The following is a 57671-nucleotide window of genomic DNA, read 5'->3' on the forward strand; positions in this document are numbered from 1 at the left end:
TTGGTAGGAGCGAAAAATAGCTACATTCGAGGACCTTTCTTGCTAGAAGGCGCTTGGATTGGCTTGCTTGGTGCTATGATGCCTGGAGCTTTGGTTTATTTTATCTATAATATTGTCTATCAGTCGGTCAATAAAGGATTGGTTTCTCAGAATCTTTCTATGATTTCGCCTCATCTTTTTGTACCGTTGATGATAGGTTCCTTATTTGTTTTAGGGATTATTATTGGATCGATTGGATCTGTCTTCTCTATGAGAAGATTCTTGAAGATATAAGAAAAAGAGGCTGGGACAAAAGTCCTAGCCTCTCAATTGTCTTTGGATTGTCGAGCAAGACGCAGTGGTTGAGTGGGCTCTACTACGCTGATTTCATCAGCTTTTACAGCCCTACTCAACTGTGCGGAGGTGGGACGACGAAATCGAATTCTAACGAATTACCGATTTCTGTCCCACTCTCTTTTTTCTTTTATACTGATGTTGAGTCTGAAAGAGGACTTGTTGTCTTGATTTTATTTTAAAAATGGATTAAACATTTTCTCGTGAGCAATAGTCGTAGCAGGTCCATGACCGGGATAAACGTCATATTCCTTTGGAAGGCTTAGTAATTCTCGTTTGATACCTGCAATTAATTGTTCTAAATTACCAGTTGGCAAGTCTGTTCTGCCAATAGTTTCCCGAAAAAGAGCATCACCAGATAGGACAAAATGCTCCTCAGGGAAAACGATTGAAACACCACCGATGGAATGGCCAGGTGTTGGTAAAACGTAAAAATGAAAACCATTCAAATGATAACTTTGATGAAAAACATAGTGGTGCTCGGCTGGTTTTAAGATAAGAGTTTCGATATCCTTGTGTCGATCAAGACCTGAAAGATTATACTCTGGAGTATAGAGCCAGCTGGCTTCACTCTCTGCTACATAGACAGGAGGATTATTAAAATGTTTTCTTACTAAGTCTAAACTCATGATATGATCGTAATGAGTATGGGTTAATAGGATGGCAGCGATCGGTTTGCCAATCTCAGTTATCTTTCGCTGAATGGCCTCGAAATTGCTTCCAGGGTCAATCAAAAGTAGATGGCTATCATTTTCTATATAGTAGGTGTTTTCATATGCTAGAGCATTTAATGTTTTCTGTATGTTCATAGTTTTTCCTCTCTAGATGAGTGTATCAAAAAAATTATTTTTGACAGCAACAAGCTATCATTTTCAAAGATTGTGAAGGAAAGTAACGGAGTCTTGATGGTTAAATTGATTTGCCTGCTGACTTTTCTGCCCTCGCATCTTACCTTTAAACGTGGTATAATTTTGATAAGATGAAACGAAAAAATGTGAAATACGCTGTTGTCGACTTGGAAGCGACTGGAACAGGTAGCAGTGCAAAAATTATTCAAGTAGGAATCGTTATTCTTGAGAATGGTCAGATCAGCCAGACTTATCAGACAGATGTCAATCCACATGAAGTGTTAGATGAACATATCAAGCAGTTGACAGGTTTGTCTGATCAGCGCTTGAGTCAAGCTCCAGACTTTTCGCAAGTCGCTCGTGAGATTTATGAGTTGATTGAGGATGCAGTTTTTGTAGCTCATAATGTTAAATTTGATGCTAATTTGCTAGCTGAGTCTCTTTTCTGGGAAGGATATGATCTATTATCTCCACGTGTGGATACAGTAGAATTGGCTCAAGTTTTTTTTCCAACTTATGAAAAATATGGTTTATCTAGTATTTGTGAATTATTAGAGATTCCTCTAGAACAAGCTCATACGGCTATATCGGATGCTAAGGCAACGGCACTACTATTTTTAAAGATTCAAGAAAAAATTCAAAGTCTTCCCAAATCTTTGTTAGAACGCTTACTTGATCTGTCTGACAATCTTATCTATGAATCTCGCTTAGTATTGGAAGACTGTTTTAGTCAAATGTCTCAAGAAAGCACAGGAGATCTTCTGGATTGCCATGGGATTTACCTGAGAAAAAAACGCAAGATTGCAAAAGAAAAGCACCTATCTGCCGATTTTACGAAGAATCTTTCTTTGCTAGTTTTAGAGGAGCGCTCTGAGCAAGAAAAATTTGCTACGATGGTGGAACAAGCGATAGAAAATCATCATCCCAGCTTTTTACAAGCTCAAGCTGGTCTAGGAAAAACTTATGGTTATTTGTTGCCTCTTCTCGCTAAAACTAAAGAGCAGATAGTGGTCAGTGTACCAACTAAAATTTTGCAAGAACAGATTGTATCTGGGGAAGGAAAGGCGATTAAAGAAGTTTTTCAAGTGTCTTTCCATAGTCTTAAAAGCCCGCATTCTTATATCAAGCTAGATACTTTTTATCAAAGTTTGACTCGTATGGATGATCATCGTTTGCTAAATCGCTGTAAGATGCAACTCTTAGTCTGGCTAACCGAGACTGAAACAGGAGATTTAGAAGAAATTAGACAAGCATATCGCTATCAAGCATACTTTGAAGAGTTGGCTCATGATGGCCAAATAAGCAAAAAATCGTTATTTTATGGCTATGACTTTTGGCAATTGAACCAAGAGAACGCGCGAGCAAGTCGAGTATTGGTTACCAATCATGCCTATCTATTGACACGATTAGAAGATGATAAGAGCTTGATTGAAGGTAAAACTTTAGTGGTAGACGAAGCTCAAAGACTCTTTTTGACTTTGGACAACTTTTCGCAAAAAAGTATCAGGGTCACACAACTCTTACAAGAGATTCAACAAGAAATTTCCCAAGCAACATCTCTATTGAATCGTCGTTTGTTGGAGAGTATACAATTTGAACTATCACAAGCAGTAGAACAATTTCATCGGGGAAGTCAAAGAGAGATCAAGGAGGATCTTATCCAGAAGCTTCGCCAAGATCTATCGGAGTTGCCAGCGCCCTATTTACAAGAATTAAGGGAGCTTTTAGATCAAAAATATGAGCAATTCTGGCTTGAAGATGATCATTTTGAACAGAATCGTGTGACTAGCTTGCATGGGGCTAGAATATCTTTGGTAAATTTTCAGGATTTTCTTCCAGAGAAAGTGCGTCTCTTTTTCATCTCAGCGACTTTGGAAATCAGCCGTAAGGTTAGTTTGGCGCAGTTATTAGGATTTCAAAATGTTCGATTCTATCATTTACCGCCCCAAGATTATCACCAGCAAAAGATTTGGGTAGATAAGGATTTTCCTGATCTGATTGGACTTCCTTTGACACAACATGCTCAGTTAATTGTGGAACGGATTGAAAGATTATTTCATACGAAATTACCAATTTTGGTTTTGTTTACTTCAAAAGAGTTGTTACTCGAAGTGTCAGAAAGGCTCTCCTTACCACACTTGGCACAATACAAAAATGGAGATGCGACGAATATAAAGAGGCGATTTGATAAGGGAGAAGTCACAGTATTACTGGGAACAGGGAGTTTCTGGGAAGGGACAGACTTTTCAACACAAAATAAGATGATTCAAATCATAACTCGCCTGCCTTTTGATAATCCTCAAAACATTTTTACACAAAAGATGAATCGCCAACTTCGACAAAACGGTCAAAATCCTTTTTATGACTATAGTCTCCCGGTAGCGATTTTAAGACTAAAACAAGCTTTTGGAAGGACGATGCGCCATCACAATCAGCGATCAGCTGTTCTTATTTTGGATAACCGTGTTTATACTAAGCGCTATAGTCGTCAGATTAGAGAGGCTTTAGCTGAATCAACACCTGTAGAACAAGCTTCTTTTAAACAAATTCAAGATGAAATAACTAATTTTTTAAAGAAAAAAACATCTAAAAAGAAAAAGTAAGTCTGCATTAAAATTGATGAATTTAAAGACGTAAATTTTGCTATAATAGATGCATTGAAGAGAAGAGGTACTGTCAAAAAATGCTACAAAAATATTTTCCAGGTATTGGTCTATCGTTTGTAATAGCTTTTTTATCTATATCTTTGGGCAGGTTTTTCCTTTATTTGGTTCGAGTGTGTTTGCTATTTTGTTGGGGATTCTATTGAATCACTTTTGGAAAATTCCCCAAAAATTTCGTCAAGGCCTTGCTTTTTCTGGAAAGAAACTCCTGCAATATTCAATTATTTTATTAGGTTTTAACCTCTCTATTTCAAAGGTTTCGGCAACTGGCTTATCTTCTTTAAAAATAAGTATTATCACAATCCTAATGGCTTTCTTATCAGCCTATGCAGTTGGCCGTTTTCTAGAAATGAGCAAGGTGTTGACCTTGCTGATTGGGTTTGGTACTGCTATTTGTGGTGGCTCTGCTATTGCGGCTGCATCGCCTGTTTTAGAAGCCAAAGAAGAAGAGGTAGCCTTATCTATTTCGACTATTTTCTTTTTCAATATTTTGGCAGTTTTCATTTTTCCTTTTCTTGGCCATCTTATGTAAATGTCCGCTACAACTTTTGGTACATGGGCAGGGACGGCTATCAATGATACATCATCGGTTGTTGCTGCTGGTTATAGTTATACTCAGACAGCTGGTGATTTGGCAACCATTGTCAAATTAAGCCGAGCATTGATGATTGTGCCGACTTGTCTTCTTTTTGCAGGTGTTCGTTATATTCGATCTAAGTCGACTAAGAAAAAAATAGAGTTAAAAAAGATTTTTCCTTGGTTTATTTTATGGTTCATGTGTGCTTCTCTTATTAGTAGCTTAAAAATTGTACCGTCTTTTTTTCTCGTGTTTACAAAATTATCTTCACAGTGGTTCATGGCGATGGCTCTGGTAGGGATAGGAACTCAAGTATCTTTTGGACAGTTTAAAAGAGCTGGAGTAGCTCCTTTATTGACAGGAGCTTTTGCTTGGTTTGTTGTTGCCGTTACTAGTTTGATCATACAGTATTTTTTTAGATAGGAGTGAGTATGTCTTATTTTAAGCACTCGATTGATTCTCGGGTGGATTACACTTTAATTTTACCGGTTATTTGCTTATTGATTTTTGGTATTACAGCGATTTATATTGCCGTTAGCCATGATTATCCGGCGAGCGCTTGGGCTATTGTAGGCCAACAAATCGCCTGGATTACTTTAGGAGTTGTTATTAGCTTTGTAGTTATGTTTTTTAATACAAAGTTTCTTTGGCAGATGACCCCATTGCTTTATATTTTTGGGTTAGGATTAATGGTTTTACCCCTTGTTTTTTATAGTCCGACATTGGTAGCCTCAACAGGTGCCAAAAACTGGGTGACTATCGGTGGAACCACTCTCTTTCAGCCATCAGAGTTTATGAAAATTTCCTATATCCTGATGTTATCACGATCAGTTGTTCAATTTAGCCAGCGACATAAAGAAAAAGTGCGCACCTTAGGTATGGATTGGTTGTTGATTTTAGAATTATTCCTCTATACAATCCCTGTTTTACTTTTACTAACCCTTCAAAGTGATTTGGGAACGGCCTTAGTTTTCCTTGCCATTTTTTCTGGGATTGTCCTTTTGTCAGGTGTTTCTTGGAAAATTATTTTACCTATTTTCCTGACTGGAGTGGTTTGTTTTGTAACCTTTATGTTGATTTTCACATCAGAAGGTGGCCGAGCATTTTTGCATAATCTAGGCATGCCGACTTATCAGATAAATCGAATTTTGGCATGGCTACATCCTTTTGAGTACGCCCAGACAACGACTTATCAGCAAGCGCAGGGGCAAATTGCGATAGGTAGTGGGGGCATTTGGGGACAAGGTTTTAATGTCTCTAATTTACTAGTCCCTGTTCGTGAAAGTGATATGATCTTTACAGTTATTGCAGAAGACTTCGGATTTGTCGGTTCTAGCATACTGATTGCGCTTTATTTACTGTTGATTTATCGAATGTTAAGAATCACCATTAAGTCCAATAACCAGTTTTATACTTATATTTCTACAGGTTTTATCATGATGCTCATTTTTCATATTTTTGAGAATATTGGTGCGGTGACTGGCTTACTCCCATTGACAGGGATTCCATTGCCTTTTATCTCTCAAGGAGGGTCATCTATTATTAGTAATTTGATTGGAGTAGGTCTTTTACTTTCTATGAGCTATCAGAACAATCTATTAGAGCAGCAACAAGCAGATTACTCTAGAAGACGTAAGAAAATTATTCTTAAAAAATTCAAATAGGAGAAAAATGGATATGACAAAAGTAGCTCTTTTATTGGCTCCAGGTTTTGAAGAAATTGAAGCATTAACAGTAGTAGATGTATTGCGTAGAGCAACGATTACGTGTGAGATGCTTGGTTTTGAGCAGACAGTAACGGGTTCTCATGGGATTACTGTTCAGGCGGATGCTTTATGGGATGGGAGTCTGGAAGGATACGACATGGTCGTATTGCCTGGAGGCATGCCAGGATCTGCTCATCTTCGAGACGATCAGCGATTGATGGATGCCCTTGTTAAAATGAACAAGGAAAATAAATGGATTGCCGCTATTTGTGCGGCTCCTATTGCGCTAGAAAATGCAGGAGTTTTGAAAGGAAAAAACTTTACTTGCTATGATGGTGCAAAACAAGGCATTTTTAGTGGAAATTATCAAAAAGAGACGGTGGTTATTGATGGGAACATCATAACAAGTCGCAGTGCGGCGACAGCACTACCTTTTGCCTATGCATTGGTAGAGCAGTTGGGTGGTGACGCCAAAACAATTAGTGATGCTATGCTTTATGCAGATGTTTTTGGAAAATAAATAGTAGAGGTGAGGCTGGGACAAAAGTCCTAGCCTCTCAATTGTCTTTGGATTGTCGAGCAAGACGCAGTGGTTGAGTGGGCTCTACTACGCTGATTTCATCAGCTTTTACAGCCCAACTCAACTGTGCGGAGGTGGGACGACGAAATCGAATTCTAACGAATTACCGATTTCTGTCCCACTCTCTACATTGTATTATGCCATTGTGTTTCAAGAGCATAAGATTGGCGACACTTGGTATAATTATGTTTCTTATGAAATACGAATAAGTTTTTCTACTTTATTTACATGCAAGCACTTTTGATTTATTTGGCATTATTAGCCCTTTTTTATGAAAAATGTGGTATAATGAAAGTTATGGATTATCAAGATTTTATCTGGGATTTAGGCGGTACCCTTCTCGATAATTATGAAACTTCGACAGCTGCTTTTGTCCAAACCCTAGCCATTTTGGGAATAGAGGCTAGTCATGATGAGGTTTATCAAGCTTTAAAGGTATCGACGGATGCTGCTGTTCAGTTGTATGCGCCAGATGTGAAAGATTTTTTGCGAATTTATAAGGCAAATGAAGCAAAAGAATTAGAACATCCTGTTTTGTTTGATGGTGCAAAAGAGCTGCTACAAAAGATTATTCGACAAGGCGGCCGTAATTTTTTAATCTCTCACAGGAACAATCAGGTATTAGATATTTTATCTAAAACGGGTATCCAAGCTTTTTTTACTGAGGTTGTAACAGCAGATAATGGTTTTAAGCGAAAGCCTCATCCAGAATCCATGAACTATCTTAAAAATAAGTACCAGCTTCACTCTTGTTTAGTCATTGGCGATCGTCTGCTAGATATGGAGGCAGGACAGGCAGCTGGCTTTGATACTTATCTCTTTGAGGATATGGAACATCTGATGAATCATTTACACATAAATAGGGAAAAGGAATAATATGACAGAAGAAATGCAACAAGACATCCAATCGCAAGAATATGATGCCAGCCAGATTCAGGTTTTAGAAGGACTTGAAGCTGTCCGCATGCGACCAGGGATGTATATTGGTTCAACCTCCAAGGAAGGTCTACACCACTTGGTATGGGAAATCGTGGATAACTCTATCGATGAAGCTCTTGCAGGTTTTGCTACTCATATTCAAGTCTATATCGAAAAAGATAATTCTATCACGGTTGTCGATGATGGACGTGGTATTCCTGTTGATATTCAAGAAAAGACAGGCCGCCCTGCCGTAGAGACTGTTTTTACCGTTTTACACGCTGGAGGAAAATTTGGCGGTGGCGGTTATAAAGTGTCTGGAGGTCTACACGGAGTAGGCTCCTCTGTTGTAAATGCACTTTCGACTCAGCTAGATGTCAAAGTTTATAAAAATGGTCAAATTCATTTTCAAGAATACCGTCGTGGTCAAGTTGTAGCTGACTTAAAAGTCATTGGAGATACAGATCGTACAGGAACAACAGTTCACTTCACTCCTGATCCAGAAATCTTCACAGAAACTGTTGAATATGATTTTGATAAACTAAATAAACGGATTCAGGAGCTTGCATTCCTTAATCGTGGCCTTTCTATCTCCATTACGGATAAGCGCGATGGAATGGAGCAGACGAAGAATTACCACTATGAAGGTGGGATTGCTAGCTATGTCCAATACATCAATGAAAACAAAGAAGTGATTTTTGACTCTCCTATCTATACAGACGGTGAGATGGATGACATCACAGTTGAAGTAGCTATGCAATACACAACTGGCTATCATGAAACAGTGATGAGTTTTGCAAATAATATCCACACCCATGAAGGTGGAACACATGAACAAGGGTTCCGTACTGCTCTGACTCGGGTGATTAATGATTATGCTAAGAAAAATAAGCTTCTCAAAGAAAATGATGACAACTTAACTGGTGAGGATGTGCGAGAAGGCTTAACAGCTGTCATATCTGTCAAACACCCAAATCCTCAATTTGAAGGACAAACTAAGACTAAATTAGGCAATAGTGAAGTTGTCAAGATCACCAATCGCCTCTTCAGTGAAGCATTTTCTGACTTTCTCTTGGAAAATCCAGCAGTTGCTAAGAAGATCGTGGAAAAAGGAATCTTAGCTTCTAAAGCGAGAATTGCGGCTAAACGAGCTCGGGAAGTGACCCGTAAAAAATCGGGCTTAGAAATTTCTAACCTGCCTGGTAAATTGGCAGATTGCTCTTCAAACAACCCTGTTCAAACAGAACTTTTTATTGTTGAGGGGGACTCAGCGGGAGGTTCAGCTAAGTCCGGACGTAATCGTGAATTCCAAGCTATTTTACCAATTCGCGGTAAGATTCTAAATGTTGAAAAAGCTAGTATGGATAAGATTTTAGCTAATGAAGAAATTCGCAGTCTTTTCACAGCGATGGGAACAGGTTTTGGTGCGGATTTTGATGTGAGCAAAGCTCGTTATCAAAAGTTAGTTATTATGACGGATGCCGATGTTGATGGTGCCCATATTCGAACGCTTCTTTTAACTTTGATTTACCGCTATATGAAGCCAGTTCTTGAGGCGGGATATGTCTACATCGCTCAGCCACCGATCTATGGCGTTAAGGTTGGAAGTGAGATTAAAGAGTACATTCAGCCTGGAGCAGATCAGGAAATCAAGCTTCAAGAAGCTTTGGCGCGCTATAGCGAGGGCCGTTCTAAGCCTACTATTCAGCGCTATAAAGGACTTGGAGAGATGGATGATCATCAATTATGGGAAACAACGATGGATCCAGAACACCGTTTGATGGCGCGTGTTTCTGTAGACGATGCAGCCGAAGCAGATAAGATTTTTGATATGCTGATGGGAGATCGTGTTGAACCTCGTAGAGAATTCATCGAAGAAAATGCGGTTTATAGCACATTAGATGTATAAAAATTAAGAAAAAATATACAAGACTAAAAAATTTATGATATAATCAGTATGATTATTCTCAAGTAATTATGAAGGAGTTTTATATGTCTAACGGACTAATTATTCTAATCATAGTCATAGCAGTAGCTCTGATATTGGCTTATGTGGCTGCTGTTGTACTAAGAAAGAGAAATGAGACTCTACTAGATAATCTGGAAGAACGTAAAGAAAAGCTGTACAATCTTCCGGTGAATGATGAAGTAGAGGCGATTAAGAATATGCATCTCATTGGTCAAAGTCAGGTGACTTTCCGTGAGTGGAACCAAAAATGGGTTGATCTTTCTCTAAATTCGTTTGCTGATATTGAAAATAATATTTTTGAAGCTGAAGGCTATAACAATTCCTTCCGTTTTATCAAAGCTAAGCATGCAATTGATAATATTGAAAGTCAGATTAACTTGGTCGAAGAAGATATTGCTGCGATTCGTGATGCCTTAGCTGAGTTAGAGAAACAAGAAGCTAAAAATAGCGGTCGAGTTCTTCATGCTTTAGAATTATTTGAAAATTTACAGGTTAAAGTTGCCGAAGATACAGAGCAATATGGCCAAGCTGTACATGAAATCCAAAAACAGTTGCAAAATATCGAATCAGAGTTTTCGCAATTTGTGACACTAAACTCTTCAGGAGATCCTGTAGAAGCTGCGGATATTTTGGATAAAACTGAAAATCATATTTTAGCTTTGACTCATATTGTAGAAAAAGTACCCGGTATTGTAACAGAGTTAACAAAAACTTTGCCAGATCAATTAGAAGATTTGGAATCTGGTTATCGTAAATTAGTTGAGGCTGGCTATCACTTTGTTGAGACAGATATCGAGTCTCGCTTCTACCAATTACATGCTACGATTAACCAAAATCACGATAATATTGCAGCTTTAGAATTGGATAACGCTCAATATGAAAATGAACAGATCCAAGAAGAAATCAATACATTATACGACATCTTTACTCGTGAAATCACAGCTCAACGAGTCGTTGAAAAATTGATTGAAAGTCTGCCAGCATACTTAGCTCATACAAAGGAAAATAACCAACAACTTCAAAGTGAATTGGACCGTTTGTCTAAGATGTATCTTTTGTCTGATAATGAAGATGAGAAAGTACGAGATTTACAGAGTGAATTGTCTAGTTTAGAATCTGTTGTCTTATCAACAGTGGAAGATTCTGCTGAAAGTAAACAGGCTTACTCATTGACTCAAGAGTCGCTTGAAACAATTCAAGCTCGCTTGAAGGAAATTGAAGATGAACAAATTATCTTGGGAGAACGCCTGGAAAAAATTGAAAAAGATGATGATAATGCACGACAAAAAGTCAATATCTACATCAATAAACTCCATACCATTAAACGGTATATGGAAAAACGTAATTTGCCAGGGATTCCTAAGACATTCATGACAACATTCTTTGTTGCAAGTGACCATACAGAAGCTTTATTGGCTGAGTTAGAACAATTACGTGTGAATATTGATAATGTGAACCGTCTTTTGGAAGATGTGACAGGCAATATCCATGATTTGGAAAATGAAACTTATCACATCGTTCAATATGCAACTTTAACAGAGCAACTATTGCAATATTCCAACCGTTATCGCTCATTTGATCAAAGCATTCAAGAAGCTTTTAATAAAGCATTGGATATCTTTGAACATCAATTTGATTATGAAACTTCATTTGAAGTTATTTCTCAAGCACTTGAAGTTGTTGAGCCTGGCGTAACAAATCGCTTTGTGACTTCTTATGAAAAGACACGTGAAAATATTCGTTTCTAAAAAAGTTCCTTTAGGAGCTTTTTTTGTAATGGAATAATCGACTTGATTGGTGCAAATCAGAAAAGGTACAACATTTTCTTGCCATTTTGAATCAGTACTAAAAAAACGGTTAGTCCGCTTTTTTTAGTAGGTATTCAATTTCTTTGACTATCATGCCCTTTTCAAAGAAAAAGATGTCACAAGACAAGTCGCCAAAGTCATTTTCTAAAATGGTCATAATTCGATTCTGGTCTGGGCTAAGCTGATAATAAGTACAACGAAACTGGACGGGATTGTTATAGTAGACTTGTTGAATTTTAGTCAGATAGTCCGCTTTGTTTTTGAAAATTTCAATTGTGTCACCCTCTAATTCCCAACTGACATGATCAGAAAGAAAAGTCTCGTAGATTTGCCAATCTCGCTGATTTTCTGCTTCAAAGAAGGCAAAAAGTTTTTCTAAATTTGTCATCTTATCCAAACCATTTTTTCCAGAGGGAGTGCTTTTCTTTTGCTGTTTTTTCTGCTGGCTGAAGGAGGCTAGCAAACTGTTGGTTCATATCTTTGTCATCTACTTGAACAAGATGGTCGCTATGGACAATTAGACCAAAAGGAGAAGATTGGTAATCGCTTGAGACAATAGTCGCCTCGCAGCCCAGCTCCTTGGACGTTTTTAGATAAAAGATTTGATTTCCAGACTCGACTTCTGGAGAAATTTTTACGAAAACAGGCTGATAGTCCTTCATGATGCCGCTGAGCATTTCTTTGAAATGGCTACGAATGAGGGTCTTATTTGCTTGCTCAATAGAGCAGGAAGCTAGCACTCGCTCCTCAAAAGTTCCTAAAAAGCGTCTTTGTTCATCGGGATTGAGCTTGACTCCGCCCTGAGATTTTTCCATGATTACTTTATTGATATCAGTCATGGTTTTAGTATAGCATAAAGTCATAACACTGCAAAGAGATGACTGTAGAGAGAGTGAAACTAACAAAACAAGATGTAAGCGATTACTTATTGAATCAGGATTTTTTAAGACTAAAGATATTATTTTTCCTTGAAAAAAAGCCTTTTTAGGGTAATATAGTAAGGTAAATAAAAAACTCAAAGGAGAGTAAAAAATGTCAATTATTACTGATGTTTACGCTCGCGAAGTCTTAGACTCACGCGGTAACCCAACACTTGAAGTAGAAGTGTACACTGAATCAGGTGCTTTCGGACGTGGAATGGTTCCATCAGGAGCTTCTACTGGTGAGCACGAAGCAGTTGAACTTCGTGATGGTGACAAATCTCGTTACGGTGGTCTTGGAACTCAAAAAGCAGTTGATAACGTAAATAATGTAATCGCTGAAGCTATCATTGGTTATGATGTACGTGATCAACAAGCTATCGACCGTGCAATGATCGCTTTGGACGGTACTCCTAACAAAGGTAAATTGGGTGCAAACGCAATTCTTGGTGTGTCTATCGCTGTAGCTCGTGCTGCTGCTGACTACCTTGAAATCCCACTTTACAGCTACCTTGGTGGATTTAACACTAAAGTTCTTCCAACTCCAATGATGAACATCATCAATGGTGGATCTCACTCAGATGCTCCAATTGCATTCCAAGAGTTCATGATCTTGCCAGTTGGTGCTCCAACATTCAAAGAAGCACTTCGCTACGGTGCTGAAATCTTCCACGCTCTTAAGAAAATCCTTAAATCTCGTGGTTTGGAAACTGCCGTTGGTGACGAAGGTGGATTCGCTCCTCGTTTTGAAGGAACTGAAGATGGTGTAGAAACTATCATCGCTGCTATCGAAGCTGCTGGTTATGTTCCAGGTAAAGATGTATTTATCGGATTTGACTGTGCATCATCAGAATTCTACGATAAAGAACGTAAAGTATACGACTACACTAAATTTGAAGGTGAAGGCGCTGCTGTTCGTACATCTGCAGAACAAATCGACTACCTTGAAGAGTTGGTTAACAAATACCCAATCATCACTATCGAAGACGGTATGGATGAAAATGACTGGGATGGTTGGAAAGCTCTTACTGAACGTCTTGGTAAGAAAGTACAACTTGTTGGTGACGACTTCTTCGTAACAAACACTGACTACCTTGCACGTGGTATCAAAGAAGGTGCTGCAAACTCAATCCTTATCAAAGTTAACCAAATCGGTACTCTTACTGAAACTTTTGAAGCGATTGAAATGGCTAAAGAAGCTGGTTACACTGCAGTTGTATCACACCGTTCTGGTGAAACTGAAGATTCAACAATCGCTGACATCGCAGTTGCAACTAATGCAGGTCAAATCAAGACTGGTTCACTTTCACGTACAGACCGTATTGCTAAATACAACCAATTGCTTCGTATCGAAGATCAACTTGGTGATGTTGCTGAATACCGTGGTTTGAAATCATTCTACAACTTGAAAAAATAATCTAGTAATAGATAGAAAAGCATTCTAGGTCATATCCTAGAATGCTTTTTGTGACTTTTTAAGCGCTAAATTTCTTAAGCAAGAAACTAGAAAAGAAGAGATTTCTTGCTTGATTTACTAAAAAGTAGTATGATAAAACACAGATTGTGAGGAGAAATAAATGAAAGACTTTCACTTTGATGCGATTTCAGCCTTTGAAAACTATGAGATTGAAAAAATGCAAGATGGACAAGTTGTGGTTACGACTGAAGTTGTGCAATCTTCCTTGAATTATTATGGGAATGCTCATGGTGGTTATCTTTTTACATTGTGCGATCAAATTTCTGGTTTGGTTCTGATTTCCCAAGGTTTGGATGGGGTAACGCTTCAGTCATCAATCAATTATTTGCGAGCAGGAAATCTTGGTGATAAGCTGACAGTTTCAGGAATTTGTGTTCATCCAGGTCGGAAAACTCGAATTGTTGATGTTGTGATTAGTAATCAAGAAAATAAAAATGTTTGTAAGGCTACTTTTACTATGTTTATTACAGGGCAAAGAAAAGAAGAAAGCCAGATTAGTATTTAATGAGAGTGGGACAGAAATCGGTAATTCGTTAGAATTCGATTTCGTCGTCCCACCTCCGCACAGTTGAGTAGGGCTGTAAAAGCTTATGAAATCAGCGTAGTAGAGCCCACTCAACCACTGCGTCTTGCTCGACAATCCAAAGACAATTGAGAGGCTAGGACTTTTGTCCCAGCCTCCATTTTTAAGAATAAAAGGTAACACAGACGGCTTCTGGAACATAGAAGTCATGAGAGATTTCGGTTAATTTCCCGGTTTCAGAGTCTCGTTTGAAGACGGTGGCGTTATCAGAATCTTGGTGAACAGCAATAATATACTGTTGATCTGGTGTGATGTTAAAATCGCGAGGAGTTTTCCCGTTGGTTGGTATGATTTCTACCAATTCAAGGCAACCATCATTAGCAATTTTGTAGACAGCAATAGAATCGTGTCCTCGATTTGAACCGTATAAAAATTTGCCGTCTGCAGAAATTCGGATAGCTGCTGTGCCATTTGCTCCCTTAAAGTCTTCGGGGGTGGTGGAAACGGTCTGCAAACGCTCAAACTGGCCAACTCCATCATAAATTAGTACTTCAATAGTTGAATTTAGTTCACAGATAAGATAGGCCATTTTTTGGTAATGATGAAATACAAGGTGACGCGCACCTGCTCCAGCAGCACACTTATATGTATCAAGAAGGTGAATGGTTCCATTTTCAGAGACAGTATAAGTCGTGACTTCATCGGTTCCTAAATCGCAAGTCACAAGATATTGATCTGGGGTTAAGTCGGCAAAGTGTACGTGTGCAGAAGCTTGATTCTCATGTGGACCAGCACCTTTGTGGCTAGTAGTATCGGCTAATTCAAGACTACCGTTTGCTAGGCGTCTGTAGACCAATACCTGCCCTTTGTGGTAATTAGCTCCGTAGACGAGATGTCGTTTTTCATCAACAGAAACGTAGCAGAGTGGTGCTCCTTCATCGACAACATGATTTATTAGTTGTTTTTGAGGATCAAATGCTGCGATTCCTCCTTGACCATTTTCAGCTCCAACTGAGTAGAGAAAACCTGCCTTGTCAAAAGCTAGATAGGTTGGACTAGATTCCTTCGCTACTAGTGTTAGGTTAGAAAGTAGACCAGTATTTGTATCAAAATCCGCTTTATAAATCCCTTCTGATTTTCGGCGGGTATATGTGCCAAAATAAACAGTTTGTGTCATGATGTTACCTCATATTTGATTTGATGCGATATTGTCATTATATCATAAAACGTTTTAGAATGGTTTTCATCATAAAATGTAAAAAATGACTGATTTTAAAAAACACAAAAAAACAGATACTGGGTAGGAGGGGTATAGATAGCTTTGTTAGAATAGACTTGTTCAAACAAAACCAAAAGGACAAAAGTCAACAATGTTTTGAAAGGAAAGCATGATGACTTTTAGAGTCCAACATTATAATTTAAGGAGAATCTCATGAACTTTAAAAAAATAGCTACTCTTATCGCAATTCTTGGTTTGTCGGGTACATTTCTAGCGGCCTGTGGATCAAAAAATAATCAAAAGACAGAGACACTGGAAGGGAAGTCTATTGACTATAAAAAAGATGCTGTTGATAAGAAGAGCAAAGTAGTAGATGGGAAGGAAGTAACAGAATACACCATGCCAGATGGAAATATTGTTCAAATTCCTGTAGAAAATGAAGAAGGTGCTGAAACTGAAGGTTCAAGTGCTGAATAAGAATAAGTTATGTTAAGACCTGGAGGCAATATGTTACGAGGAAAAAAGAAAAATTCTAAAATCGTTTTGATTAGTAGTGTTATTTTATTAGGATGTGCAGGTGTTGGTGGTTATTTCCTTTTGCAACCAGGACAAAGCCAAACCACTACTGTCAATAACAAAATCGACTCTAAAACTGTACGAGAAGCAGTAGATGAAGCGAAAAAGAAGAGTCTAGTACTGTCAGGTGAAGTGGCAGCAAACAATAGCAGCAAGGTTAAGATTGATCCTTCAAAAGGAGAAGTCAAGGAAGTTTTTGTAAAAAATGGTGATACTGTCACTGCTGGACAACCTTTGTTCTCTTATGTGACTTCACAAGAGTTAACGGCTCAATCAGCACAATACGATGCACAAGCTAAGTCAAATAGTATTGGGACAGCTCAAAGTAATGCAAGTATTAAATGGGAGACCTATAATCGTAAATTGGCTCACTTGAATAGCTTGCGTGAAAAATATAATAGCAATAAAGACGAGTCACTTTTGGATCAAATCAAATCTGCTGAGGATGAAGTTGCACAAAGTTTGAGCGATGCAAATTCAGCAGATAATGAGGTCAGAAATGCTCAAATTGAAGCAGAAAAAGCCCAGATGACAGCTCAAACAGAGTCTGACAGAATGAAGTATGATACGGTTACAGCAGATACAGCTGGAACAATTACGGCTATGAATGAAGATTTGCCAAGACAGTCTAAGGCCAAGAAAGAAGAAGAAAACTTTATTGAAATCATGGATAAATCCAAGACTTTTGTCAAAGGAAATGTTAGCGAGTTTGATCGTGAAAAATTACAAGTAGGACAAAAAGTTGAGGTAGTTGACCGTAAAGATCCTAAGAAAAAATGGACTGGTACAGTGACTCAAGTAGGGACGCTAACAGCAGAAGCAGCAGCTGGTGGAAATAAACAACAACAGGAAAATCCTAACCAGTCTAAGTATCCTTATAAGGTTGAGTTGGATAAAGCAGAAAAGATGCCTTTGATTGGCTCACATACTTATGTTAATGTTATTGAAAATGCGCCAGAGGCTGGTAAAATCGTTGTGAATAAGTCTTATGTCTTCACAGAAAATGGAAAATCTTACGTCTGGAAAGTTGAGAATAAAAAAGTGAAGAAACAAGAAGTGAAAACAAAAGCACTGAAAGGTTCACTTGTTGAAATCACAGAAGGATTGAAGATGGAAGACAGCATTTCCAGTGTGAAGGCTGGTATGAAAGATGGTATGGAGGTAGGAGCTGATGTTAAAGCTTAGAGAAATCCATAAATCTTATCAGCAAGGTAGCCAAGAGTTTCCTATTTTAAAAGGGATCGATCTTCATGTGAAAGAGGGAGATTTTCTAGCTATTATGGGACCGTCTGGCTCTGGGAAGTCAACTTTGATGAATATCATTGGCTGTCTCGACAAGGCAAATTCAGGTAGTTACCATATTGAGGGGACGGATGTGTCTAAGTTATCAGACAATCAATTATCCGATCTTCGTAATCAAAAGATTGGTTTTGTTTTTCAAAACTTTAATTTGATGCCTAAATTAACAGCTTGTCAAAATGTAGAATTGCCTTTAACTTATATGAAAGTACCTAAAAAAGAACGCCGAGAACGAGCGCTTGAAATGCTCCGTTTGGTTGGTCTAGAGGAGCGAAGCGAGTTTAAACCGATGGAGCTGTCTGGTGGACAAAAGCAACGGGTAGCGATTGCCCGTGCTTTGGTTACTAATCCAAGTTTCATTCTTGGAGATGAACCGACAGGTGCTTTGGATACAAAGACCAGCGTGCAAATCATGGATTTGTTTAAGCAGTTTAATGATGCTGGAAAAACAATTGTTATCATTACACATGAACCAGAGGTTGCACAGTTGTGTAAGAAAACGGTGGTACTGCGTGATGGTAATATTGAGCATAAAGCGCTAGAAAGGAATTGAATTATTTATGGAAGATATTTTTGTAGCGCTGAATTCTATTTTATCGCATAAAATGCGGTCTATGCTAACCATGTTGGGTATTATCATTGGGATTGGCGCTATCATTGCAATTTTTTCTATCATTGAGGGAAATACAGAAAATACCAAGAGACAATTAATCGGTGGTAGTAATAATACGATTAAAGTTGTGTATGATAAGAAAAATGTCATTGATCCAAGCTTTCCAGAAAAAGCACAGGCTAAAAAGCCAGCCTATATTCCTTTTATGGGAGAAGAGACTCTTAACAAGATTCGTGAGATCCCTGGTGTGAAAGACGCTGTTTTAACTTATGGAACGGATGATAAAATTTATCATCTAGAGCAGAAAACATCAGGTAAGGTGCAAGCTGTTTCACAAAATTTTGCGGATGTCAAAAAAATGCGGATTGTGGAAGGTGCAGATTTCTCAGATCCTGCATTTAAAAACCAAGAGCAAGTAACCTATCTTGAAAAATCCCTCTATGATAGTCTTTTTCCTCAAGGGGGAGGGATTGGAAAGTATGTTGAAATCAAAGGCAGTCCTTTTAAAGTCATCGGAGTCTTTGAGTCGACAGAGCAGAGCGGTTTGACAGCTGGTGCAGACCGAGTAGCCTATATTCCTCTGCAACAATGGCATCGCTTGTTTGAAGTTATTAATGTTAATCCTGAAGTAACTGTACAGACTTATAAAGCAGATGATTTGAAGAAGGTGGCAAAAAAAGTGGGAGATTATCTCAATCAGCAAGTCCCTAGTTCTGATTATATGTTTGGTGTGATGAATTTGCAGGAATTCGAGCGTCAACTGGATAATTTGAATCAGTCTAACTTTGTTCTTTTGGCAGGAATTGCCAGTATTTCTCTGCTAGTAGGTGGGATTGGAGTAATGAATATCATGTTGGTATCCGTTACTGAAAGAACACGTGAAATCGGGATTAAAAAAGCATTGGGAGCTAGACGTAAAATTATTCTTAAGCAATTTTTAATCGAAGCGGTTATTTTAACACTGATGGGTGGATTTATTGGAGTGGTAGCAGGTATTCTGTCTGGTTTTGCCATTACTCAATCTCTGGCCTATCCATATATCCTCTCTCTCTTCTCTGTGTTTGTAAGTTTGCTATTTTGTTGTATAATAGGGGTAGTATTTGGATTGCTACCAGCTGTCAAGGCATCTAAGTTAGATCCGATTGAGGCCTTGCGTTTTGAATAAAGATAGATAAGGAGAATCTATGTATAAGATTTTGGTCGTAGAAGATGATACGACGATCAACCAAGTGATATGTGAATTTTTAAAAGAAAGTAATTATAGTGTAACACCTGTGTATGATGGAGCAGAAGCTTTGCGACAGTTTGAGACTGAGACGTATGATTTGGTCATTTTAGATATGATGTTGCCATCTATTAGCGGTCTTGATGTACTTAAGGAAATTCGCAAAACATCTCAAATACCGGTGATGATTTTGACAGCTCTGGATGATGAGTACACACAACTTGTGAGTTTTAATCATTTGATTAGTGATTATGTAACCAAGCCCTTCTCACCTCTTATTTTAGTGAAAAGAATTGAAAATATTCTACGTCGAACAGCTGTTTATTCTGAAATTTTGGTGGGTGATTTACGGGTTGTTTTGGAAGATTGTACGATCTATTGGCAAGGCGAAAAGCTTGCTTTGACCAAAAAAGAGTATGAGATTTTAGAGGTCCTTGCGAAACGTAAAGGACATTTAGTGACACGAGACCAGCTGATGAATACGATTTGGGGATATAGCGAGCTGGATAGCCGTGTGCTTGATAATCATATTAAGAATATCCGCAAGAAAATTCCAGGGATTCCACTATCTACCATTACTGGTATGGGGTATCAGCTAGGTGGGGATAAAGCGTGAAAATTGTTAAAAAAAATTTCCTCCTAACAAGCTCAATTATTTTTGTGGTAGTGACAGTAGTGTTAGCAAGTCTTTATTTTGCTATGCCGATTTATTATGAGCAGGTAAAGAGCCAGGAAGCTAAACATGAATTTGAGCAAGTCACTCGACAAATTCAAGGTAAGTCAATAGAGGAGATGAAGTCCCTCCTGACGGATTATAGTCATAAGAATAATCGTATCTGGTTTAATCTGACAGATGCCAAAGAACAAGTGCTTTATCCAAATGTTGAGGTCAGTGAGACACAGGATTCTTTACAGTTGACCATTTTACCTACAATGGCTGATAGTACTGCCAAGCACAAGAGTATGACTCAAAAAATTCGCTCATCGGATGAAAAAATATTGACCTTACAAGGTGAATTTTCTCTTCAACCGGTGAGTGATGCTAGTCATATTTTGCTTAATCTTTATCCTTTTGTTTTGGTTCTATCCTTAAGTTTAGGAGGAATATCAGCCTATCTCTACAGCCGTACCTCTAGTCAGCGGATTAAGGATATTTCTGCTACGACGCGTAAGATGACCAGTCTGGCTCCAGATGTCTCCTGTGTAGTGAAAGGGAAAGATGAGATTGCTGAGTTGGCTCAGGATATCAATCACCTCTATGCGAATTTATTGACAAGTATGGAAGCATTGCGCGTGGAAAATGAAAAGGTTGCTGAGAGTGAGCGAGAAAAGGCAGAATTTCTTCGAATGACTTCTCATGAACTCAAGACACCAATCACGAGCATGATGGGAATGATTGATGGTATGATTTATGGCGTGGGTGAGTTCAAAGACCGAGATACTTATCTCCATAAGTGCCGAAATATTTTAGAGGAGCAATCAGAGTTGGTTCAGTCCATCCTAGCGATTTCTAAGCTCGAGATCGGAACTGAAGTCAACGAAGAAATTTTTTCATTGAAACAAGTTTTAGAAGAAAATCTCAGTACTTATAAATTAATGGCTGATATGAAGCATTATCAGTTTCAAGTGAGCCTTGCTGAAGCGCAGATGAAAGGGAATAAACTTTATCTGGTCAAAGCGATTAAAAATCTTATTGACAATGCCTTCAATTACACTATAGTAAATGGAGAAATCATCCTTCGCTTGGAAGAGCATTGTCTGATAATTGAAAATCAGGCTGAGAGAGTGCTAGATGAAGCACAGATTCAGCAGATTTTCCAACCTTTTTACAGGCCTGATTATAGTCGCAATCGCAAAGATGGTGGCACAGGTCTGGGCTTATTTATTGTGAAACAAATTTTAGATAAGCACCAGATTCGTTATAAATTTGAAGCTGTGGATGGCAAGTGGATGCGATTTAGTATTTTCTTTTAAAGTGCTTGACTAGTAGGTTTGTTAAAGTACATTTAGCTTATGAACCATAATAGTGAGTTGATTTAAGCTAGTATTGCGAGAGGGTAAAATTGCCTTCTCGTTTTTATTATGCCGGATATAATAAAAATAAATAGAATGAGATGGCTGTGGCTTCTTCCTCAACTTATGAGGACGCTTGTGAAGTTCTAGAAACTCATAGTTTGATGTGATCGCTAGTGATGAGAATATCGGAAAAAGCTATCTTAATCCATCTACCTATTTGACCATTCTCAAACATTTAGATTCTTATATCGCTATAGAGGCTTCTTGCGGTAGCTAGTGGAATAGTTCTGTTTACTAGATCCTTGATGAGGAAGATAATAGTAGGTGATTCGTAGAAAAATCAGTCATGAGAAATCTTGCTAAAAATGATATAATGTTCCTATATTTTCTAGAGGAAAACAAATTATGAAATTACTTTACACAGATATCCGTCATTCTCTGACAAAAGTCTTGGTGAGTGAGGCGGAGCGACTGGCAGAAGCTGGAAAGCGAGTCTTTTATATTGCGCCAAATTCGCTTTCTTTTGAGAAGGAGCGGGCAGTTTTGGAGTGCTTGCAAAACAAGGCATCCTTTGCCATTACGGTAACGCGCTTTGCCCAGATGGCTCGGTATTTTGTCCTCAATGATGTACGGCAAAGTCAGAGCTTGGACGATGTTGGTCTGGGCATGCTGATTTATCGAACCTTGACAGAGCTAGATGATGGAGAGCTTAAGGTCTATGGCAGGATGAAGAAGGATCCCCAGTTTATCCAGCAGCTGATGGATCTTTATCATGAACTGCAGACAGCCCAGATGTCCTTTGCGGATTTGGAATTTCTTGAGGAGCCTGAGAAACGGGAGGATCTAGTCAAGATTTTTACAGCAGTGACTGCTGCTCTGAATAAGGGGGATTTTGACTCGTCTTCTCAGATTGCTGCTTTTGCTCAGCATATTCTGGCTGGCGACACAGATGAGGAATTGGAGAATCTAGCTCTGGTCATTGATGGCTTTACTCGTTTTTCTGCCGAAGAGGAATACTTGGTCGGTCTCCTGCATCGAAAAGGTGTGGAGATTGTTATCGGGACCTATGCCAGCCAAAAGGCCTATCGAGCAGCCTTTCGTGAGGGCAATCTCTATCAGGCCAGCGTGGATTTTTTGAGAAAGCTGGCCGAGGACTATCAGGTCAAGCCTGACTATATCCCTCATGCGGAAGCGGAAGATGCCTTTGGACGGATTTCTAAGATTTTGGAGAGTCGCTATGACTTTTCAGAATCAACGGTTAGTCTTAGTGAGACAGACCGCTCGCAGCTTCAGATTTGGGCTACTATGAATCAGAAAGAAGAGCTGGAGTATGTGGCTAAGTCCATCCGGCAGCGGGTTCATGATGGTGTGCGCTATAAGGATATTCGTCTGCTTTTGGGAGATGTGGAAGCCTACCAGCTTCAGCTCAAGACCATTTTTGACCAATATCAGATTCCCTACTATCTGGGGCGGAGCGAGTCAATGGCTCAGCATCCGCTGGTTCAGTTTGTCGAGTCCTTGGAGCGGCTCAAACGCTATAATTTTCAACTGGAAGACCTGCTCAATCTCTTAAAAACGGGGCTCTATGGAGATTTGACCCAGGAGGAGCTGGATCATTTTGAACAATATCTACGTTTTGCGGACATCAAGGGAGCAGGCAAGCTAGCCAAGGATTTCACAGTCAATAGTCAAGGAAAATTTGACCTAGACCGTCTCAATCATATTCGTTGTCGGGTCATGATCCCTCTGCAAGAATTTTTCAAATCCCGAAGCCAGACGGCGTCGGGGCTCTTGGCTAAGTTTACGGAGTTCGTCCAAGTAGCCCGTTTGTCTGATAATTTGACGGCTCTGTTACAGGGAGAAAGTCAGCAGGAGCAGGAGCGTCATGAGGAGGTCTGGAAGGCTTTCAGCCATGTCTTAGAGCAGTTTGCTCAGGTCTTTGTAGATAGTAAGGTCAAGTTGGACGATTTTTTGGCCTTAGTCTTGTCAGGCATGCTTTTGTCCAACTATCGGACGGTGCCGGCGACAGTAGATGTGGTCAAGGTCCAGTCTTATGACCTGATAGAGCCTTTAGCTGCTCCTTACGTCTACGCAATTGGACTGACTCAGGAGCGTTTCCCGAAAATCGCGCAGAACAAGAGTCTGCTCAGTGATGAAGATCGGGCTCGGCTCAATGACGCGACGGATTCTCAGGCGGAGCTTCAGATTGCTAGTTTAGAAAATCTCAAGAAGAATCGCTATACGGCTCTGTCTCTGATGAATTCTGCTACCAAAGAGCTGGTCTTGTCTGCGCCAGCCTTGGTCAATGAAGTAGAGGACAGTATGTCGACCTATCTGCTGGAATTGACTGCAGATCCGCTTTCCTTGCCCATCATTGTCAAAAAGCCTCAGGCTTCCAGTGACGATATTGGTAGCTACAGAGCTCTCTTGTCTCAGATCATCGAGCTTCATCAAGAGGAGATTGACCGAGAGTGGACAGCAGAGGAGCAGACCTTTTGGGCGGTGGCTGTGCGGGTTATCCGCAAGAAATTAGTAGCAGAAGGCATCAGCATTCCGCAAATCAGTAAGGAATTGCGGAGTGAACCTTTGCAGTTAGATACACTTCAAGCACTCTATCCTAAGGGACAGGCTCTGCGTCTATCAGCCTCTGCACTCACGGAGTATTTTAAAAATCAGTATGGTTACTTTATCAAGTATGTGCTCGGCTTACAAGAAGAGTGGAGCATTCATCCAGATGCTCGAAGTCATGGAACGTTTTTACACCGCATTTTTGAGAGAACACTACAAGGTGATGTTCGTAGTGATTTTGATCAGCGATTGGAATCGGCTATCCATGAAACGATGCAGGAGCCAGAATTTACAAATCTATACAATCAGTCCAGTGAGAGCCACTTTACACAGCAGTTGTTATTAGACACAGCTAGGGCTACAGGACAGGTACTAGCCCATACGAAAGAAATTGAAACAATCGGTGAGGAGACAGCTTTTGGTGATGATGCGCTGCCCTTCCTCATTTTGGAAAATGTCCGAGCAGTTACCGTTCGTGGGAAAGTAGACCGAATTGATCGTCTACTCTCTGATGGAAGTCTGGGAGTTGTAGATTATAAGTCTAGTGAGACCAAGTTTAGCTTCGAGAAGTTTTTTAATGGTCTTCATTCTCAGTTACCGACCTATCTAGCTACTGTACAAGGGTTGACTGATCAGTCAGCGAGTTCTGGACTTTTTGGAGCTATGTATTTGCAGATGACTGATCCGATCGTTTCTCTAAAAGATACTAAGGAATTGGAAGATGCTGTCAAAGAAGCCGCTAAAACCATGCAGTACAAGGGACTCTTTTTAGCTGATAAATTGGCGTCTTTAGGACCTGTTTATGAGAAAAGCAAGGTCAATAGCCTTAGTCAAGAAGAGCTGGCTATTTTATTGGCCTACAATACTATTCTTTATAAAAAAGCAGCAGAGGGGATTCTATCAGGACAGTTCGCAATAAACCCTTATACAGAAAACGGGCGGAACATTGCTCCTTATGTTGATCAGTTTAAGTCTATTACTGGCTTTGAGGCTAATCGCCATTTAGGTCAAGCCAGACAGTTAGATAAATTAGACTTAAGTAAATTTGACAAACGTCCTGTTGGTGAGAAATTACGCCAGGCATGGATAGAAAAGATGAAGGAGGAGTTAGAGAAATGAGAAAGATCCCATTTTTAAGTTCAGAAGATATCCAGCAGCTACAGCATGACGAAGTTGCTTCTAATAAAGAAAAAAAGCGAACTGCAGAGCAGATTGAGGCGATTTATTCCTCCGGACAGAACATTTTAGTGTCGGCTTCTGCAGGATCAGGGAAAACCTTTGTTATGGTTCAGCGGATCATTGATCAGCTTCTTCGAGGAGTATCTATTCAGGAGCTCTTTATCTCCACCTTTACTGTAAAAGCTGCAGGAGAGTTGAAAGAACGTCTGGAAAAGGAGTTGAGCAAACAACTCAAAGAGAGTTCTGACGAGGAGCTAAAACAACATCTAGCCCAACAACTAGCGGCTATTGCTACTGCTGATATTGGTACGATGGACTCTTTCACGCAAAAGGTTCTAAACAAGTATGGCTATCTTCTTGGATTGGCTCCCAATTTTCGTATTCTCCAATCTGCAAGCGAGCAGACCATGTTGCAAAATGAAGTTTTTCAGCAACTGTTTGAGCAATATTATGCAGGTGATAAAAAGGAAATTTTTGAAAAATTAGTCAAAAATTTCACAGGAACGAAAAAAAATATCTCTGGCTTTCGTAAGCAAGTTTATGCAATATATCGATTTCTTCAATCAACAAGTAATCCAGAGTATTGGCTAAACGAAGTATTTCTGACAGGCTATGAAAATACCGACTTTGAGATGGAGCGAGATAAACTTTCACAGCAAGTAAAGGTTGCACTTTTTGATTTAGAAGATTATTTCCGATTTCATCTAGATCATGAAAGTCAAGAATTTTCGGGAGCTAAATACCAAGAAAATGTGTTGATAGCTTTGGATTTGCTAAGTAGCTTGCATGAAGTTTCGTCTAGTCAAGATTATTTTAGAGTTTTGAGAGAGCTTGTACGTTTATCTCGAGCTAGTGGAGGAAAAGCTTTTGTTATCAGTACTCGAAAGGAAGAACTAAAAGAGCTTGCCAGTGCTTTTAACCTAGAAAGAAAGAGTAAAATCGAGCATTTGCGGACTCTTGAAGCAAGTATTTACCAATTTGAATTTTTAGAGAAATATCAAGATGATAGCTTGCCACTTTTGTATTTATTGCGTGATTTTATGCGTGATTTTACTCAAGCTTACTTGGACCGCAAAAAATTAGAAAATGCTTTTGAATTTGGTGATATAAGTCATTTTGCTATTCAGATTTTAGAAGAATTTCCTGAAGTACGTAGCTTTTACCAAGAGCGTTATCACGAGGTGATGGTCGACGAATATCAAGATACTAATCACACTCAAGAACGAATGCTAGAACTCTTGTCAAGTGGACACAATCGATTTATGGTAGGAGACATCAAGCAGTCTATCTATCGTTTTCGTCAAGCAGATCCACAAATTTTTAGTGAAAAATTTAAACGTCATCAAGAGGATTCTAGTCAAGGGAAATTGATTGTTCTTAAGGAAAATTTTCGGAGCCACATCGAAGTATTAGAGGCTACAAATGACGTTTTCAAGCGATTGATGGATGAGCAAGTAGGAGAAATAAACTATGATGAAACACACTATCTGGTAGCAGGAAATCCAGATAAAGCATTGCCTAATCCTCAAAATAGAGCCGAAGTTCTACTTTACGATGACTCTGTGGCGGATGAGGAAGTAGACGAAAGCATATCCGTTGGAGAGGTTACTTTAGTAATCAAGGAGATCATTCGTTTACATCGGGAAAAAGCGGTCGCTTTTAAGGATATTACGCTCCTAACAGCATCTCGTACTCGAAATGATATGATTCTAGCAGAGTTTGCAAAACATCATATCCCTCTTGTACCTGATGGTGGAGAAGATAACTATCTCCAGTCGGTTGAAGTCATGGTCATGTTGGATACGTTACGCACAATTAATAATCCTTTAAATGACTATGCTTTAACAGCTCTTCTCAAGTCGCCGATGTTTGACTTTGGTGAAGATGAACTAGCTCGTATTGCTCTCCAAAAAAGACATGAAAAATCGCAAGAAAATCTCTATGAGAAGTTAGAAAACGCCTTAGCTTCCCAAGGGCTACATCAAGACTTGATCTTGCCAGATCTTAAAAGGAAATTGCAGCTCTTTCAAAAGACACTATTAGAATGGCGAACCTTTGCCAAAACTCACTCTTTATATGAACTGATTTGGAAGATTTATCAGGATCATTTGTATTACGATTATGTTGGGGCTTTGCCAAATGGCGCTCAACGTCAGGCAAATCTCTATGCACTCTCACTTAGAGCTAATGATTATGAAAAGTCTAGTTTTAAAGGTTTATCTCGCTTCATCGGGATGATTGATAAGATTTTAGAAAATCAACATGACTTGGCAAGCGTTCCTTTTGCTGCACCACAAGATGCTGTACGACTGATGACTGTGCATAAGAGTAAGGGGCTTGAGTTTAAGTATGTCTTTCTACTCAATATAGACAAGGCCTTTAATCGTCAAGATACGAGTTCTAATATTATTTTAAGTCGCAAGAATGGAATCGGCATCAAGTACATAGCCGACGTTGAGTTAGAAAAGTCTGAAGGTATGCTAACCCATGTTCGTCTGTCTATGGATACACTACCTTATCAAAAAAACTTAGAAGAGATTCGACTAGCTAGCTTATCTGAGCAAATGCGTTTGCTCTATGTTGCCATGACAAGAGCAGAAACCAAGCTATACCTAATCGGAAAAGGAAGCCAAGAAATGCTAGAAAAGCGCAACTGGGGACAAGCAGAGCATGGCCGTTTACCACTTGCTCTACGTAGCCTACTTTCTTCATTTCAAGATTGGATTTATGCCATTCAGACTGTCTTTTCAGATGATCACCTTGCCTTTGATGTCCGTTTTGTAAGAGATGAGGACTTGACATCTGATAAAGTGGGTCAAATTATACAGGAAAGTCCGTTCGATGTAGATAATCTGGCAGATAATCGCCAGTCTGACGACATTGTAAGAGCCTTAGAAGTATTAGAAAATGTAGATAGGCTTAATCGTCAATATGCAGCCGCTATTGAATTACCAAGTGTCCGTACTCCCAGTCAGATTAAAAAGCTTTATGAACCAGTTATGGAAAGTGATGGCGTAGAGATTATGGACAAAAAAACAGAGATTTCACAACCGCAAACCTTTGTTTTTCCTGACTTTACTAAGAAATCTTCTGTAACAGGAGCACAAGTCGGAAGTGCTGTCCATGAACTGATGCAAAAAATTCCCTTGGATAAAAAGCCTGATAGAAACATCATAAAAACAATTCTAAAACAAGTACAAGCAGAAGCGGCAGTGAAAGAAAAGATTGATCTAGATAAAATCGTAGCTTTTTTTGAAAGTTCGCTTGGAAAAATCATGCAAGAACATAAAGATAAACTTCACCGTGAAGCACCTTTTGCTATGCTTAAGAAGGATAAGATAAGTGGGCAGGATTTTGTTGTTCGGGGGATTTTGGATGGCTATCTTTTACTTGGAGATAAAATAGTACTCTTTGATTACAAGACAGACAAATTCCAGCATGTCCAGGATTTGGTAGAACGCTACCGGCCTCAGTTGAGTTTATATGCCGAAGCCCTTAGTCGTTCTTATGGTATTTCGCAGGTTGAGAAATACTTGATTTTACTGGGGGGATCTGATTTACAAGTGGTCAAGGTCGAAGAATAGATGGATGATGGAGGAAGAGAAATGAGAGATAATCATCTTCATACCTATTTTTCATATGATGCGACAGCTGACTTTTCTGATTATTTAGAAAGCTACGAAGGAGAAATCATTACAACAGAACATTTTGATTTATCAAATCCCTACATGGGTGGTCCGCGTGATGATGTGCCCGATTATGAAGCTTATGAACGAAAAATAGAAGAGCTTAACCAACGATATGGAAACCGAATCAAAAAGGGAATTGAAATAGGCTATTATGCTCCTAGAGAAGCAGATATTTTGGCTTATCTTGAAGGAAAGGAATACGATCTTAAGCTCCTATCCGTTCATCATAATGGACGCTTTGACTATCTAGAAGAAGCCGTTTTTGAGTTGGATAAGATGGAGCATATCATTCATTATTTTAAAGAAATGGAAGAAGCAATCGAACGTATTCCAGCAGATGTACTGGCGCATTTTGATTATGGTTTCCGTAAGCTTTCAGTTAGCCTAGAAGAGTTCAAATCTCTGGAACCTCAGCTGCGCCAACTGTTTCAAAAGATGATTGATTATAATTTAGCATTCGAATTGAATAGCAAATCGATGTATCTTTATAATCATGAAGAACTGTATCGCTATGCACTTGTTTTGATCAAAGATATGGGAGGACACAGATTTTCGGTAGGATCAGATGGCCATAAAGTAGAGCATTTTCGACTGCATTTTGATAGAATAGAGCACTTGCTAGCTGAATTTGAAATTGGCGAAGAACAATTACTTTGATGAGATTTTTTTGCTATTTATAAATGCGGATAGATAAAAACGCAATTACATATAAACATTTGCATTTTTCCTGACAATAGTTCAGTTATATCAATGTTTTTTGCCATATTTTTTATAGTTTTTATAGCGAAATCTATTGACAATAAAGGTCTTAAAGAGAATTCTTTTTTTGGATATGTACTGACTCCAAAAAATTAGACAAATTATTTACCAAAAGGATTTAGTTCCGTATTGAACGGGACTAAGTCCTTTTCTACTATTTGTCAAGTATATCAAGGTATTTGATGAAAAATAGTTTGAGTTCCATAGTCAAACTAAGGGAATTGTCTTTTTTTGAACTAAAGTTTAGTATAAAAAGTGTACACTAAACCAACACCTCATCTGGTGATTTTTTTGATAAGGCGTTACAATAATATGGCATAAACAATTTTACCTCTTTGTCTTGAATGATTCCTTGCTTTAGTGATGTCATTTTCAATACTCGACGTTTTTCGTCCCACATACTTTGATAACATTCTTCCTAAAACAGGTGTCTTGTCAGTTTTAGTTACGACGTCTAGCGCCAAAGGACTTATCGACTTAACAAGACACCTCTACTTTAACATAACGAAAAAGTAGTGAGTACTTTCTCCCGCCGGAGATTTCCTCACTACTAATCTTAGTATGTTTTAGTTTGACTTTAATCTGTTTGTTATTATGGTGATCAATGTGGTTGATGATGGTTCAATGGTAATCAAGTGAGTCTGAGAATCGAACTTCGGTTCTTTGTCAACTGTAGTGGGTTGATGAAAAGTTACAACCTGGAGAGGACTAACGTGTTTCTATCCTTTTTTATATTCAGAGCATGAGTATTCTAGTTTTAAAGTTGTCAAAGTTTCGGAAGATAAAAGTTTTTGGCTTGATAATCTTGATTTGGTTGTTAGTGGCTTCTAATTTTGTATTTGAATGAGAAAGTTCCACTAGCATTTAATTGCTGTACTCGTGAGATTTACGTTCCAATTGATTTATGATTTGGATGCGAAGACGGATTCATAGTTTGGCTAGGGTGTTGTGTAATATGAAAAGCAATCGAGGAAGATTTTAGCAGAAAGAAAGAGTTTCTTAACGATGTCGTAGTGGGAGATAAACATGCCCATAGTAATGACTTTAACCCCGTTTCGGACCTGTCTGGAATGGAGCAGAAAATGTTTACGAATAGTTGCTTGAGTTCGTCCATCCAAGATAGCTATGATTTTTCTTGAAGTCATATTGAGCCATTTGTCTTTGATTGACAATGAGGATATAAAAGAGTAGGATAATTGAGCTTCACATGCATTTATATATGAGTTTCCGTTTTAAAAATGAAAGAAATTTCTATATTTGTGTCTTTTATTTCAAGCAATTCTAAGGTATTCTTAACAGGTCTCGTAAGTAGCTTTCTAATAGATTGTATGGTGCTTTCATTATAGTTTTTACGTACAACAAAATAGATTTCATACTTCCTAACTTCTTACAGTGGTTTTATCCACTACAGAAATTATGGAGCTCTATATTCTCAGACTCTTTTGTGTGCCAGTAAAATAGAAAAGAATAGGCAAAAGTACTCAACTGTGATATAATAGAAAGGAATTCTATGTATGAAATAACTTGAAAGAGATAAATCATGAGAAAAATTGTAATCAATGGTAATCGACCTCTAAAAGGTGAGGTTACTATTAGTGGAGCAAAAAATAGTGTTGTAGCTCTTATTCCTGCAATTATTTTGGCAGATGGAATTGTGACTTTAGATGGAGTGCCAGCGATTTCAGATGTGGATAGCTTGATTGATATCATGGAAACCATGGGCGCAAGCGTAAAACGTAATGGGGACAGTCTTGAAATCGATCCGCGTCAAGTGAAAAATATGCCGATGCCTTATGGAAAAATAAATAGTCTTCGTGCTTCTTATTATTTTTATGGAAGTTTATTAGGGCGTTTTGGTATGGCTACAGTAGGACTTCCAGGCGGATGTGATCTTGGTCCGCGTCCGATTGACCTTCATTTGAAAGCTTTCGAAGCTATGGGAGCGCAGATGAGTCAAGATGGCAATGCTATGCACCTAGAAGCAGTAAAGGGGCGTATGAATGGTGCTAGTATCTATATGGATACAGTGAGTGTTGGTGCAACAATCAATACCATGTTGGCTGCTGTTCGAGCTTCTGGTCGTACTGTCATTGAAAATGCAGCTAGGGAACCAGAGATTATTGATGTTGCGACTTTGTTGAATAATATGGGAGCTCATATTCGTGGGGCGGGTACAGATATTATTACGATTGAAGGTGTCGAGAAACTCCATGGGACACGCCATCAGGTGATTCCTGATCGAATCGAAGCAGGCACTTACATTGCTTTAGCTGCTGCTATTGGTCAAGGTATCCAGATCAATAATGTCTTGTACGAGCATTTAGAAGGTTTTATCGCTAAATTGGAAGAAATGGGTGTCAGAATGACCATTTCAGAAGACAGTATTTATGTTGAAGAGCAAAAAGAATTAAAAGCAATCAATATTAAAACAGCTCCTTATCCAGGTTTTGCAACAGACTTGCAGCAACCGATTACTCCACTTTTGCTCAAAGCTAAAGGTCGTGGCTTTATAGTGGATACCATTTATGAAAAACGGATCAACCATGTTCCTGAATTGGCCAAGATGGCTGCTCACATATCATCATCTAGCCATCAGATTATCTATGAGGGACCAAACCTGCTAAAAGGAGCGGATGTAAAAGCAACCGATTTACGTGCAGGTGCTGCTTTAGTTATCGCTGGCTTGATGGCTCAAGGACAAACTGAGATTCGAAATATCGAGTTCATTTTACGTGGTTACTCAAATATTATTGAAAAATTGAGAAGCCTTGGAGCAGATATTGAATTAGTAGAAGAAGTATAGGCTGGTGTTACAGTAAAGAAAACACAGCCTCTAGGTAGCTTATGAATATATGGACAAAATTAGCTGAATTTGCTGTTATTGAGACAGAACGATTGCGCCTGAGACCTTTCTCTTATCAGGATGCAGAGGATTTTTATGCTATTGCTTCTAATCCAAAAAATTTGGAGTTTATTTTTCCAAGTCAGGCGAGCATAGAAGAAAGCCAATATGTCCTAGCAAACTATTTCATGAGAAATCCTCTGGGAGTTTGGGCTATCTGCGATAAAGAGAGCCAACGAATGATTGGCTCTATTAAGTTTGAAAAATTAGATGAAATAAAAAAGAAGCAGAGCTAGGTTATTTTTTAAAAAAGACCATTGGGGAAAAGGCCTGATGACAGAATGTGTAAGTGCAATGAGACTTTTATCTGTTAATCAATTTGGCATGAAAAAGTTAAGTATCATTACTCATCAGGAAAATGTAGCCAGTCAGCGTGTTGCTCTAAAAGCGGGTTTTAAAATGTTTCGACAGTTCAAAGGAAGCGATCGTTATACACGAAAAATGAGGGACTATGTCGAATTTCGCTATGAAAGAGGTGATGATGATGAGTAAACACCAAGAAATTATCGCTTACTTAGAGAAACTTCCTGTAGGAAAAAGAGTCAGTGTTCGCAGTATTTCAAACTATCTTGGAGTTAGCGATGGAACAGCTTACCGAGCTATTAAGGAAGCTGAAAATCGAGGCTTGGTAGAGACTCGTCCCCGTAGTGGAACGGTTCGTGTTAAGTCTACGAAAGTTGTGCTAGAACATTTGACTTATCACGAAATCGCTGAGATTACTCGATCAGAAGTATTAGCTGGACAGGCTGGTCTAGATAAAGAATTTAGTAAATTCTCTATCGGCGCTATGACCGAACAGAATATCATGCGTTATTTAACGGAAGGGGGTCTCTTAATCGTAGGAGACCGCACTGAAATCCAGCGTTTAGCTTTAAAAAATGAAAATGCAGTGCTAGTGACGGGTGGATTTAGTATCGAAGAGGATATTTTATCTTTGGCAGATCAAATGAGTATTCCTATTTTGCGTACGCAACATGATACCTATACAGTAGCGACAATTATTAATCGAGCTTTATCAAACATTCAGATAAAAACAGATATCCTAACTGTAGAACAAGTTTATCGGTCTGCTCATGAACATGGCTTTTTACAGGAAACAGATACAGTCAAGGATTATTTGGATTTGGTTCGCAAAAATCGTTCGAGTCGTTTTCCTGTGATAAATCAACATCAAATGGTTGTTGGAGTAGTAACAATGCGAGATGCAGGAGATAAATCACCTTATACGACTCTGGACAAAATTATGACAAAAAATCCTTTTATGACAGGATTGAAAACCAATATTGCAAATGTCAGTCAACGGATGATCGCAGAGGATTTTGAGATGATACCGGTCGTTCGTAGTAATCAAACTTTATTAGGAGTGATTACACGTCGAGATATTCTAGAAAAAATGAGCCGTGAGCAGGTATCTAGCTTGCCAACTTTTAGTGATCAGATTACCCAAAAGCTTATTCGAAATGGGAATGATTTTGCTTTTACAGTAGAGCCTTTTATGTTGGAAAATAATGGTGTTCTCTCGCATGGTGTTTTGACAGAAATTCTCAATACAGCTACACATCAACTGATCTCTTATAGTGGTCGAAGTCTCATTATTGAGAACATGATGATTTACTTTTTGCAAGCCGTACAACTAGATGATTACCTAACACTCCAGTCTCGTCTAGTACGAGAAACAAGACGGTCGGCTATTATTGATTATGAGATCTATTTAGAGCATCAGTTAGTAGCTAAGGCAACAATAACGGTAAAAATAAACTAAGAAGAGGAAACAGAATAAAGAATGATTACATTAAAATCACAACGTGAGATTGATTTGATGGCTAAAAGTGGCGAGTTTCTTGCCTCTATTCATCATGGATTGAGAGAATTAATTAAACCAGGAATCGATATGTGGGATATTGAAGAATATGTCCGCAGACGTTGTAAAGAGGAAAATGCCCTACCTTTGCAAATCGGAGTAGAAGGAAGTATTATGGATTATCCTTATGCAACCTGTTGCTCCCTTAATGATGAAGTGGCTCATGCGTTTCCTCGCCATCAAAAGTTGGTGGAAGGTGATTTAATCAGCATTGATATGGTTGTTGGTTTAGTAGATAAATCGGAATTAGATGTTGCCAAATTAGACTTTAATAATGTCCATGAAATGAAGAAATATACAGAGAATTTCCGTGGTGGCGTTGCAGACTCTTGTTGGTCCTATGCGGTGGGACAAGTTAGTCCTGAGGTGAAACAACTGATGGATGTCACCAAAGAATGTCTCTACCGCGGGATTGCTGCTGCAAAAGTTGGCAATCGAATTGGCGATATTGGTGCAGCAATTCAAGAATATGCTGAGAGTCATGGTTATGGAGTTGTGCAAGATTTAGTTGGACACGGTGTAGGTCCAACCATGCATGAAGAGCCAATGGTACCACATTATGGTCGAGCTGGTCGTGGTCTACGCTTGCGAGAAGGAATGGTCTTGACTATTGAGCCAATGATTAATACAGGCACTTGGGAAATTGATACAGACTTTGAAACTGGCTGGGCTCATAAAACGCTTGATGGTGGCTTGTCTTGCCAATATGAACACCAATTTGTCATTACAAAAGATGGTCCAGTGATTTTGACCAGTCAAGGTGAAGAAGGCACTTATTAAGATATATAGGAGGTTGGGGTAGTATATTCCTAGCCTCTTCGCTTTATCTCAATAAACAGTCTACAGAAAGGAAAAACATGAAAAAAATAATTAAGAATCTAAAAAATCAGCAGTTTTTAAGAGCTTTTTTTGATTTTTATAATCAGTCTGATATTAGTATCACTAGCATTGCTGTGGCTTATTATTTTTTAATATCTGCCTTTCCTTTATTACTAGTCTTGGCAAATATTCTACCTTATTTCCAAATTCAGACAGATACTTTATTGAACTTATTAAATAATATTTTACCAGTATCGATTTATCAAATGGTTTCAACCGCAGTTCGAGAGATCTTTAGCCATCCATCATCAGGTTTGTTGAGTTTTTCAATCTTATCAGCCATCTGGGCTTTCTCACAGTGTATTTCTTTTTTACAAAAGGCCTTTAATAAGGCTTATAATGTGACAAAGGGACACAGTTTACTTCGCAATCGTCTATTTAGTTTTGTTGTGAGTCTTGGTTTACAAATTTTATTGATTCTTTCAATGTTGCTATCTGTCTTTGGGCGTAGTATTTTGACTTTAATGTATAACCTTTTTGATTTAGATGTATCATTTTATAGACAAATCACGACCATAACTGAGTGGTTCGTCTTTCTAGTTCTATTTCTAACCTTAATTGCACTCTATTATCTATTACCTAATGTCAAGATAAACAAGGTTCACTATGTTTTGCCTGGCACATTTTTTGTAGTTGGAATCCTTTTTGGTATGCTGAATTTATTTAATGTATATCTAGAAGCCTATATGAACCACTTTATGAGTGTCCGATTTTTTGGATCAGTCTTTGTAATTTTTGTGATGTTATGGTTTATTATTGTTTCAAAGATTTTGATTATCGGTGCTATTTTGAACGCAAGCTACCAATCTTGCCAAGAGTCTGAATTTGAACTGGATAAAATTCGGGGATTCTCTTTTATAAAAAAGAATGAATAAAGATTGAACATTTTATTGTAAAACGTATTTTTTATTGCATTTGCAATAAAATGTGTTATAATAGTTTCAAATAAAAATTAAAGGAGGGGATATGTCAGTATTGCGAGAAATTGGGATTATCGCCCGAGCTTTGGATTCTATTGCTAATATTGAGTTTCGTGACATAGAGCTAGCGCGAGGGCAATATCTTTATCTGGTACGAATCGCGGAGAATCCGGGAATCATTCAAGAGGAGCTGTCGGAGCTGCTCAAGGTGGATCGCTCAACGGTTGCCCGTTCTGTTAAGAAGCTTGAGGCCAAGGGCTTGGTACAGCAGAAGGCAGCTAAGGACAGCAAGAAGAACAAGGAATGGTTTGTGACGGAAAAAGGGGAAAACTTTATCCTTTTATCCTAGCTGAGAATGACTATTCTGAAGAGACATCCCTACAGGGATTTTCTCAAGCGGAAGTTAAAGCCTTGGAGGAAATGCTTGTTCGAGTACGTGAAAACATCACAGGTGACTGGGAAGCAGTCAAAAAAGGACAAAAAAGAAACTATTAAGATTGAAGAGGTGCATCATGAAAGTTACAGTTGAACATGAATTTTGGCAAGTATTTCCGGAAGCTCAGATTAGTGTTTTAATGGTCAAGGGGCTAGATAATCAAGTGGATGAAAGTAAGGATCCTTATTTCAAATCCTTACTGGATAAGGGAGCGAAGCGAGCTGAGGACTTTATCTCAGACGAAAACTTCACTCAAAATGAAGTCATTCAGGAGTGGCGTCAGGCCTTCAGCCAATTCAAGACCAAGAAAGGAGCACGCTCCTCTATTGAAGCTCTGCTCAAGCGGGTTAGTCAGGGAAGGGAATTTCATCCAATCAATCCTTTGGTCGATATCTACAACAGTGTTTCTCTCTCTTACGCAGTTCCTTGTGGCGGTGAGGATTTGGATAAGATTGTCGGAGGTCTTCATCTAGGAAAAGCCAAAGGCGGCGAAGCCTTTTTCCCATTGGGTGCTGAAAGTGACGCACCGGCACTGCCAGAAGAAATCATCTACTATGATGAAGAGGGAGCTGTTTGTCGTTGTCTTAACTGGCGAGAAGCCCAGCGGACTATGCTGACGGAAGAAACCAAAGATGCCATCTTGGTCATTGAGGCCATCAATGAAAAGCAAGCAGTACGCGCCCAAGCAGCTATGAGAGAACTCCAGACTCTGATTGAGGATTATTTTGGTGTCAAAGGTGAAATCACCCATCTGTCTCTTGATAATCCAAGCTTGGAAATCTAAGACTAAAAAAATCTGGATCAGATTATCTGGTCCAGATTTGCTTTTATAGGGTGAAATAGGCTGATTCGTTGTTATTTGTCCTTGTTTTTAAAGATAAAAATCTTACTGAAGACATAGTTGAGGACGATGATCAGTACTTGAGCAACGAAAGTTTCAATGGTATTGACCATTTTGATATTGTTATTGACAAACTGGCCTATGATCTGTGGGAAGCTAGTGACAAAGATAAAGGTTAATAGTAAGTTCAAGCCCATAGTAGCCAAACGTGCAGTGAAAAATTTGATCAATCGAACGAACCAGCCCTGTCTTTTTTGCTTAAAAACGATGGTATCATTGGTTACAAAGGCAAAAAGGATTCCCAAAACATCACCGATGATTGTAGCCAAGATTTCGTTTCCAATCACTTCATAGCAGAGCATACGGCTTACAACAGATACAATCGTTGTTGCTAAACCAAAGAAGAGATAAGAAAGAATTTCGTTATCAAAAAATTTTTTTACTAAAGATTTCATAAAGCTAGTCTATCATATTTTGAATATTTGTGCTATACTAGATGAGTTGTCAAACGAGCAGGCTAGATCATCTTTGCCTCATGTTGCGCAACCCTTGGTGCTTAGCTTCTTTCGCCAAGCATATTACACGCGGTAAAACCGCCAAAGGAGAATTTTATGCAAAAATTAACTGCACGCGATATGGTGCAAATTGCTCTTGTCGCAGCTATTTATGTTGCACTTACTATCACACCGCCGCTAAATGCGATTAGCTACGGAGCGTACCAGTTCAGAATTTCTGAAATGATGAATTTTATGGCTTTTTATAATCGCAAGTACATTATTGGTGTGACAATCGGATGTATGATTTCTAATTTCTTTAGTTTTGGTCTTCTTGATGTATTTGTCGGTGGTGGATCAACCTTAGTCTTTGTGCTATTGGGAGTGATTTTATTTAGCAAATACAAAAACGAATATCTTTTTAACGGTTTAATTCGGAAAGATTTCTTTTTCTTCTCGATTTTCTTTTCTGTATCAATGATAACGATTGCTGCTGAATTGTATTTCGTTGCCGGATTACCGTTCTTCTTTACGTGGTTTACAACTGCTGTTGGAGAATTTGCCTCTCTCTTTATTGGAGCTATTTTGATGGATAAAATTAGCAAACGAATTGATTTAACTCAATAAAGGTTTAAACTGCTTGAGATCTTATATCTCGGGTAGTTTTATTTTTGTACATCTTTTATATTTTCTCTATTTTTTAAGAGTAAAATCAAGTGAGATAAACTATTTTTGTGGTAGAATAAGACTATGAAGAATAGAATGTCTGAACTAGTGACGTTGCTCAATCGTTATGCTCATGAGTACTATACAAAAGACACTCCTAGTGTTTCTGATAGTGAGTATGATCAACTGTATCGTGAGTTAGTTAGTCTAGAAGAGAAATATCCAAATGATATTCTACCAGATAGTCCTACACATAGAGTTGGTGGAAAAGTTTTGGATGGTTTTGAAAAATACCAACATCAGTATCCTCTCTATAGTTTGCAGGATGCTTTTTCACGTGCAGAATTAGAAGCTTTTGATGAGCGTGTGAGAAAAGAATTTCCAGAAGCAATTTATCTTTGTGAATTGAAAATAGATGGCTTATCGATTTCTCTTTCATATGAAAATGGGATTCTGGTAGCAGGAGCTACACGCGGAGATGGTTCTATTGGTGAGAATATTACTGAGAACCTCAAACGAGTTAAAGACATTCCTTTGACTTTACCTCAGCCATTAACAATGACTGTTCGTGGCGAGTGTTATATGCCTAAGGCTTCTTTTGATGAAGTTAATCGCTTTCGACAGGAAAATGGCGAAGCGGAATTCGCCAATCCAAGAAATGCAGCGGCAGGAACACTACGACAGTTGGATACCGCAGTCGTTGCGAAGCGCAATTTATCAACCTTCCTTTACCAGGAGGCAAGTCCGACAACTGAAGTAAGTCAAGAATCGGTTCTAAAAAAACTCAGCAAACTGGGATTTGCAGTTAATGACAATCGTGTCTTAGCAAGCAGTATAGATCAAGTATGGAACTTCATTGAAAAGATTAGTCAAGAACGTAATAAACTTCCTTATGAGATTGATGGGATTGTTATTAAAGTAAACTCTTTAGCTGCTCAAGAAGAGCTTGGTTTTACGGTGAAAGCGCCTAAGTGGGCGATTGCTTATAAGTTCCCAGCTGAAGAAAAAGAAGCCAAATTGTTATCTGTTGACTGGACGGTGGGAAGAACAGGAGTCGTCACACCAACTGCGAATCTCACTCCAGTCCAGCTTGCTGGTACAACAGTGAGTCGGGCTACTCTCCATAATGTAGACTATATTAAAGAGAAAGATATTCGCAAGGATGATACGGTTATCGTCTATAAGGCGGGAGACATCATTCCAGCTGTTTTACGTGTGGTAGAGACGAAGCGTGTATCAGAAGAGAAACTAGCAGTCCCAAAATATTGTCCTAGCTGTGAAAGTGAATTACTCCACTTTGAGGATGAAGTGGCTTTGCGCTGTATCAATCCGCTTTGTCCTGCTCAGATCAGGGAAGGATTAATACATTTTGCCAGTCGCGATGCAATGAATATTACAGGACTTGGACCTGCAGTAGTTGAAAAACTTTTTTCTCAAGGGCTTGTTAGTGATGTTGCTGGAATTTACCGATTGCAAGTAGAAGAATTGCTTCAATTAGAGAATTTTAAGGAAAAATCAGCAAATAAATTGTATAATGCCATTCAGGCTTCTAGGGAAAATTCAGCTGAGCGACTATTATTTGGTCTAGGAATTCGTCATGTAGGGAGCAAGGCTAGTCGGATATTATTGGAACATTTCCATGATATTCCAACCCTTGCTAAAGCAGATTTAGACACCATCGCTAGCATTGATGGCTTAGGACTGGTGATTGCAACTAGCTTACATAGTTATTTTGAACAAGAAGGAACACAGACTTTACTAGCTGAGCTACAGGAAGCAGGCGTCAATCTGGCTTATCTTGGCGAAAAAGTAGCAGCAGATGCTATTTTATCAGGAAAAACAGTGGTTTTAACAGGTAAACTAGAGACATTAACGCGGACACAAGCCAGAGAAAAACTTCTTCGCTTGGGAGCAAATGTTGCTAGTAGTGTTTCCAAAAAAACGGATTTGGTGATTGCTGGAGCAGATGCTGGTAGCAAGTTAGCCAAGGCGCAAGAATTGGGAATTGAAATCCAGAATGAAGAATGGCTTGAACAGTTATAGAGGCACATTATGAAAGTTGTAAAAAGAGCAAGACTTATTTATAATCCGACATCAGGTCAGGAAATTATCAAAAAAAATATTGCAGAAGTACTAGATGTTCTTGAGGATGTCGGCTACGAAACCAGTGCATATCAGACGACACCTGAGCCACTTTCTGCACAAAAAGAAGCAGAGCGGGCTGCAAAAGCTGGTTTTGATTTGATTGTGGCAGCTGGTGGAGATGGCACAATCAATGAAGTCGTAAATGGTGTGGCACCATTAGAGGATCGGCCTCGCTTAGCTTTTATCCCAACTGGTACAACCAATGATTATGCGCGTGCTTTGAAAATTCCTATGGGAAATCCTGTTGAAGCTGCAAAAATCATTGCTAAGAATCAAACCATAAAAATGGATATAGGACGTGCATTCGGAAATAAATACTTTATCAATATCGCAGCTGCCGGAACATTGAGTGAATTGACCTATCGTGTACCTAGTGAGGCAAAATCTCGCTTAGGCTATTTTGCTTATGTTGCAAAAGGTGCTGAAATGCTACCACGCTCCAAATCCCGCAAGGTTCGTATTACTCACGATCATGGGGTTTTTGAAGGAAGAATCTCACTCATGTTTGCAGCCTTGACAAATTCTATCGGCGGTTTTGAGCAGATTGCGCCAGATGCAAAATTAGATGATGGGAATTTTACTCTGATTTTGGTTAAGACGGCTAAGCTTTTTGAGATGTTAGCTTTACTTATCCAAGCCATCAATGGTGGACAACATGTGACAGATGTCAATGTTGAATACTTAAAAACAAGCAAATTAAAACTAGAAGTTTTAGATAGCAAAGAACCATTTATGCTCAATCTCGATGGCGAATATGGTGGAGACACTCCTGTAGAGTTAGAAGTCTTCCACAATCACTTAGAATTTTTTGCAAATATCGATGAAATCAGCGATGATGCTCTTTGTTTAGAGAATAATGATGAACTCAGGAGATAAAAATGCCAGACTACCAGGTCTTAGTCCACTACCATAACCCAAATGGTGATTATCTTTCTTATAATATATGGCAGTGGCAGGAAAAACAAATCGGAAAGGAAGCGTCATTTTCTAATTTTGATTATTTTGGGCGAAGTGGACTTGTTACTTACCAAAGTGAGACAAACTTGGATTATGTCCATTTGATTATAAAAAAAGCAGACTGGTCAAGCCAGACTATTGATTATACCATTCGTCTCTTGCCATCTCACTTGGTTACAGAAGTTTGGATTCTTGAGGGAGATCATCAAGTCTATTATTCTAGGCAAGCAGCAGTCGCTAGCCACTTTTACAAATACCGAGATCCCCATGCTTTTGATATGGCAGTTTCTTCCAAAGAATTTGACCGTTACTGGGGCTACCAAGGGAGTTTAGGTGCCTTTTACCAATCTGACAAAACAGAATTTAAAATTTGGGCGCCGACAGCAAAAGCCGTTGAAGTGGTCATCTATAAAGATGCCAGCAACCAAGCCGATATTTGGAAAACCATTTCTCTAAAGAGAGGCCGAGATTTTTCAACAGATCACACAAAGAATACAATTGGAGTGTGGCAAGGGAGTATTTCTGAAGATTTAGCCAAGCGTGCCTACCAATATCGTGTGATCTTTGATCACGAAGAATACTTCAAACGGGATCCTTATAGCCTGGCTACCAGCCCTGATGGTAAACGAACAGCTATCGTGACAGACCAAGAACGAAATCCACTTGGATTTCAAGTAAAGCAGGGACAAGAAGCCCATTGGCGCGTGAAGAATGCCTGCCAAGCAGTCATCTATGAGATGCATATCCGTGATCTAAGCCAGTCAGAAAGCTCAGGTGTCGCACCAGCGTATCGTGGAACTTTCCTTGGAGCCTGTCAAACGGGTACGACCAATGATATTGGCCAAGCGACAACCTTTGATTATATTCGTGACTTGGGTGTGAATTATGTCCAGCTTCAGCCTGTCTCGGATCGTCATAAAGACTATGATGAAAATGGCCAGGTAACCTATAACTGGGGCTACGATCCGCAGAACTATAATGCCCCAGAAACTAGTTTTTCCAGCAACCCATCTGATCCAGCTCAGGCTATTCGTGATTTAAAAACCTTGATTCAAGCCTATCATGATGCTGGTATCGGAGTGATTCTTGATGTGGTCTATAACCACATTTATTCTACCTTTGACTCCCCATTTCAAGCTAGTGTTCCTGATTATTACTATCGGATGAATCCAGATGGCTCTTTCCAGAATGGAACCGGAGTCGGAAGTGAAACCGCCAGCGAGCATGAGATGTTCCGCAAGTATATGATTGATTCACTCTTGTATTGGGTCAAAGAGTATAATGTGGATGGTTTCCGGTTTGATTTGATGGGGATCCATGATATAGAGACCATGCAGATTATTCGAGATGAATTGGACAAGGTAGACCCACGTATCCTGACTTACGGAGAAGGATGGGATATGGGGACAGGCCTCCTGCCTCAAGATAAGGCCAAAAAAGACAATGCCTATCAGCTCTTAGATATTGGATTTTTTAATGATAATGAGCGAGATGCTATTAAAGGTGCTGAGGTATTTGGAACCTTGAAAGCTGGATTTGTTAGTGGACAAGGTACGGAAAATATTATTGCCAAGGCTATTTTAGGAAGCAGTGAATTGGGTAGCTACCTCATGCCAAATCAGGTTGTTAATTATGTCGAAGCTCATGATAATTATAATCTGCATGACTTACTAAGAGAATTCCATCCACATGATGATCTAGAAACCTTAACCAAGCGGATTGAACTAGCGACTGCCATGAATATTCTCATGCAAGGCTTGGCCTTTATGGAGCTGGGGCAGGAGTTTTCTCGAAGTAAGTTGGTGGCAACAGGACCAAATGGCCAGATGACTCAAGCAGATAAAGAAAGAGCTATGAATAGCTACAATGCACCAGACCAAGTCAACCAGGTGGATTGGAATCTGCTTTCGAAACATCAAGATAGTGTCAATTTTATCCGCCAGATTATCCAACTAAAAACGACCAGGAAAGAATTTTCTTACTCAACATATGAAGAAATTTACCAGCATGTCTATGTTCGTCAAGCACAGACAAATAGTGGTCTTATCATTTTTGAAGTCAAGGACAGTAAGCATTATCTAGTCATCTTTAATGCCAGTGGCACACCTTATCATTTGGAAAATGCTGACCAGCTCAAACTAGTCGTCAGCAATAACCGAAGCAAGATTAATACAGAAGTTGAGAACTTAACTGCTAGCGTTTTTGAGATCTTAGCTTGAGTCAATTCATTTTAGATGACCCTACTTTATAAAATCATTGAAGCAGAATGGGAAAAATTAGCGCCCTTCTGCTTTTTTTCTACTTCAAATGGAACAATCGCCTCTTATTTTCTGACAATTCTAATCTAGAAGAGTATAATAAGGGTAGAAACCCATGTGATTCTTTCTGTATGGAGAAAGGAGGCTTTTATGCCACAACGTGATTATGCTTTCGGTTTTCATGATGATATAGCACCGCTTTATTCGACTGGGAAAGGATTGACAGAAGCAGTTGTTCGTGAAATATCTGCCATGAAAAAAGAACCTCAGTGGATGCTAGACTATCGCTTACGCTCCTTAGAGCTATTTAACAAATTACCCATGCCGGACTTTGGTCCTGATTTGTCAGGCATTCGATTTGAAGATGTCATCTATTACCAGAAACTAAGCGGAGAGCCAGCTCGTAGTTGGGATGATGTTCCTGAAGAGATAAAAAGGACCTTTGACCGTCTAGGAATCCCAGAAGCAGAAAAGCAATTTCTGTCTGGTGCTGTTGCCCAGTACGAGTCTGAGGTGGTTTACCACAATATGAAGGAAGAGTTTGCTAAGCTAGGGATTATTTTTACTGACACAGATACAGCCGTTCAGGAGTATCCAGAGCTAGTCAAGCAATATTTTGGGACAGTCGTGTCAAATGCTGAACATAAGTTTGCAGCCTTAAATGGAGCAGTCTGGTCTGGTGGAACATTTATATATGTTCCTAAAAATGTACACTGTCAAATTCCTGTTCAGACCTATTTTCGAATCAATGGTGAAAATGCCGGCCAGTTTGAGCGCTCCCTCATGATTATCGAGGAGGGTGGCTCCATCCAGTATATCGAGGGTTGTACAGCACCGACCTATACGACCAATAGTCTTCATGCTGCGACTGTTGAGATCATAGTCAAAAAGGATGCCTTTTTCCGCTATACAACCATTCAAAACTGGTCGGACAATGTCTATAATCTTGTAACGGAGCGGGGGATTGTTGAGGAGGGTGGCACCTTAGAGTGGATTGATGGTAACTTAGGCAGTAAGGTCAATATGAAATATCCCTGTAGCATTCTTAATGGCCGCAATGCTAGAACCTCTGTCCTCTCTATGTCATTTGCGAATTATGGCCAGCACTTGGATGCGGGTTGTAAGGTCTTTCATAATGCACCCAAGACTTCTAGTACCTTAATTTCTAAATCAGTGGCCAAGGATGGAGGTAAGACGGACTATCGTGGTCAAGTTCGCTTTGGTAAGAATAGTGCTGGTTCCAAATCTCATATCGAGTGCGATACCATTCTCATGGATGGCGAGTCTAGCTCCGATACCATTCCTTTTAACGAAATCCATAATTCCAATGTCACTCTAGAGCATGAAGCCAAGGTTTCCAAAGTGTCTGAGGACCAACTCTACTACCTGATGAGTCGTGGTATTAGTGAAGAAGAAGCCACAGCTATGATTATTAATGGTTTTATGGAACCCATCACCAAAGAACTCCCTATGGAATACGCAGTCGAACTCAACCAACTCATTAACATGAGTATGGAAGGCTCAGTTGGCTAAAACAGTCCGGGGGACTGTTTTAGGTTACGGATAAAAGCTCGCCTTTGCGAGTTCTCTTTAATAAGGTCCAGTGGACCTTTTTAATCTGTAGATAAGAACCGACGTTAGTCGGTTTACCTTGAGACGAGCCTAACGGGTATTTTTAGGTTGCAGATAAAAACTCGCCTTGCGAGTTCCCCTTAATCCAAGGTTCGGGGGACCTTTTTCATTTAGGGTTCGGAGAAACTCAAAATCTACGTATAAGAATAGATTGTGATGATAAATGAGGCTTTGTTAAGAGATATTTTTGTTACAAAATATTGCTAAATCAGGTTCACTTTCTATGAAAACTAGAAAATCATTCAGAATTTTGTTATGATAGGTAAAAAATAAGGAGGAATCAAATGAATCTAGAAGAACTCAGACAGAAAATCAACCAAATAGATGATGAACTTATCAAACTTTTAGAAAAACGCATGGAACTAGTGAGTAAAGTTGCTACCTATAAACTTGAAACAGGAAAGGCAGTATTAGATAGCAAACGAGAAGAAACCATTTTGAACAAAGTTGCAGAGGCAGTAGAAAGCCCAGTTTACAAAGATGTGATTGTCAATACTTTTACTGATATGATGAAACATTCGCGTGCTTTTCAAGAAAGACACATACGGCAAATACAATGAAGGAATTTAAAAATTCACTTGCAATTTATTTCGCAGCTATCTTGGGTGGTTTTCTTCGTTATGAAATTTCTTTGCTTTTCTCTTTTGCGAAACATTTCCCCTATGCGACACTTCTTGTAAATTATTTAGGTACATTTCTATTAGTCTATCTTGTTAAAGGATATTTAAGTAGTAAGCAAACATCCAAACGATTAATCTTGGCTCTATCAACAGGTTTTTGTGGTGGGTTAACCACTTTTTCAGGTCTTCTTTTAGATTCCATTAAACTATTGGATATGGGATTATACACGGAGTTTATCCTCTATTTAATCTTAAGCATTTGTGGCAGCTTATGGATTGCTCTGTGGGCTGGAAAGAAGGTGGCCATATGATTTGGCTTGTTCTAGCAGCTTGTGGTGGAGGAGCACTTATCCGTTATTTTCTTTCGAAGGTTAATAGCAGAGCTGTTTTACCAGTAGGGACTTTGATGGCCAATTTATTAGGAGCATTTTTGATTGGCTTTTTCTATAATCAAATCAAAGACCAGCAACTTTATACCATCTTAGCGACAGGCTTTTGTGGCGGATTGACGACTCTGTCTACTTTTAATGCTGAACTAATCAATCTTTTTTCAAATAAGAAAACATTTATTTGCTATTTAATGCTGACATATATTTTAGGATTTTTAGCTATAATTTTGGGAATTTTCATCTAAAAATCTTTACATTTTCTGGAATTTTGATATAATATTCTTTGTGCAAATGGAGCACAGAAAAACGACTAATCCGCTGTGGTCATGAATCGTAAGATTAGTAAGATAGGAGTAAAAAAATGAATCCATTAATCCAAAGCTTGACTGAAGGTCAACTTCGTACTGATATCCCTGCATTCCGTCCTGGTGACACTGTCCGCGTTCACGCGAAAGTTGTCGAAGGAAGTCGCGAACGTATCCAGGTCTTTGAAGGTGTCGTTATCGCTCGTAAAGGTGCTGGTATCTCAGAAAACTACACAGTTCGTAAAATTTCTAATGGTGTAGGTGTTGAACGTACTTTCCCAATCCACACTCCACGTGTTGACAAGATTGAGGTCGTTCGTTACGGTAAAGTGCGCCGTGCTAAATTGTACTACCTTCGTGCATTACAAGGTAAAGCGGCTCGTATTAAAGAAATCCGTCGTTAATCTCAGAAAACTCTGTCAATCGACAGAGTTTTTCTCTAAGTCCCCTTAGTTCAATGGATATAACAACTCCCTCCTAAGGAGTAGTTGCTGGTTCGATTCCGGCAGGGGACATAAAATCAAACAGAAAACCCTTGGTTTACAAGGGTTTTTATTTTTGGCTTAAATTAGACCCAAAAGTTAGATTTTCCCGTCTAATTTTTGGGGTGAAGTTCGATTCTAATGACGTAGTTTTAATTTTTGTGAAAACGCTATAAATGTAATTGTTTTTATATAAAAATAGGAGTACAATAAGTAGGTATAGTAAATAAAAAAGCACCGAATCGGTGCGCACTTTTTCAAGTTGTGTACGGACTGGGTTTAAAAATCACTGCCTTATTTTAACTTGCTGTGTTGTTTCGAATGGTTCCAACAATTTCATTATACTATACTTATGAAAGGTTATCAAGTAAAATGTAAATCTTTCTACAAATGTTAAAAATAATTACTTTATATTTTAGAGTTGTAAACAATACAGCTCTAAAACCTCGTTGGAAACTTTTGAGAAACTAGTTTATAATCATTTGAAACAATACAGTTCTAAAACTAAAATACAACTCCTTACTAATTCTAACAGATTTCTACAAAGATAGCATTTATTTTATTGAAATTTTCATAAAAAATGCTATACTTTATATTAAGTTGTATTTTAAGGAGATTGTTTTGAAAAAGTTCAAATTTACTAAAGATAATTTAACTACTCTAACTGAGATAGTAAAGTTTATGAAAAGCTGCATTGACTTAATCAAAGCTCTCTTTTCTTGATTTTTTAAAAAATTATAACTTAATACAAAGGAGGATTGTATATATGAACAATAACAATTATTCTATCGGACTTGATATTGGAACAAATAGCGTCGGATGGGCCGTCATTACGGATGACTATAAAGTTCCATCGAAAAAGATGAGAGTTCTGGGGAATACTGATAAACGATTTATCAAGAAAAATCTTATTGGAGCTTTGTTATTTGATGAGGGGACTACTGCTGAAGATAGACGTCTCAAACGAACAGCACGTCGTCGCTATACTCGTCGGAAAAATCGTCTTCGTTATCTTCAAGAAATCTTTGCTGAGGAAATGAGCAAGGTGGATAGTAGTTTCTTTCATCGATTAGATGACTCCTTTTTAGTTCCTGAGGATAAAAGTGGCAGTAAATATCCTATTTTTGCTACCCTGGCAGAAGAAAAAGAATATCATAAGAAATTTCCAACAATTTATCATTTGAGAAAACACCTAGCGGATTCGAAAGAAAAAGCAGATTTACGCTTGATTTATCTAGCATTAGCTCATATAACTAAATACCGCGGACACTTTTTATATGAAGAGGCTTTTGATATCAAAAACAATGATATTCAAAAAATCTTTAACGAATTTATAAATATTTACGACAACACCTTTGAAGGAAGTTCACTTAGTGGACAAAACGCACAAGTAGAAGCAATTTTTACTGGTAAAATTAGTAAATCTGTAAAGAGAGAACATGTTTTGAAACTCTTTCCTGATGAAAAATCCACTGGTTTATTTTCAGAATTTCTTAAGTTAATTGTAGGGAATCAAGCTGATTTTAAGAAACATTTTGACTTAGAAGAAAAAGCTTCGCTACAGTTTTCCAAAGATACCTATGATGAGGATTTGGAAAACTTGCTCGGACAAATTGGAGATGATTTTGCAGACCTTTTCCTAGTTGCTAAAAAACTCTATGACGCTATTCTTCTATCAGGAATCTTAACTGTTACAGATCCTTCAACCAAGGCTCCACTGTCAGCATCTATGATTGAGCGCTATGAAAACCACCAAGAAGACTTAGCAGCTTTAAAACAATTCATCAAAAACAATCTTCCAGAAAAATATGCTGAAGTTTTTTCTGACCAATCTAAAGATGGGTATGCTGGGTATATCGATGGCAAGACCACTCAAGAAGCATTTTACAAATATATCAAAAATCTTCTCTCTAAATTCGAAGGAGCAGATTATTTCCTTGATAAAATTGAACGTGAAGATTTTTTGAGAAAACAGCGCACCTTTGATAATGGTTCTATTCCTCATCAAATTCATCTTCAAGAAATGAATGCCATTCTCCGTCGACAAGGAGAACATTATCCATTGCTGAAGGAAAACAAAGAAAAGATTGAAAAAATATTAACCTTCCGTATTCCTTATTATGTTGGCCCCTTAGCTCGTGGCAATCGTGATTTTGCTTGGCTAACTCGAAATTCTGACCAAGCAATTCGCCCCTGGAATTTCGAAGAAATTGTTGATAAAGCAAGCTCTGCGGAATCCTTCATCAATAAAATGACTAACTATGATTTGTATTTGCCAGAAGAAAAAGTTTTGCCTAAGCACAGTTTGTTGTATGAAACATTTGCTGTCTATAATGAATTAACAAAAGTGAAATTTATTGCAGAAGGACTGAGAGACTACCAGTTCTTTGATAGTGGACAGAAGAAGCAAATTGTCAATCAATTATTCAAAGAGAAAAGAAAAGTAACTGAAAAAGACATCATTCATTATCTACACAATGTTGATGGCTACGATGGAATCGAACTAAAAGGAATTGAAAAACAATTTAACGCCAGCCTTTCTACTTATCATGATTTGCTCAAAATTATTAAGGATAAAGAGTTTATGGATAATCATAAAAATCAAGAAATCCTTGAAAATATCGTCCATACTCTAACTATCTTTGAAGATCGTGAAATGATTAAGCAGCGTCTCGCTCAGTATGATTCTATCTTTGATGAGAAAGTGATTAAGGCACTGACTCGTCGACATTACACTGGTTGGGGGAAACTCTCTGCTAAGCTGATTAACGGTATCTGTGATAAAAAAACTGGCAAAACGATTCTTGATTATCTGATTGATGATGGTTATAACAATCGTAACTTTATGCAGTTGATCAATGATGACGGACTATCCTTCAAAGAAATTATCCAAAAAGCACAAGTGGTTGGAAAGACTGATGATTTGACCCAAGTTGTCCGAGAACTCTCAGGAAGCCCTGCAATTAAAAAGGGAATTTTACAAAGTATTAAGATTGTTGATGAACTTGTCAAGATTATGGGCTATGCCCCTGAGTCCATTGTGATTGAAATGGCTCGCGAAAATCAGACAACTGCCAAAGGGAAAAAGAATTCCCAACAAAGATATAAACGCATTGAAGATGCACTAAAAAATTTAGCACCTGGGCTTGATTCAACTATATCAAAAGAAAATCCAACAGATAATATTCAACTTCAAAATGATCGTCTCTTCCTTTACTATCTCCAAAATGGGAAAGATATGTACACTGGAGAAGCTCTTGATATCAACCAACTGAGTAGCTATGACATTGACCACATCATCCCACAGGCCTTTATCAAGGATGATTCTCTTGATAACCGTGTCTTGACTAGTTCAAAGGATAATCGTGGAAAATCCGATAATGTTCCAAGTTTAGAAGTCGTTAAAAAAAGAAAAGCTTTTTGGCAACAATTATTGGATTCTAAATTGATTTCAGAACGTAAATTTAACAATTTAACCAAGGCTGAACGAGGTGGACTAGATGAGCGTGATAAAGTTGGCTTTATCAAACGTCAGTTGGTTGAAACACGACAAATTACAAAACATGTTGCACGAATTTTAGATGCCCGTTTTAATACAGAAGTGTCTGAGAAAAACCAGAAGATTCGTAGCGTCAAAATCATCACTTTGAAATCCAATCTAGTTTCCAACTTCCGCAAAGAATTTAAGTTATACAAGGTGCGGGAAATCAATGACTACCATCACGCGCATGATGCCTATTTAAATGCAGTGGTAGCTAAGGCTATCCTTAAGAAATATCCTAAACTAGAGCCTGAATTCGTCTATGGTGACTATCAAAAGTACGACCTTAAGAGATACATCTCAAAATCCAAAGACCCTAAAGAAGTCGAAAAAGCAACTGAAAAATATTTCTTCTACTCAAACTTGTTGAACTTCTTTAAAGAAGAGGTACATTACGCAGATGGAACCATCGTAAAAAGAGAGAATATTGAATACTCTAAGGACACTGGAGAAATCGCTTGGAATAAGGAAAAAGATTTCGTTACAATCAAAAAAGTTCTTTCCTACCCACAAGTGAATATTGTGAAGAAGAGAGAGGTCCAAACAGGTGGCTTCTCTAAAGAGTCCATTCTTCCTAAAGGAAATTCTGATAAGCTAATCCCTCGAAAAACAAAGGATATTCTTTGGGACACTACTAAATATGGAGGATTTGATAGCCCTGTTATCGCCTACTCGATCTTGCTCATTGCTGATATCGAAAAAGGGAAAGCGAAAAAACTGAAGACTGTTAAGACTCTAGTTGGTATTACAATCATGGAAAAAGCTGCCTTTGAGAAGAATCCAATTACTTTCCTTGAAAATAAAGGCTATCATAATGTCCGTAAAGAAAACATCCTCTGCCTACCTAAGTATAGTTTGTTTGAACTGGAAAATGGTCGTAGACGACTACTTGCAAGTGCGAAAGAACTTCAAAAAGGCAATGAAATAGTGCTTCCAGTATATTTAACAACCTTGCTCTACCATTCTAAAAATGTCCATAAACTAGACGAACCAGAACATTTGGAATACATCCAGAAACACCGATATGAATTTAAAGATTTATTAAATCTTGTATCTGAGTTCTCTCAAAAATATGTCCTAGCCGAAGCGAATCTGGAGAAAATCAAGAGCTTATATGTAGACAATGAGCAGGCAGATATAGAAATCCTAGCAAATTCATTTATCAATTTGTTGACTTTCACTGCTTTGGGTGCTCCTGCTGCCTTTAAATTTTTTGGCAAAGATGTTGATCGAAAACGGTACACAACTGTATCTGAAATCCTCAACGCTACCCTCATCCACCAATCCATCACTGGTCTTTACGAGACTCGGATTGACTTAAGCAAACTAGGAGAAGACTAATGGGATGGAGAACCGTTGTTGTCAATACGCACTCTAAACTTTCCTATAAGAACAATCACTTAATTTTTAAAGATGCCTCTCGGACAGAGTTAATTCACCTGTCCGAGGTGGACATCTTACTTTTGGAGACGACAGATATTGTACTCTCAACTATGTTGATTAAGCGCTTGGTAGATGAAAATATTCTGGTTATCTTCTGTGATGATAAACGATTGCCAACTGCATACTTAATGCCTTACTACGGTCGGCACGATTCCAGTTTGCAACTTTCTCGGCAAATTGCTTGGAGAGAAGATGTTAAAGCACAAGTTTGGACGACCATTATTGCTCAAAAAATACTCAATCAAGCCCTTTATCTTGGGAACTGTGGCTTTCTGGAAAAATCGCAGTCAGTCATTGACTTTTATCATGGTTTGGATTTGTTTGACCCTAGTAATCGCGAAGGTCATGCAGCTCGAATTTATTTCAATACTTTGTTTGGAAATGATTTTAGTCGAGAGCAGGAGAGCGATATCAATGCTGCCTTGGATTATGGGTATACTTTGATTTTAAGTATGTTTGCGCGTGAGATTGTTTTATCTGGTTGTATGACTCAGTTTGGCCTGAAGCATGCCAATCAGTTTAATCAATTTAATCTAGCCAGTGACATTATGGAACCTTTTCGTCCTATTATTGACAGGATTGTCTATGAAAATCGAAACAGTTCCTTTGTTAAAATGAAGCGAGAGCTCTTTACTATTTTCTCGGACACTTTCCATTACAGTGGAAAGGATATGTATCTCACCAATATTGTTAGCGATTATACTAAGAAAGTCATTCAAGCGCTCAATCAACCTGAGAAAGGAGTTCCTGAGTTTAGGATATGAGTTATCGATATATGCGTATGATTTTAATGTTTGATATGCCCGTTGATACCGCCGAGGAACGCAAGGATTATCGAAAATTTCGGAAGTTCCTTATAGATGAGGGATTTATTATGCACCAATTCTCTATTTACAGCAAGCTCTTGCTAAATAATTCAGCTAATAACGCTATGATTGAACGTCTTAAGATTCACAATCCTAAAAAAGGAAGCATTACCCTTTTAACGGTCACAGAGAAGCAATTTTCTCGCATGATTTACTTAAATGGCGAGCGAAATACCAGCGTAGCAAACTCGGATACACGTTTGGTTTTTCTGGGAGAGGAGCCTAGAGATGAAGATTAATTTCCCACTGTTAGATGAGCCATTAGAAATAAAAGAAGCAACTTTTTTAGTTGTAGAAGATCAAATTATTTTTTCAAGTACTGTGAAAAATCTTTACCAATATTCTGAAGAAAGTGATATTAAACTTTTTGATTCTGATTTAAAATCTTTGAAAGAGTCAGAATTACTGATTATAACAGATGTATTAGGCTATAACTTAAATTCTCCAGCAATGTTAAAAATGATACATTCCGATTTAGAAAAACAATTAAACGAAAAACCGGAAGTTAAGTCTATGATAGAAAAATTAGTTTCAACTGTTGCTGAGCTAATTGCATTTGAATGTTTAGAAAATGAGTTAGATCTAGAATATGATGAAATCACAACTTTAGAGTTGATCGATGCGCTAGGAGTCAAAATCGAAACACTGAGTGACCTGCCTTTTGAAAAGATGCTAGAAATTATCCAGGTTTTTAAATATCTTTCCAAAAAGAAACTACTTATTTTCATCAATGTGACTGCCTATCTATCAAAAGAAGAGTTATTAAATCTGATCGAGTACATCCAACTCAATCAACTGACTGTCTTATTTGTCGAACCTAGGGCAGTCTATGATTTACCACAGTATGTACTGGATCAAGACTATTTCTTAAACATGGAAAATATGGTATAATAAGAGCAACAATAGGAACCTGATGAACTGAAGTCTAGCTGAGGCGAATGGCGCGATTACGAAATTTCGTGAGAAAAATTTTTCTACGAGGTTTTAGAGCTGTGCTGTTTCGAATGGTTCCAAAACGCCATAGCTAAAATTGCTCCTGTTTCAGGAGTTTTAGAGCTGTGCTGTTTCGAATGGTTCCAAAACTTGAATAACTCGCCAAATTCTTCAAGGACCGTTTTAGAGCTGTGCTGTTTCGAATGGTTCCAAAACTGATTCTGCATATCTCATCTATACAGAGCTGTTTTAGAGCTGTGCTGTTTCGAATGGTTCCAAAACAAATACAGTCTTCTTTAACCGACGTAGCGTGTTTTAGAGCTGTGCTGTTTCGAATGGTTCCAAAACACCAAATCGTTTGTGCCCCTACGATGAAACGTTTTAGAGCTGTGCTGTTTCGAATGGTTCCAAAACAATCCCTCTGTACACTTCGGACACAGTCTGGTTTTAGAGCTGTGCTGTTTCGAATGGTTCCAAAACACAAGGCGTTGCTTGTATGCTTCTGCGCCTGTTTTAGAGCTGTGCTGTTTCGAATGGTTCCAAAACTGAGCCTTTTGGTGAGATGTTCCAGTGTCTGTTTTAGAGCTGTGCTGTTTCGAATGGTTCCAAAACCGGAGTTAAGATATACTCCACAAAACCAAGGTTTTAGAGCTGTGCTGTTTCGAATGGTTCCAAAACTTTACAGATAAGAATAACGAACTGGACTATGTTTTAGAGCTGTGCTGTTTCGAATGGTTCCAAAACGATGGATATGCCAAATACTGCCTTTGGTTAGTTTTAGAGCTGTGCTGTTTCGAATGGTTCCAAAACGTGAGTTCCCGGGGATCTTCAACAGGGCGGTTTTAGAGCTGTGCTGTTTCGAATGGTTCCAAAACATGAAACTAAAAATACGATGATTACCAATGTTTTAGAGCTGTGCTGTTTCGAATGGTTCCAAAACCGAGAATTGCCATTGCATGATAGAGAAGTCGTTTTAGAGCTGTGCTGTTTCGAATGGTTCCAAAACATGAGATAGAGGGTAAATTCGGTCACATATGTTTTAGAGCTGTGCTGTTTCGAATGGTTCCAAAACGATTATCTTAAGACTCATATCATGCCTGAAGTTTTAGAGCTGTGCTGTTTCGAATGGTTCCAAAACTTTAGGATCTATTGAAATATCTCGTAGAACGTTTTAGAGCTGTGCTGTTTCGAATGGTTCCAAAACAGTGTTTGGGCTATACATATGGCAACGTATGTTTTAGAGCTGTGCTGTTTCGAATGGTTCCAAAACTGGTCGTGAGTACACTCTACGTTTTGGGATGTTTTAGAGCTGTGCTGTTTCGAATGGTTCCAAAACAGAAATTGGGATTTACAGTTTGAACATTTTGTTTTAGAGCTGTGCTGTTTCGAATGGTTCCAAAACGCCACCACTCGCTGTCTTTGCTTGTAAGGTGTTTTAGAGCTGTGCTGTTTCGAATGGTTCCAAAACTCAAGAACGGAAATTTCCATAGTATAGTACGTTTTAGAGCTGTGCTGTTTCGAATGGTTCCAAAACCATCGATTTACCCATTCGCAACTTACACACGTTTTAGAGCTGTGCTGTTTCGAATGGTTCCAAAACAACGAATCATTCATGACTTGCGGACCCTACGTTTTAGAGCTGTGCTGTTTCGAATGGTTCCAAAACTCACGCATCAAGCGATTGTATAGACGTTGCGTTTTAGAGCTGTGCTGTTTCGAATGGTTCCAAAACTTTACGAGAAGAAATTATAGCTCGAGATCTGTTTTAGAGCTGTGCTGTTTCGAATGGTTCCAAAACATATTTAGCTATGAAGTCGAGGTGATTTGAGTTTTAGAGCTGTGCTGTTTCGAATGGTTCCAAAACCTTGAAATTGCAATCGGAGGCACAAGTGTTGTTTTAGAGCTGTGCTGTTTCGAATGGTTCCAAAACGCCCAGAACTTCATCAGCAACGACAAACACGTTTTAGAGCTGTGCTGTTTCGAATGGTTCCAAAACAAGTTATTCGGTTGTTCAAAAGTTGGGAGCGTTTTAGAGCTGTGCTGTTTCGAATGGTTCCAAAACTGTAATTCCTCTCGTAAGGATCTACACGCTGTTTTAGAGCTGTGCTGTTTCGAATGGTTCCAAAACACATCAAGACTTTTGCTATTATGTCTCTATGTTTTAGAGCTGTGCTGTTTCGAATGGTTCCAAAACTTAGCTGCTGGTAAAGTGGACATGCAGTCTGTTTTAGAGCTGTGCTGTTTCGAATGGTTCCAAAACTTGACAAAAGCTATCGCAACGGGCTGATAAGTTTTAGAGCTGTGCTGTTTCGAATGGTTCCAAAACAAAGGATGAGTCAAGTCAGGACCTAATTCAGTTTTAGAGCTGTGCTGTTTCGAATGGTTCCAAAACTTGACAAAAGCTATCGCAACGGGCTGATAAGTTTTAGAGCTGTGCTGTTTCGAATGGTTCCAAAACCGAGGTATTGCAACGCATGTCTAATAGCATGTTTTAGAGCTGTGCTGTTTCGAATGGTTCCAAAACACGCATAGCCAATGACCATACGCTAGTTCCGTTTTAGAGCTATGTTGTTTCGAATGGTTCCAAAACTTGCTTAGTTAAGAGCCAATCGCTATCATAGTTTTAGAGCTGTGCTGTTTCGAATACCTCCAAAACCAATTTCAAAACTGCTCTCATGTTTTTGTACTCTCAAGATTTAAGTAACTGTACAATTGCTAAACAATCCTCCTTACCATGTAGGTCCCATAGTTAATCTAGAAATACTAAAATAATTTCCACTTTACTAATAGATATGATATACTAACAGTAGCAGGAGAGCTTTCGCCCTCGGCTACCATTAGTGCCTCATTTGAATCGTTTAGCTTTGCGTGGCTTGCGTTCTTTTGGCTCTTTCTTTAATGCTATAATCATGCTAGCTGTTCCGCTAAGTAGCGAACCAACTGCTGCGATAACTACAGCAATCTCAGAAAGTTGTATACTTATTCTTTTATCCCCATATTTTTCAAACGATTCAAATATTGGGGAATATGGATTCCATTTTCTATTGAGATTTTTTTGATTTAGACTTAATGTGATTTAGTTGAATGGAAACTACTATTTAGTTAGTAAAATAGATAGACTATACCCTAAAAATTAGCTACAATAATCTAATTTTGGGGGTGTTTTGTTATGAAGTTAATTTCTAAAAGAATGATTCCAATCAATCATCTAGGAAAGTGAACAATCAGCTGAAAGTTTTTTACGAGAATGGGTGATTGATTATTTAAATCTTAAGTATTTGATCTAATTGGTGGAAGGGAGAAAGATAGAGAGGTTTAATATAATGTCTTAAAGGAGATTCTCAGTTCAAATAATGGCTCTATGGAATCACTCTTTGACCATTTAAATCATCTTTGTTTTATGCTTTTGAAAAGGAGTTTCAGCCATTAGAAGATCTTGAGTGATTATTAACTAGATCAATTACTGCATAGGAAACAATTAAAAGAGAGTGGGACAGAAATCGGTAATTCGTTAGAATTCGATTTCGTCGTCCCACCTCCGCACAGTTGAGTAGGGCTGTAAAAGCTGATGAAATCAGCGTAGTAGAGCCCACTCAACCACTGCGTCTTGCTCGATAATCCAAAGACAATTGAGAG

The 57671-nt window shown here is 38.5% G+C and carries 41 protein-coding genes, 1 tRNA gene, 4 pseudogenes, 1 CRISPR repeat array and 1 riboswitch (1 of these 48 running past the window's edge); of the genes and pseudogenes, 40 read left to right on the plus strand and 6 right to left on the minus strand.

Annotated features, from left to right (window positions below; genetic code table 11):
- On the plus strand, positions 1-273 hold the 3' portion of the coding sequence (ftsX, locus tag HMPREF9182_RS09160) for a permease-like cell division protein FtsX (protein WP_037602872.1). The gene continues 654 nt to the left of window position 1, outside the view; the window shows 273 of its 927 coding nt (coding positions 655-927); its start codon lies off the left edge, out of view; the stop codon is at positions 271-273.
- Between the two features lie 233 nt (positions 274-506).
- Here ftsX and HMPREF9182_RS09165 read toward each other — a convergent pair whose 3' ends face one another.
- On the minus strand, positions 507-1142 hold the full coding sequence (locus HMPREF9182_RS09165) for an MBL fold metallo-hydrolase (protein WP_009443668.1): 636 nt from the start codon (positions 1140-1142) through the stop codon (positions 507-509).
- Positions 1143-1312: 170 nt separating this feature from the next.
- Here HMPREF9182_RS09165 and HMPREF9182_RS09170 point away from each other — a divergent pair, with 170 nt between their 5' ends.
- The 7 genes and pseudogenes from HMPREF9182_RS09170 to ezrA all read left to right on the plus strand — a co-directional run bounded on the left by HMPREF9182_RS09170 (position 1313) and on the right by ezrA (position 11342).
- The gene (locus HMPREF9182_RS09170) at positions 1313-3784 is read left to right on the plus strand and encodes a bifunctional DnaQ family exonuclease/ATP-dependent helicase (RefSeq protein ID WP_009754568.1); all 2472 of its coding nucleotides are present in this window, start codon (positions 1313-1315) and stop codon (positions 3782-3784) included.
- 80 nt (positions 3785-3864) lie between these two features.
- A pseudogene (locus HMPREF9182_RS09175) lies at positions 3865-4844 on the plus strand (YeiH family protein).
- 8 nt (positions 4845-4852) lie between these two features.
- Positions 4853-6085 carry an FtsW/RodA/SpoVE family cell cycle protein gene (locus HMPREF9182_RS09180; RefSeq protein ID WP_009443803.1) on the plus strand — a complete coding sequence of 411 codons (1233 nt, stop codon included), beginning with the start codon at positions 4853-4855 and terminating at the stop codon, positions 6083-6085.
- A 13-nt stretch (positions 6086-6098) separates the two neighbouring features.
- Positions 6099-6647, plus strand: coding sequence for a DJ-1 family glyoxalase III (locus tag HMPREF9182_RS09185; RefSeq protein ID WP_037603145.1), 549 nt, complete (start codon positions 6099-6101; stop codon positions 6645-6647).
- Positions 6648-7004: 357 nt separating this feature from the next.
- Entirely contained in the window at positions 7005-7583 is a 579-nt protein-coding gene (locus tag HMPREF9182_RS09190; RefSeq protein ID WP_037603148.1) for an HAD-IA family hydrolase, read from the plus strand.
- A gap of 1 nt (position 7584) precedes the next feature.
- On the plus strand, positions 7585-9534 hold the full coding sequence (gene gyrB / locus HMPREF9182_RS09195; protein ID WP_009754600.1) for a DNA topoisomerase (ATP-hydrolyzing) subunit B: 1950 nt from the start codon (positions 7585-7587) through the stop codon (positions 9532-9534).
- Between the two features lie 83 nt (positions 9535-9617).
- Positions 9618-11342 carry a septation ring formation regulator EzrA gene (ezrA, locus tag HMPREF9182_RS09200; protein WP_009754602.1) on the plus strand — a complete coding sequence of 575 codons (1725 nt, stop codon included), beginning with the start codon at positions 9618-9620 and terminating at the stop codon, positions 11340-11342.
- Between the two features lie 109 nt (positions 11343-11451).
- Here the strand turns inward: ezrA and HMPREF9182_RS09205 are convergent, their stop codons facing one another.
- Positions 11452-11790, minus strand: coding sequence for a hypothetical protein (locus tag HMPREF9182_RS09205; RefSeq protein WP_037603151.1), 339 nt, complete (start codon positions 11788-11790; stop codon positions 11452-11454).
- Position 11791: 1 nt separating this feature from the next.
- On the minus strand, positions 11792-12241 hold the full coding sequence (locus tag HMPREF9182_RS09210; protein WP_009443707.1) for a YueI family protein: 450 nt from the start codon (positions 12239-12241) through the stop codon (positions 11792-11794).
- 193 nt (positions 12242-12434) lie between these two features.
- Here HMPREF9182_RS09210 and eno point away from each other — a divergent pair, with 193 nt between their 5' ends.
- Complete coding sequence (gene eno / locus HMPREF9182_RS09215) at positions 12435-13739, plus strand: surface-displayed alpha-enolase (RefSeq protein ID WP_009754762.1); 1305 nt, start codon at positions 12435-12437, stop codon at positions 13737-13739.
- A gap of 160 nt (positions 13740-13899) precedes the next feature.
- On the plus strand, positions 13900-14304 hold the full coding sequence (locus HMPREF9182_RS09220; RefSeq protein WP_009755082.1) for a PaaI family thioesterase: 405 nt from the start codon (positions 13900-13902) through the stop codon (positions 14302-14304).
- A gap of 181 nt (positions 14305-14485) precedes the next feature.
- Here HMPREF9182_RS09220 and HMPREF9182_RS09225 read toward each other — a convergent pair whose 3' ends face one another.
- On the minus strand, positions 14486-15499 hold the full coding sequence (locus HMPREF9182_RS09225; protein ID WP_009443123.1) for a lactonase family protein: 1014 nt from the start codon (positions 15497-15499) through the stop codon (positions 14486-14488).
- Between the two features lie 255 nt (positions 15500-15754).
- On the opposite strand from HMPREF9182_RS09225, the gene HMPREF9182_RS09230 reads away from it, so the two are divergent.
- The 9 genes from HMPREF9182_RS09230 to HMPREF9182_RS09270 all read left to right on the plus strand — a co-directional run bounded on the left by HMPREF9182_RS09230 (position 15755) and on the right by HMPREF9182_RS09270 (position 29363).
- A complete protein-coding gene (locus HMPREF9182_RS09230) occupies positions 15755-16018 on the plus strand; it encodes a hypothetical protein (protein ID WP_009755067.1) in 264 nt (87 codons plus the stop codon).
- 30 nt (positions 16019-16048) lie between these two features.
- The gene (locus tag HMPREF9182_RS09235; protein WP_009443758.1) at positions 16049-17302 is read left to right on the plus strand and encodes an efflux RND transporter periplasmic adaptor subunit; all 1254 of its coding nucleotides are present in this window, start codon (positions 16049-16051) and stop codon (positions 17300-17302) included.
- Positions 17289-17969 (plus strand): ABC transporter ATP-binding protein, encoded by a 681-nt coding sequence (locus HMPREF9182_RS09240; protein ID WP_009754801.1) that lies wholly within the window; start codon positions 17289-17291, stop codon positions 17967-17969. The genes HMPREF9182_RS09235 and HMPREF9182_RS09240 overlap by 14 nt, the downstream gene beginning before the upstream one ends.
- Positions 17970-17976: 7 nt before the next feature.
- Positions 17977-19194 (plus strand): ABC transporter permease, encoded by a 1218-nt coding sequence (locus tag HMPREF9182_RS09245; RefSeq protein ID WP_009443538.1) that lies wholly within the window; start codon positions 17977-17979, stop codon positions 19192-19194.
- Between the two features lie 19 nt (positions 19195-19213).
- A complete protein-coding gene (locus HMPREF9182_RS09250) occupies positions 19214-19870 on the plus strand; it encodes a response regulator transcription factor (protein WP_009755054.1) in 657 nt (218 codons plus the stop codon).
- A complete protein-coding gene (locus HMPREF9182_RS09255) occupies positions 19867-21228 on the plus strand; it encodes a sensor histidine kinase (protein ID WP_009443889.1) in 1362 nt (453 codons plus the stop codon). Before HMPREF9182_RS09250 ends, HMPREF9182_RS09255 begins: the two co-directional genes overlap by 4 nt.
- 447 nt (positions 21229-21675) lie before the next feature.
- Positions 21676-24957, plus strand: a complete 3282-nt coding sequence (rexB, locus tag HMPREF9182_RS09260) for an ATP-dependent nuclease subunit B (protein ID WP_009443087.1) — start codon at positions 21676-21678, stop codon at positions 24955-24957.
- Positions 24954-28601: a helicase-exonuclease AddAB subunit AddA gene (gene addA / locus HMPREF9182_RS09265; protein WP_009754566.1), complete on the plus strand. Its 3648-nt coding sequence runs from the start codon at positions 24954-24956 to the stop codon at positions 28599-28601. Before rexB ends, addA begins: the two co-directional genes overlap by 4 nt.
- Before the next feature lie 21 nt (positions 28602-28622).
- Positions 28623-29363: a PHP domain-containing protein gene (locus HMPREF9182_RS09270; RefSeq protein ID WP_037603154.1), complete on the plus strand. Its 741-nt coding sequence runs from the start codon at positions 28623-28625 to the stop codon at positions 29361-29363.
- Positions 29364-30156: 793 nt separating this feature from the next.
- On the opposite strand, the pseudogene HMPREF9182_RS10695 reads toward HMPREF9182_RS09270, so the two are convergent.
- Positions 30157-30604 (minus strand): annotated as a pseudogene (locus HMPREF9182_RS10695) (transposase); the annotation flags it as partial.
- A gap of 401 nt (positions 30605-31005) precedes the next feature.
- Between HMPREF9182_RS10695 and HMPREF9182_RS09275 the strand changes: the two are divergent.
- The 7 genes and pseudogenes from HMPREF9182_RS09275 to HMPREF9182_RS09305 all read left to right on the plus strand — a co-directional run bounded on the left by HMPREF9182_RS09275 (position 31006) and on the right by HMPREF9182_RS09305 (position 37247).
- A complete protein-coding gene (locus HMPREF9182_RS09275) occupies positions 31006-32268 on the plus strand; it encodes a UDP-N-acetylglucosamine 1-carboxyvinyltransferase (RefSeq protein WP_009443052.1) in 1263 nt (420 codons plus the stop codon).
- Between the two features lie 41 nt (positions 32269-32309).
- Positions 32310-32859: pseudogene (locus tag HMPREF9182_RS09280) on the plus strand (GNAT family N-acetyltransferase).
- Positions 32852-34129 (plus strand): CBS-HotDog domain-containing transcription factor SpxR, encoded by a 1278-nt coding sequence (gene spxR / locus HMPREF9182_RS09285; RefSeq protein WP_037603157.1) that lies wholly within the window; start codon positions 32852-32854, stop codon positions 34127-34129. The pseudogene HMPREF9182_RS09280 and the gene spxR overlap by 8 nt, the downstream one beginning before the upstream one ends.
- A gap of 21 nt (positions 34130-34150) precedes the next feature.
- Positions 34151-35008, plus strand: a complete 858-nt coding sequence (locus tag HMPREF9182_RS09290) for a methionyl aminopeptidase (protein ID WP_009443679.1) — start codon at positions 34151-34153, stop codon at positions 35006-35008.
- Between the two features lie 77 nt (positions 35009-35085).
- The gene (locus HMPREF9182_RS09295; RefSeq protein WP_009754706.1) at positions 35086-35982 is read left to right on the plus strand and encodes a YihY/virulence factor BrkB family protein; all 897 of its coding nucleotides are present in this window, start codon (positions 35086-35088) and stop codon (positions 35980-35982) included.
- Positions 35983-36073: 91 nt separating this feature from the next.
- A pseudogene (locus HMPREF9182_RS09300) lies at positions 36074-36522 on the plus strand (MarR family winged helix-turn-helix transcriptional regulator).
- Positions 36523-36539: 17 nt separating this feature from the next.
- On the plus strand, positions 36540-37247 hold the full coding sequence (locus HMPREF9182_RS09305; protein ID WP_009754481.1) for a B3/B4 domain-containing protein: 708 nt from the start codon (positions 36540-36542) through the stop codon (positions 37245-37247).
- 71 nt (positions 37248-37318) lie between these two features.
- On the opposite strand, the gene HMPREF9182_RS09310 is transcribed toward HMPREF9182_RS09305, so the two are convergent.
- Positions 37319-37759 (minus strand): GtrA family protein, encoded by a 441-nt coding sequence (locus tag HMPREF9182_RS09310; RefSeq protein WP_009443110.1) that lies wholly within the window; start codon positions 37757-37759, stop codon positions 37319-37321.
- 28 nt (positions 37760-37787) lie between these two features.
- Positions 37788-37918: riboswitch (PreQ1 riboswitch) on the plus strand.
- Between HMPREF9182_RS09310 and HMPREF9182_RS09315 the strand changes: the two genes are divergently transcribed.
- The 14 genes from HMPREF9182_RS09315 to csn2 all read left to right on the plus strand — a co-directional run bounded on the left by HMPREF9182_RS09315 (position 37916) and on the right by csn2 (position 53993).
- On the plus strand, positions 37916-38425 hold the full coding sequence (locus HMPREF9182_RS09315) for a QueT transporter family protein (protein ID WP_009443074.1): 510 nt from the start codon (positions 37916-37918) through the stop codon (positions 38423-38425). It overlaps the preceding riboswitch by 3 nt.
- A gap of 123 nt (positions 38426-38548) precedes the next feature.
- Positions 38549-40507, plus strand: a complete 1959-nt coding sequence (gene ligA / locus HMPREF9182_RS09320; RefSeq protein WP_009754563.1) for an NAD-dependent DNA ligase LigA — start codon at positions 38549-38551, stop codon at positions 40505-40507.
- Positions 40508-40516: 9 nt separating this feature from the next.
- Positions 40517-41485, plus strand: a complete 969-nt coding sequence (locus HMPREF9182_RS09325; protein WP_009443804.1) for a diacylglycerol kinase family lipid kinase — start codon at positions 40517-40519, stop codon at positions 41483-41485.
- A 2-nt stretch (positions 41486-41487) separates the two neighbouring features.
- On the plus strand, positions 41488-43785 hold the full coding sequence (pulA, locus tag HMPREF9182_RS09330; RefSeq protein ID WP_009754343.1) for a type I pullulanase: 2298 nt from the start codon (positions 41488-41490) through the stop codon (positions 43783-43785).
- A 189-nt stretch (positions 43786-43974) separates the two neighbouring features.
- Positions 43975-45357 (plus strand): Fe-S cluster assembly protein SufB, encoded by a 1383-nt coding sequence (gene sufB, locus HMPREF9182_RS09335; protein ID WP_009443811.1) that lies wholly within the window; start codon positions 43975-43977, stop codon positions 45355-45357.
- A 383-nt stretch (positions 45358-45740) separates the two neighbouring features.
- Positions 45741-46016, plus strand: coding sequence for a chorismate mutase (locus HMPREF9182_RS09340; RefSeq protein ID WP_009754818.1), 276 nt, complete (start codon positions 45741-45743; stop codon positions 46014-46016).
- Entirely contained in the window at positions 46013-46387 is a 375-nt protein-coding gene (gene crcB, locus HMPREF9182_RS09345; protein ID WP_009443543.1) for a fluoride efflux transporter CrcB, read from the plus strand. Before HMPREF9182_RS09340 ends, crcB (HMPREF9182_RS09345) begins: the two co-directional genes overlap by 4 nt.
- On the plus strand, positions 46384-46710 hold the full coding sequence (crcB, locus tag HMPREF9182_RS09350; protein ID WP_009754304.1) for a fluoride efflux transporter CrcB: 327 nt from the start codon (positions 46384-46386) through the stop codon (positions 46708-46710). The genes crcB (HMPREF9182_RS09345) and crcB (HMPREF9182_RS09350) overlap by 4 nt, the downstream gene beginning before the upstream one ends.
- A gap of 116 nt (positions 46711-46826) precedes the next feature.
- Complete coding sequence (gene rplS, locus HMPREF9182_RS09355; protein WP_009443086.1) at positions 46827-47174, plus strand: 50S ribosomal protein L19; 348 nt, start codon at positions 46827-46829, stop codon at positions 47172-47174.
- A gap of 39 nt (positions 47175-47213) precedes the next feature.
- A tRNA-Arg gene (locus tag HMPREF9182_RS09360) sits at positions 47214-47285 on the plus strand.
- A gap of 733 nt (positions 47286-48018) precedes the next feature.
- Positions 48019-52134, plus strand: a complete 4116-nt coding sequence (gene cas9, locus HMPREF9182_RS09365) for a type II CRISPR RNA-guided endonuclease Cas9 (protein ID WP_009754323.1) — start codon at positions 48019-48021, stop codon at positions 52132-52134.
- Positions 52134-53000 carry a type II CRISPR-associated endonuclease Cas1 gene (gene cas1, locus HMPREF9182_RS09370; RefSeq protein ID WP_009443532.1) on the plus strand — a complete coding sequence of 289 codons (867 nt, stop codon included), beginning with the start codon at positions 52134-52136 and terminating at the stop codon, positions 52998-53000. The genes cas9 and cas1 overlap by 1 nt, the downstream gene beginning before the upstream one ends.
- Positions 52997-53341 (plus strand): CRISPR-associated endonuclease Cas2, encoded by a 345-nt coding sequence (cas2, locus tag HMPREF9182_RS09375; RefSeq protein WP_037602881.1) that lies wholly within the window; start codon positions 52997-52999, stop codon positions 53339-53341. Before cas1 ends, cas2 begins: the two co-directional genes overlap by 4 nt.
- Positions 53331-53993, plus strand: a complete 663-nt coding sequence (gene csn2, locus HMPREF9182_RS09380) for a type II-A CRISPR-associated protein Csn2 (RefSeq protein ID WP_009754898.1) — start codon at positions 53331-53333, stop codon at positions 53991-53993. Before cas2 ends, csn2 begins: the two co-directional genes overlap by 11 nt.
- 90 nt (positions 53994-54083) lie before the next feature.
- Positions 54084-56691: a CRISPR direct-repeat array (repeat unit 36 nt; unit sequence GTTTTAGAGCTGTGCTGTTTCGAATGGTTCCAAAAC).
- Positions 56692-57671: the final 980 nt, after the last annotated feature.

The organism is Streptococcus sp. oral taxon 056 str. F0418 (assembly GCF_000220065.1).
Lineage (GTDB): Bacteria > Bacillota > Bacilli > Lactobacillales > Streptococcaceae > Streptococcus.

What these genes read in the sequence shown, in the direction of transcription:
- HMPREF9182_RS09165 (WP_009443668.1), bottom strand. Translation starts at nt 1,142, where the DNA reads ATGAACATACAGAAAACATTAAATGCTCTAGCATATGAAAACACCTAC.
- HMPREF9182_RS09170 (WP_009754568.1), top strand. Translation starts at nt 1,313, where the DNA reads ATGAAACGAAAAAATGTGAAATACGCTGTTGTCGACTTGGAAGCGACT.
- HMPREF9182_RS09180 (WP_009443803.1), top strand. Translation starts at nt 4,853, where the DNA reads ATGTCTTATTTTAAGCACTCGATTGATTCTCGGGTGGATTACACTTTA.
- HMPREF9182_RS09185 (WP_037603145.1), top strand. Translation starts at nt 6,099, where the DNA reads ATGACAAAAGTAGCTCTTTTATTGGCTCCAGGTTTTGAAGAAATTGAA.
- HMPREF9182_RS09190 (WP_037603148.1), top strand. Translation starts at nt 7,005, where the DNA reads ATGGATTATCAAGATTTTATCTGGGATTTAGGCGGTACCCTTCTCGAT.
- gyrB (WP_009754600.1), top strand. Translation starts at nt 7,585, where the DNA reads ATGACAGAAGAAATGCAACAAGACATCCAATCGCAAGAATATGATGCC.
- ezrA (WP_009754602.1), top strand. Translation starts at nt 9,618, where the DNA reads ATGTCTAACGGACTAATTATTCTAATCATAGTCATAGCAGTAGCTCTG.
- HMPREF9182_RS09205 (WP_037603151.1), bottom strand. Translation starts at nt 11,790, where the DNA reads ATGACAAATTTAGAAAAACTTTTTGCCTTCTTTGAAGCAGAAAATCAG.
- HMPREF9182_RS09210 (WP_009443707.1), bottom strand. Translation starts at nt 12,241, where the DNA reads ATGACTGATATCAATAAAGTAATCATGGAAAAATCTCAGGGCGGAGTC.
- eno (WP_009754762.1), top strand. Translation starts at nt 12,435, where the DNA reads ATGTCAATTATTACTGATGTTTACGCTCGCGAAGTCTTAGACTCACGC.
- HMPREF9182_RS09220 (WP_009755082.1), top strand. Translation starts at nt 13,900, where the DNA reads ATGAAAGACTTTCACTTTGATGCGATTTCAGCCTTTGAAAACTATGAG.
- HMPREF9182_RS09225 (WP_009443123.1), bottom strand. Translation starts at nt 15,499, where the DNA reads ATGACACAAACTGTTTATTTTGGCACATATACCCGCCGAAAATCAGAA.
- HMPREF9182_RS09230 (WP_009755067.1), top strand. Translation starts at nt 15,755, where the DNA reads ATGAACTTTAAAAAAATAGCTACTCTTATCGCAATTCTTGGTTTGTCG.
- HMPREF9182_RS09235 (WP_009443758.1), top strand. Translation starts at nt 16,049, where the DNA reads ATGTTACGAGGAAAAAAGAAAAATTCTAAAATCGTTTTGATTAGTAGT.
- HMPREF9182_RS09240 (WP_009754801.1), top strand. Translation starts at nt 17,289, where the DNA reads ATGTTAAAGCTTAGAGAAATCCATAAATCTTATCAGCAAGGTAGCCAA.
- HMPREF9182_RS09245 (WP_009443538.1), top strand. Translation starts at nt 17,977, where the DNA reads ATGGAAGATATTTTTGTAGCGCTGAATTCTATTTTATCGCATAAAATG.
- HMPREF9182_RS09250 (WP_009755054.1), top strand. Translation starts at nt 19,214, where the DNA reads ATGTATAAGATTTTGGTCGTAGAAGATGATACGACGATCAACCAAGTG.
- rexB (WP_009443087.1), top strand. Translation starts at nt 21,676, where the DNA reads ATGAAATTACTTTACACAGATATCCGTCATTCTCTGACAAAAGTCTTG.
- addA (WP_009754566.1), top strand. Translation starts at nt 24,954, where the DNA reads ATGAGAAAGATCCCATTTTTAAGTTCAGAAGATATCCAGCAGCTACAG.
- HMPREF9182_RS09270 (WP_037603154.1), top strand. Translation starts at nt 28,623, where the DNA reads ATGAGAGATAATCATCTTCATACCTATTTTTCATATGATGCGACAGCT.
- HMPREF9182_RS09275 (WP_009443052.1), top strand. Translation starts at nt 31,006, where the DNA reads ATGAGAAAAATTGTAATCAATGGTAATCGACCTCTAAAAGGTGAGGTT.
- spxR (WP_037603157.1), top strand. Translation starts at nt 32,852, where the DNA reads ATGAGTAAACACCAAGAAATTATCGCTTACTTAGAGAAACTTCCTGTA.
- HMPREF9182_RS09290 (WP_009443679.1), top strand. Translation starts at nt 34,151, where the DNA reads ATGATTACATTAAAATCACAACGTGAGATTGATTTGATGGCTAAAAGT.
- HMPREF9182_RS09295 (WP_009754706.1), top strand. Translation starts at nt 35,086, where the DNA reads ATGAAAAAAATAATTAAGAATCTAAAAAATCAGCAGTTTTTAAGAGCT.
- HMPREF9182_RS09305 (WP_009754481.1), top strand. Translation starts at nt 36,540, where the DNA reads ATGAAAGTTACAGTTGAACATGAATTTTGGCAAGTATTTCCGGAAGCT.
- HMPREF9182_RS09310 (WP_009443110.1), bottom strand. Translation starts at nt 37,759, where the DNA reads ATGAAATCTTTAGTAAAAAAATTTTTTGATAACGAAATTCTTTCTTAT.
- HMPREF9182_RS09315 (WP_009443074.1), top strand. Translation starts at nt 37,916, where the DNA reads ATGCAAAAATTAACTGCACGCGATATGGTGCAAATTGCTCTTGTCGCA.
- ligA (WP_009754563.1), top strand. Translation starts at nt 38,549, where the DNA reads ATGAAGAATAGAATGTCTGAACTAGTGACGTTGCTCAATCGTTATGCT.
- HMPREF9182_RS09325 (WP_009443804.1), top strand. Translation starts at nt 40,517, where the DNA reads ATGAAAGTTGTAAAAAGAGCAAGACTTATTTATAATCCGACATCAGGT.
- pulA (WP_009754343.1), top strand. Translation starts at nt 41,488, where the DNA reads ATGCCAGACTACCAGGTCTTAGTCCACTACCATAACCCAAATGGTGAT.
- sufB (WP_009443811.1), top strand. Translation starts at nt 43,975, where the DNA reads ATGCCACAACGTGATTATGCTTTCGGTTTTCATGATGATATAGCACCG.
- HMPREF9182_RS09340 (WP_009754818.1), top strand. Translation starts at nt 45,741, where the DNA reads ATGAATCTAGAAGAACTCAGACAGAAAATCAACCAAATAGATGATGAA.
- crcB (WP_009443543.1), top strand. Translation starts at nt 46,013, where the DNA reads ATGAAGGAATTTAAAAATTCACTTGCAATTTATTTCGCAGCTATCTTG.
- crcB (WP_009754304.1), top strand. Translation starts at nt 46,384, where the DNA reads ATGATTTGGCTTGTTCTAGCAGCTTGTGGTGGAGGAGCACTTATCCGT.
- rplS (WP_009443086.1), top strand. Translation starts at nt 46,827, where the DNA reads ATGAATCCATTAATCCAAAGCTTGACTGAAGGTCAACTTCGTACTGAT.
- cas9 (WP_009754323.1), top strand. Translation starts at nt 48,019, where the DNA reads ATGAACAATAACAATTATTCTATCGGACTTGATATTGGAACAAATAGC.
- cas1 (WP_009443532.1), top strand. Translation starts at nt 52,134, where the DNA reads ATGGGATGGAGAACCGTTGTTGTCAATACGCACTCTAAACTTTCCTAT.
- cas2 (WP_037602881.1), top strand. Translation starts at nt 52,997, where the DNA reads ATGAGTTATCGATATATGCGTATGATTTTAATGTTTGATATGCCCGTT.
- csn2 (WP_009754898.1), top strand. Translation starts at nt 53,331, where the DNA reads ATGAAGATTAATTTCCCACTGTTAGATGAGCCATTAGAAATAAAAGAA.